Raw genomic sequence first — 57,671 nt, forward strand, 5'->3', positions numbered from 1 at the left:
TCTGCTTTATCTCTGTATTTTTTCCATTTTACTTCTGTAGTCTGAATAGGTGCATGCACTGCATAGAAAGATAAAAAAGCAAAAAAGGTTGAATCTTTATTTTGTTGGATAAAATTGGCAGTTTCTTTAGCTAAACGTATGGTAAGATTTTCTCCTTTTTGTTTGTTTTCTAGTTTCGGGTTTTGCCAAGGACTAAAAAACCACCTGCAGGACCTCCTCTATGAAAACCTCCTTTATTAATTTCAAAACCATGATCTTCCGGATACGAACCTTTATTACCTAAGTGCCATTTACCAGCAAAAAAGTTTTGTAACCATTGTTTTTTAAAGTTTCTGCAATAGTAATATCGTCTTTTGGTAAATTCTGAACATAATTTGCTGGCAATAATTTGTCATACCTTTTTCTACTGCGCCAATTTGTACCGGTTTTTGCGCCAATCCAATCTGTAATTCCATGACGTGCAGTAAATTTACCAGTCATTATACTGGCTCTAGAAGGACTACAAACTCTACTTGCTGCATAACCTTGTGTAAAAATTACACTTTGATTTGCAAGTTGATCTACATTTGGTGTTTCGTAAAATTTACTTCCTGTAACACTTAGATCATGATATCCTAAATCATCAACAAGAATAAAAAGAATATTAGGCTTTTTGTGTTTTTGTTTTTCTTCTTTATTACAGCTAAAAAGAAGAGCTATACATAGCAGAAAAACGTAAACCTGAGCTTTTATCAACTTAAATTTTAATAATTTTTTTGTGAAACTATTATTTTTATCATCATTAGAAATAAAATAAACACCACTATTTAAATCACTCATATCAATAATTTCTGAAGATTTTTTTGTTTCTATTTTTTTGATGATAGCTCCAAAAATATTAGAAATTGTAAGTTTTGAATTGTTTGGAATATTTTTTATCTCTATTTTTCCTTTAGTTGGATTTGGATAAATTTTTAATTCTTTTTTTAATAGCATTGGTAGATAATGATGCATTATAACACGTAGATTCAGGATTGTTTAAATTAAAAGCAGTTGCACTAGAAACACTATTTCTATGTAACACCATTTTATCAATAAATAAATAAGAAGATCTAGCATCTATAGTAATTGTATACTCTTTAGCCTCATTAAAAGTAACAAAAACTCGATGAGAATCTCCATCATTGGTATTGGTTACAAAACCATAATCTAAACGATTACCAAATGCTTTGATAAAATTCTCTGTAGAACTTCCTTCTGCACAATGTAAATCTGCACTTGAATTACAATATGGTTTTGGATAAACTTTGGCACCGTTTTTTATTCCATAAAAATCTTCTCCATCTATCTTTAACCAAGCATCATTATGCTCTCCTTTACTTGTACCTTTACCAACTCTCATTCTCCATGCAAATCTGTATGTACCAGGATTATTAATTTTTATTTTATAAACAATTGGCGCGCCAGAAAGTGCATTAAAAGACTCATTTCCTGTCCAATGCAAATAGGTTACTTCTTCTCCTTCAAATGTTTCTGTTGCTATTTTCCATCTGTCATCGTTTAGTATTCCGGATTCCATTTCTATTGTTAACAAACCATCTTTTTCTTCAAAGGGTAATGTACCATCGCAAGTAGCTGTTTGTGCAAACAATTGAATTGAAACGAAGGATAAGGTAAAAAGTAAAAAAATTTATTCATAATTCTTCTGTATAAAGTCAAAAATAAGTTTTGCTTATTTTAAAAGCATCCTGTTGTATAATGCTTTACTTTGACGATTTTTGATATTTTATTTTATAGGTTCCAGAACCTAAAAGTATATTTGTTGCATCTGCAATGACAACTTCATTTTTATCTTTAAAAGCATCAAAAGATGTATCATTTATTTTTAAAGATTCAAACTCTTTTTTATCTAAAATGATTTTAGCCTCAGTATTAAAAGGCACTTCCAAATTCATTGTTAAGAAACCATCTTCAGAAGTCCAACTATTTTTGATATTTCCAAACGGAGTAGGTACAGATACTTTAGTACTTAAAATCTGACCTGAAAATTCGGATTTACGATAAATTGTTTAAATCCTGCTTTTTCTGTTGATGATTGAATACCACCTAAAGACTCGTAAAAATACGCAGCAAAACCACTATGCATTGGATGGTTTAAAGAGTTTGATGGCCCTTCCATTTCTTCCCAAATAAACTGACGCTCTGGCCATGTTGTGAAACCTGAATTCATTACATAAGTTTGACTTGGAAAATCTGGTGTTGTTAAAATTTGATACGCTAAATCTGCTTTTCCGTATTTAGACAACACTGTATAAATGTATCTGTTACCATGAATACCTGTAGAGTGATGGCCTCCTTTTACCTCAACAATATTGTGTACTAAACCATTTACAACAGTTTCTATTTCTGCTGCTGGAACCATATTAAATTGTAAAGCTTGTACAGTTGCTGTCTGACTTTGATACCATTTGTGTTTTGTGTTTGGAATATCAACTAAAAACTGTTGATTGAAGGCTTTTAACAACGCTTCTTTTTCTTTTTTCATTTTCGCTTCATAAACAGCATCATTATTCATTTTTGCAAATTTCTCCATAATTCCTAAAACATCATAAAAATAGGCATTTGCAGAAATAATAGGATCACATTCCATTGCACTTGGGTTTTTTCTTCTATCCCAAAGTGGCGGACACCAATCTCCCATTCCATCTTGCATAATTCCGTTTTCTCCTTTAAAGTTCAGGTAAAAATCGGTCAATCCTTTCATTGGTTCATAATAGTCTTTTACGATTTCATCATCACCGTAAAACTTATAATTATACCAAGGCAAATACATGGTTGCAACACCCCAATCTATTTTTGCATACGTAGAAGTTCTTTTACCTGGTGCAATCATTGTAGGCACTTGAAACTTTAATTCAGGATTGTTATGTCCTTTTGTTGGTCGCATTTGTGTTTTAATGTCTTCCATGTATTTTTTATAAAAATCATACATATCATAATTGTATAAAGCATATTCACAAAATGCGTGTGCATCACCTAACCAACCACATTTTTCTCTATGAGGACAATCTTCTGGAATTCCGTGTACATTATCTACAATTGTCCATTTACTAATGTCATGCATTTTGTTTAGCAACTCATCAGAAGACGAAAAACTACCTGTTTCTTGAATATCTGTAGCTACCAAAACTGCTTTAATCATATCTGCATCCGGCTTTCTAGAAATTCCTTTAATTTTAGCATATCTAAATCCGTGATAACTAAATTTTGGTTCCCAAGATTCTAAATCATTTCCTTTACAAATGTATTTGTAAACTTGTGTCATTCCATTTGCACCACCACCTGTAGAGCCTTTAAAAATATCTTTTCCGTTTGTTAAAAGTGCTTCTGTAGTAATAATATCTATCAGTTGTCCTTTTTTTTCTTCTACATTAATTTTTACCCAACCAGCAATGTTTTGCCCAAAATCTACAATCCATTCTCCATCTGTACCTTTAAAAACCCTTGTAGGTGCTAACTCTTTTAACTTTTTAATGGCTGGCATTTGTTGAGCACTAATTGTTCTTAATTTGGGTGATGCTATTTTTGCATTTCCCCAAGTAGTATCATTAAAACCAACAGAAGTCCAATTCCCTAATTCGAAATTGGCATCGTAAGTATCTCCTCCATAAATATTATTGAAGACTATAGGACCTGTAGCTTCTTTCCACTGTTCATCCGTATAAAAATCTGATGACGTGCCATCAGTATATTGCAGTTTTACCAAACATTTTACGGTTGGCGGGCCATAAGCCATATCTTTTTCTGATTCTGGATCTCTTTTCCAAGAAATATTTTGACCATAAAAACCATTTCCTAAAATAATTCCGAATGCATTTTTACCCGATTGTAATTGTTTTGTAATATCATAATTTACATAATACGCCTGCTTATTATAATTAGAAGGTGCAGGATCTAAAACGTGATCACCCACCTTTTCTCCATTTAAAAACAACTCGTAATATCCTAATCCGCAGATATACACTTGGGCATTTTCTATTTTTTTATCAATCTTAAGTTCATTTCTAAAATAACTAGCCGCAAAACCTTTTACCTTTTTTGCAGGCTGATTTTTCATTCTGCCTGTTTTATAATCTCTAAATTGATAAGCAGAAGTTCTGTATCTTTATTTAAAGTAATCCATTTAGAGTCGCCCCAGTTTTTGTTATCCATCAAACCCATTTCAAACTCCTGAACAGCAGACCAATTTGATGCAGCTCCTTTTTCATCCCAAATCTTTACTTTCCAAAAATAATGCTGCAAGGCTTTTAAAGGCTTTCCTTGGTATTTTACAAACGTTGATTTAATACTTTTTACTTTATCAGAATTCCAAACATCAGCATCATTTTCATTTAATTTTTCTTTGGATGTTGCTACTAAAATATGATATGCAGATTGTGATTTATTATAACCTTCTGCAACTACAGTCCAAGAAAATAAAGGCTGTTTACTTTCTATTGTTGATGGATTTTGTTGCGTATTTACCAATAACTTGTCAAAAACAATAGAACTAGAAGTTGAAGGTTTATTGCACGAAAAACAAATAAAGACTAAGAATATAATTGATAATAACGTTTGATTTTTTATCATTTGGTAAATTTTATTTTGTTGATTTTAGTAAAGTAGTTTTACAAAAAAATTGTTGATTTTTAGAATATAAATACCCTTGGCTTTAGTAGAAATATCAATAATATTTCCTTTCCCTTCAATTATTTTTTTCCTGTGATAGAATAAACTTGCCAACTTTTAGGTGTTTGATTTTTTATTTGAAACACACCATCACTACTAGGGTTTGGAAAAACGACTATCTTTTCTAAATTATTTTTTTCTACTGATAATTGACCATTAGAAAATATGGCTTTTATATTTAAATCTGATGTTACTGTTATTGCTAATGGATTATCTGTACTTGTAATATCTCCTTCCCAACCTTCAAACGTCCAACCTTCATTGGCAACAGCAATTAAACTCAATTCTTGCCCATTGATTGCAGTACCACTGCCATAATTTAAAAGACCCTGACCTTCTTTACTAAGGGTTACAGTATGTGTAGTTGCATTTATAGGAATAAATTCTATCTTATCAAAAACAATACTTCCGAACTAAAATTATTATAAAATTTAAATTCATTGATTGTACCTGTCCATAATCCCCAATTTGTTAAATCAAAATCTAAAGTATGCCATTGGTTATCATTAGGTACTGTTTCTTTTTTCTTCCGAGACACAAAACTTGTACCTGGTGCATTTGGTGCCATTTGAAGATCTGGTTTGTCTGTACTATTTTTAGCTACAATTCTTAAAGTACTATACAAATTCGCATTGATGTTAACATCTGTTACGGCTAACATTGGCCAAGAAACATCAGAAGAAAAATTCACACTTAATTTATCATTATCTCTATTTATAGTCATTCCATTTTTAACTGCAGACCAAGCAGAAAAATCATCAGTAGTAGTCCAAGAATAAGTTGTTGGAGTAATGGCTTCAACAAAATTAGCTTCGGTCTAAATTCAAATTTCTCAAAAGCAAAAGAACCTATTTCAGTTGACATCACTACTTCAGAACCAGATTTACCATCATTTCTTGCTTTAGTAGCAATACTTTTCCATTCTGTAAATTGATGAGGATTTGGATTTTCATAATTTTGATATGCAGTATAACCTGCCTCTGTTAAGGTGCGATCTGGAGCTCCTTTCGAATCAAAACCATTCATTACATAGTTTGGATTATTGATTAAAAAATTTTGGAGTTTGTTATTTTCTTTTCCATAAGATTTGCTTCTGTAGTATAATTTTGTGCCTACTGGTAAATCTGTAGAAAATGAAATCTCTACAGTTTCATTCGTTTTATAAACTATGGAACTACTATTGTAATTATATATTAATACGTCATATTCATCTTTTGCTTCATTTTTTGCAAAAATAGCATCCAACTCGTTTGTGGATGTATTAGGGTTTCCTGAAATACTAGTTTCGTATCGAACTAAACCTTGCATTGCATCTAATTCTTTTATTCCATCCGGATTTTCACTACCTGTTCTATTTCCCCATCTATAAATAAATTCTAAACCATTGTCTTTATTTTTATAAAAGGTATTCGAAAAAATCAATTCTACGATTTCTCTATGTGAAGTTTCACAAGTTATATATCCTTTTCCATCAGTACCCTTCATAGTTGTAACAGTAGAATACTCCATAATATCTATTGTTGTTTCAGGATTCCATTTAGGGTTATTAATTAATGGTTCAAAATTTTTGGTGTATTTTCCATTTATATCTCTAAGAGCACTATTATCTATAATAATGTAATCTGATAATCCCCAAAAATCACATTTTATATTATTAGCATCGTTATACTCTATAAGATCGTCTATAAAAGAAGCATAAGGCTCTCCTTTATAGTTTAAAATAGTTCCATTTTTATATAAAAACCCAGGATTTCTAGTATGCAATCCAACCTTAGCATTAGGTAAAATAGCTCTTACTGCACTTTCTGTATTTGCAAAATGTTCTATAAAATCTTGTTTGGTACCAAACCAATGATCTGGTGTTTCAATTTCTGAACCTACTCTAAAACGCCATTTTAAGACTTGTTCTTCTCCATAGGTTTCTACCAATTTTATCATCAACGCTTTTATAAAATCGTGATAGGCTTGTTTATCTGCAGGAGGTAAAGAATTTCCATAAATGGATGTTTTTTCATTTTCACGAAAGTTGATATTATCTCTTGTACCTTCGGAATAAAAGTATATCCATGTTGAAAAGCCCAAGGTGGTTGATCTAAAGCGATTTGTAAAATTTCGGTTTGCGAGTTTACAACCTTATTAAGTCTTTCTATTAAAGGATCCCATCTATACACATATTTATTATTGATAGAATCGTATAAACAAGGATCAAAATCTAAATCTTTTACATTTTCACCATTTACTTTTTTATTAATTCCTCCAACCATTCTAACAATATTCATCTTTAATCCTGGACGAATATTAGATCCATTTCTTGGACTTATTCTATTTGCTGTATTCCAAACATTGTGAATAGGAAGTTTTTTATCGTTTTCACTTGTAAAATCAGTAGATAATTTTACTTGAGCTTGCGTAAAGGCTACAAAAGTAAAACTCAGTAAAATAAGGAGATTATGCTTTAAAAACTTTTGGTTTTTCATCATTACATTTATGGGTATCAAACTTCTCAAAACTAACCGTTTAAAATTTTGATTATATCCTGTAGTCTCCTGATGTATTATGATTACTTATTTTTATATAGAATTTCCAATACCCACCAAAACAACGGATAAAATAATCACAACAATTCCTGATGTTATGGTCCATTTTGTTTTTTGGGTAACACCTTGCCATTCTTTGCGATAAATTCCCCAAAGGTTGGCAGTTAAAATAATAGTAGACATATGTAAAATCCAAGAACTTGCTCCATTTCCTAATTTACTTTCACCCATTCCATAAAAGAAAAATTGTAAAAACCGGATGGTTCCTGCTAATGCAGAGAATAAAATATTATTACGGATTGGTGTACTTTTATTTGTAAAATCTTTGTACGATTTATTTCTGATACTCAAAATGGTAGTCCAAACTAAATTCGTAGCTAGACCACCCCAAAGAATCACCACAAAAGTTACATTATTAGCAAACAAGTGGTCATATCCTGCTGCAACAGCAGCATCTGCTAAAGGCTTTCCTGCTTCTATACCAAAGCTAAAAAAGAACTTAAAATTCCTGATAAGATTGCAACAATTAATCCTTTTACCAAATTGAACTCTGAAACACTCTTTTTCTTTTCTTCTTCTGATAATTCCTTTTCTTTTAGCATTCCTGCTTTTCCGAGAAAGCGCAATCCCTAAAAGGCAAACCAAAACTCCGAGTAAAACAACTTGTCCGCCAGTAGAAGATATCATTTCTGTAAACGAAGTTTTACCTTCTTGAGGATTAAAATTATAATAAACAGATGGTACAATAGCACCAAAAGCAGCGCAAAATCCTAAAACTACGGAGTTTCCTAAAGACATTCCTAAATAACGCACTCCTAAACCATAAGACAAACCTCCTATACCCCAAAGTAATCCCATTAAAAAGGTAATTCCTAAAATTGTATTGGAGCTTGATGCAATAATTTCTACAAAACCTGGTACTGTTAAATAAGCTGCAATGGGTGGCACAATTAACCAAGACATAATACCTCCAACCATCCAGTAGGTTTCCCAAGACCAACCTTTTACTTTATTGTATGGCATATAAAAACTACCTGCTGCAACGCCTCCTAATGAATGAAATAAAACACCTAAAATTGCTTGCATAATTTTGTTATTAGTTTTTGGTTGATAGTTCTTAACAAATACGAACCACGCGTAAATTTAAAATATTCCCTAATTTTTCGATTTTATTAGCAATATGACCTACACCAATAGCACAGTGATGAGATGGACCTTGTTTTGACCACTCGTTCATAAATGCTCCGGCACCTATTGAAAAACGATAACGACTATTTGTATTTCCAATCTGTAACACAGGTCCTTCTACAGATTCGCCTTCTGCTACTAATAAAAACACATCATCTTTACCTTCAACAACCGACAATAAGGTTACTGGCCCGTGCTTTACTGTCATTTGAATAGACAAACCTTTTCCTGGCTTTCCATGATATACAGGTAAAGGCACCAACTGTACATTACCTTCTGCTATCGCGAAATGCGCGGGTCCATCATGACCTAGCATAACAATATCATCGTTAAAATCCATCGCATAAAATTCAGAAAATGAACCTCCAACTCCAAAAGCATCCATTATTTTCATGGCTTGGGCATTCTTCACTTCATACTCGCCTGCTACAGGTACATTTTTCCCTGTTAACAATGTGTTTCCTGCAATGACAGAGGTTACAATATTTTCGTATTCATTAGCAGTTTCACCTTCGTAATAATAGGCTAAAGAACCTAAATTATGATTTGCTACTAGCTTATCTAAAGCTATTGATGTTTTTGCAGCGCGAATCAACTCTTCATCTTCGCAGGTATCAATGACTTCAAATACGTTATTAAATTCTATTATTTTTTCTTCTATTTCTGATGCTGTAACAGCATCTCTATATTTTTTTACTTCACACATCTCCACAATTTCTATGTGAGTACCAAAGGCGGAAGATTGTTTGGTTAAATCAGAATACACATCTAACATACCAGCATAATAATGCCCTAAAACACCTAATCTGTTATTTTGCATTATAAAAGCTACTTTCGTCGCATCAATCCAATCCTCAATTTCGTCCCAAACAAATTGTTCGCCTAAATATCCCGTTATAAATTCATAATCAATTCCTGCACGATTAAAAACATTCGCAAATTCGGCACCGAACAAGCTTGACAATGCGCCAACCATTCTCCTGTCATTTTTCCGCGATCACCTAACGCATTAAAACTTTCATAGTCTATGGCTGCAACAGGCTGTATGTTTAAAATAACTACAGGACATTTTACCTTTTGCACAACAGGTAATACTGTTGATGATAAGGCATACGTTGAGATATATAAAAACAAGATGTCTACATCTTCTTTTTTAAGCACCTCCGCTTTTTCTCTAGCAACTACAGGAGAATCTACTAAACCAACATTAACCACCTCAGCACCAAAACTTTCCATTTTAGTAGCGATTTGTTGTTGATAACCTTCTAAACGTTCTAATAGTCCTTCAAACTGTGGCCAATAGGTATCTAAACCTATTCCAAATAACCCTACTTTTATCATTTTGACTTATATTTTATTTACTATACTTCTAGGTATAATTCACTTACTTTTTTTAATTGATGGGTATCTATTTCTAAACCAAATCCTGGTGCTGATTTAAATGAGTAATATCCATTGGATTCCTTTTTTGTAGCTGCGCTTTGCAAACATTCTAAATAGTTTTTAGAATCTTCTTTTTTCTCAATGGCTTCTACCCAAGTGGCTCCAACGCCAATCGCTATTTGTTGCCACGCAGAACAAGCAGGCCCTACCAAACTATCATCGCCTATCATTACTTTTGCACCTATTTCCTTTACTTTATGCGCTAATTTTGCTGTATGGGTTAAACTTCCCATTGTAGAGGGATGCAAATTATAAATGTGTCCCATTCCTTTTTGTATTGTTTTAATTCCTTTCCAAGCAGGACGCATTGGCGCATCAGGAATTAAAGTTAAATCACCCACCATTTCTTGCAATTGAATCCATTGCTTTGTTTTTAAATGTGCAGGATCTTCAATAGCATTTAGTCCATTTGCACTAAAACGATCTAAAATTTCTTTTAATTCGTCTAAAGATTTCCACTTTTTGTAGCCTTTATTCACGTCTGAAATCACAACAGCTTCATCGCCTAAAACCTCTCTGATGGTTTTGAGTAACTTCATATCCACTTTTTCATCACCATACATTTTGAATTTCAGATGATGTGCAAGATTCTGTTCTATACTTTTTTCGGCTTCTTCTGTAACTTTTTTCTCGTCTTTGTCTAGTATGCAATACAAACCCGGAACTGGATTTGTTCCTGTTAAACCTAATAATTCAACAGCAGATTTATTTTGCAATCGGCCTGATACATCTAAAAGTGCCATATCTAAAGACTCTAGCATTTTTAGAGAGCGTTTTGAACCTAATACTTGTTCTGATGCTAATAGTTTTTGAGCTTCACCTAAAGTTAAACCTTTAAATTCTTCTAGATATTTAACCCAAGCTGTTGGTTTAAAATCTGGATTATTTTTTGATGCGGGTGTTTCTGTCCAACCATAGAAATCTCCAGCAGATATTTTTATAAATAAATGCTGACGATTGTGCCAAGTTCCCCAAGAAAAATAACGAGGTATATTAATATCGTATCGAAATATTTCGATTTTTGAAATCTTTTCTTTTAAATAATCATTTCCATTTTTACTTGCACAAGCAGATAACAAAGGATAGGTTGCACCTAGAATTCCAAGTGCAGACATACTTTTTATAAAGTCGCGTCTATTTGTTTTCAAAAGTGATTTATTTTAAACTAATTGTAAGTGGCATTAACTTCCCAAATACCAGATTGAACTTTAAATTTTAGAAACTTTTCGTTTTCACCATCATGAGTTAAACCTTTAAGAGACTTCTTGTTTTTACCTTTTCTCCGGACCAACTTACCATTAACAAAGACTTCCTTAATTTCCCTATCTTGTTTAGGAATCCCTATAATTGCTGTAGAATTTTCTGGAGATTCCAACTCTAATACATATTGCTTAGCCGTTACTTCTAAATCAATTGTTACGTTTCCTTTTACTGTTGGAATCACTTTTTTAAATTGCTTAAAATGTACCAAATTAGGTAATATTTGAAATTCACTCCACCCTACTTTAGTTGGTTCAACTCCTGCTATATATTTTGATAGAATTTTGTTTGACCCATTCCAAGCGTGATTATAACTTCCGCCTTTTGGAAACATTTCATACAAGGTAGACATCGATTTTTTATCTACCTGACTTTGGTACTGTTCTTTCATTCTAGCTAATGAGGCTTTATACCTTCCAGCAATGCACATAGCCTCTTCTGCAAGCCATTCGAAGTGAGGACTAGAATAATGATTTGGAATTAAAACGTTGTCTACAATTTGATTGTGAAATTTTGAATTTGCAATTCCTGAAACAATTGCAATAGCATTAGCTCTATCGTCTTTTAATTTTGCCGCATTTGAACTGTAAAAACCGTCTTTCCAGTATGCTTTTTCAAAGGCGGGTTTCATGGTTTTCATGCGTTTTTCATACCATTTGGCGTGTGTTTCTTCACCTAAAACATGTGCCATTTCTTTGGCTTTATTTAAAGCCAAGTAATAAAATGCCATTTGTATCGGTTCTTTATCAGCTGTATTTTTAACACCCCAATCTACCCAATCCCAAGAATCTGGACTTTTCCTTTTACGATATTCGGCAATCCGTTTTCTTGCATTGGAAATAATGCTAAATACTCATATACAAATGGATACACCTTTTGTAAGGTTTCTTTGTCGCCCGTATTTAAGTAATAAGGCCAAATACTTTGTGCAATAAATTGTAAACTTTGTGCAACCAACTCACGAACTCTTAAAGGACCTAACGCACCTATTACACCATCTTGACTAAAAGACATCGTTTGTAGAATCGCTTTTTTAAGTAGTTGGCGTCCTGCATTATCCATAGAATAAAATAGGTAACCTGTTTGGTCGGCTACATCTCCAATCCAAAGTGCACGTTCTCTATCTGGGCAATCCATAAAATTATCTCGAGCACAAACAAATAAGGTATTATTTCCCATCCACCATAAACGATTATAAAATGGATCATCAATTTCAAATTTACCAACCATTTCTCCTACACTCATCCACCTGTACTTTAATGCTTTTACTTTAACACCTTTTGGAATGGTATAACGTATTTCATTACCATTCATCCAAGAAAAACTTTCAAACTTCTGAGTTCCTGCTCCGGTGATGTAAGTAGCTGTAATTTTATTAAGTCGATTGTCTGTTGTTACAAAAATTGTATCGCCAGCTTTTGCTTCGACTTCTAAATAAGGTGTAATTTGTTTATTAAAAGGAAGTTTGCATTTTATAATTTGACCACTGCTTATAAATGGAAATTGTAGATCATTATGATTTTTATAATTTTCTAAACCATGGTTTATTAACTGAGATACAATATTGGGCTCTAGATTATACCAAGGCGCAATACCTGCATTTCCTTTTTCTAAGGATTTTGGCCAATTACTATCATCAAAATTAGAAGTATACCAAGCATTTTTAGACCAATCTCCCATAGATTTTTTAGCATCAAACTGCACAGGATACTGAACTAAAGCTTTACTCGCTGGTGGTATACCATTGCTATAAGCAGGATGTTGTATGGCTTTCCAAGATGCATTAGAAACTAATTTTTGATTTCCAATTTGTGCAGAAAACAAAAGACCTCCTTTTCCACTATCAATATGGGTGCCTTTATGTGTTTCTCTTCCCCAAAACCAAACTAATATTGCAATAGTATTGTTACCTTTTTTTAAATAAGGTTGAATATTAATCGTTTCGTACCAAGAGTTTGTAGGTGTTATTTTTTTCTTTCTATTCCAGTCTCCTGCTTGACTTGGGCCTCTTGACAAACCTCCTTCAAAAATTACCATTTCTCCGTTTATCCATAACCAAAACTTGCTATCTACAGCAATATGTGCTTCAACTATTTTCGGAATTTCTTCTACTGCAATTGTTTTTCTAAAACTCATCCATGTGTTAGATGGACCATCTTCTTCTTGCCAAATCCATTGAGCGCCTTCCCAATTTGGCGACGTAGCTGCAAAATTTACTAAGGTTGTAAAAAGAATCGTAAGTAGAAATAAGACTTCTTTTTTATGATTTGATTTGAGCATATTTAATTAATTTTTATCAAAAATTTTAATTTCTTTAATTGAAGGTGGTTGTTTTGCATCAACAATGAAAACCCTAACTTTTGTGGTTTTAATTTGATCAAATTGATGCGTTTTGATTGCACCACAACTGATTCCTTTTACAATATCTTTCCATTTACCATTTTCTAAATATTGAAGTTTATAAGAAGTGATATTATTTTTATGTTCATCAACAATAATCTGATTAAACGTCTGTGGTTTTACCCATTCTACTTCTAAATATTGATTTTTGGTTTCTGTTGCTAACCAACGTGTTTCTTCATCTTCATCATTTACTCTAAAGGCTTCAAAAACGGGTAGTTTTTCTGTTTTAATAAACATTGACGAAGCATTCATTCTTCCTAGTTTAGCTAAGTTTTTTGAATCTGCTAAAGGTTCTGAAATTGGATTTTAGGCATTTCATCCACCTTAAAATTGTATACCCCGAAGTAACATTATAAACTACATAATTACCAACAGCTTTACTTTTTTCTGCTCCAACGTAAGTGATATTATCCGATTTCTCTGCTAAAAGACCACTTTCACTTATTCCGTCTTTACTTGTTGCTGGTAAATAAACTTTAGCCCTTGTATTTACAGGAATTTCAATGTGAAATGTAGCGGCATTATCTTCTTTTTTCCAGTTTACAACTACGTTTCCATACATCGATTCATAGCTTGTGTTTGCAAAAGTTAAATCGCCAACAGGTACAGGTTTTACAATCATATTTTGCATTCCTAATTCTTCAGGATTTGGGCGAATTCCGCCAAAACCTTTGACAAAATATCCGCCAATTCCTGTATAACACGTATGTATTTGACTGTTTCCAACTGCAGACCAACGTTACGGCCATACTGTTTTTCCTTGCTCTAAAAAATAGCCATAACTAGGGTGATGCTTGTCTCTTAACAACTCGTAAATTAAATCCATACGTTCTCCATACTCTGTAAAATAACGCGTATAAAGTGCCTGACCGAGCTTCCTGTATCGTAATACGGAAATTTATACAAGACATTATCTGCCAAATTTGCTGCTACTTTTTCTTTTTCTGATGCTGGTGTTACGCCGGATATTAAGGCAAAAGCTTGATCTACTTGATAGCCTTTTACATATTTACCCGTTTCTGGATTATAGGATAATTTATGTGTCGCTTCTTGTTGAACTTTCAGTCTATCTTTATAAGTTTTAGCATCTTCTGTTTTTCCTAAAACGTCTGCAATATTCATTGCATTTTCTAACATAAACGCATACAAACAGTTGTTAAAATGAATGGCTTCGGCGAGTTACTACTTGTCCGAAGTTACCTCTTGGTGTACACCAATCTCCCAATCCTGGGAATTCTCTTAAGCCCTGTTTACCAGCTTTTATGGCTCCTTTTGTTTCGTAATTTGAATTTTTATACAACCAAGTCATCCATTTTTGCATAGACTTGTAATTATCTTTCAACACTTTTTTATCACCCAACATTCTATACGTTTCCCAAACAGTTAGTGGATTGTTGGCCTTCCACATTAAAAACGGACGATCTTCTTCATTAATCACAGCACGTGTTTTTCCATCGGGCAATTGTGCATCTCTTGTATATTGTAAATACTGATCCATATAAGCGCCACTTTCAAAATTTGGCAAAGCATCACCATACATAGCAGCTACTGTTACTTCTCCCCAACCTCGTCGTTCACGATGAGGACAATCAACCAAAATACCATCCATAGTATTGGCTAAATAAGTGTTTAAGTTTACTTGATAAATCTGATTTAATTGCTTACTTGAAGATTTAAAACTACTAATCTGTTTACGATTGTTTGTAACAACATAACCTGTTGCATCTTCTATTTTAGGTTGATATTTTAATCCGTGAATGGTAATCCAACGTCCACCTGCGACATTAAATCGATTTTCAAATTTCCCTTTACCTGATTTTCCAAAAATATATTTACTTTTTTGTTTCCAATTCGATTGTACTTCTGTTCTGTCGCTAATTTCAAATAAAATAGAATCGCCTTCTTGCCCTTGATACAAATCCATTTCGAAAAAACCAGTATAGTTTTCTCCCATATCAATTCTGTAAGTTCCATCATCATTTTTATCAACTCCAATCGCCTTTATTTCTTTAAATTTTACTTGAGGCTCTACCATTTGTGCACTCAATTTTGCTTTAATTGGACTGTAAATTGCTCTTACTTCTCTATTTTTCCTGCTATTTAATGCAAAACTGATGTTATTTCCTTCAGGAATTTTCGCATTCAGTTCTTCGTGATTATACACACTGGCATTCATCCAATTGCTATCATCATATTTTGGTGTATTCCAATCATCTTCTCGTTTTCTATCATCAATGGTTTCTCCTCCAAAACGTAAAATATCCCAATCTCCATAATATTCTGTGTGGCTTTTTTTAGTTTTCCAAGAAGTATCTGTTTTTAAAGTAATTTGTTTACCACCTGCTACAATTTCGGCTTGTGCTTTAAATACAAAAGGGATATTTCTATATTCTCTAATTCTTCGCCAACGAGACCAACCTGCAGCGTGCCAAATGGCAATAACATTGTCTCCTTTTTTTAGTTTATCAGAAATATCATAGGTTAAATAAGCAATCCTTTTTTTCATGTAAGTTGATACAGGATTCATTACATTTTGGGTTATTTTCTCTCCATTTACATACAATTCATGATACCCAAAAGACCCAACAAACACAAATGCTGATGAAGCTTTATCTGAAAGTGTTACGTTTTTTCTGTACCAATTATGGTCTGTTTTTTTCTGATTCGGTTTTAGAATCCAATCACCTTTCCAATCCGATTGTTTGAGTAATCCCATAGAAAACTTTCCTGAATCACTCCAATTAGAAACATTTCCATCTTTATCCCAAACTTTTACTTTCCAATAATACTGCTTTGCAGATACTAGTTCATTACCTTGATAAGGTACATTTACTGACTGATTAGAATCTACCTTACCGAATCCCAAATATCTGCAATATTTTTATCAAGGTTCTCTAAACTACTAGCTACAAAAATTTGATAAGCAGTTTGTTTTTGTCCTCTAGTTTGATTCGTTTCAAAAAGTTTCCAACTTAAACGAGGTTTTGTATTCTCGATTCCTAATGGATTCTTGCGATATTCACATTTTAAATCGTTTACTTTTATTACTGATGAGGATTCGCATCCATAAAAAACAGCTACAAGAAAAATTAATATGAATGGATACCTTTTAATCATTTGTAAATTTTTAGACAGGTTTTAAATTTCTGTGATTATTGCATAAATTGTAATAAAATAGAATCAGAAAAAATTAACTTACGGTTATTGATATTTCTAATTCTTTACTTCCTTTTTCAAAAAACACTTCTAATGGTAAGGCTTCTACTCCTGGAACCATGTTAAAAGTTCTTTTTCCTTCCATTTCTTTTGTCTTAATTGATGCTGTTGCCTTAATAGTTACCAATCCTTCGGTTTTTGAATGGTAATTTCGTTCTCACTAATTTTTGAAACAACTTCACTTGAAGGAGAAACAATTGGCAATACAAAAGCAGTTTGTACTTTGATATCTTGTTGTGTAGTTACTGTAATTCCTGTTTTATCAACAGAACAATTGTACCTAATATCGAATGTAGCAGCAGTACCTTCAACTTCTTTTCTATCTACATTTTTTAATTTTACGTCTGCTATTAATTCAATAGTTCCGTTTGTATCTTTAGTTGCTACTGTTGCTGGTAAATCGTATAAATTTGTGTACCAAACATCATCTTTAAATATTTCAATTCTTGGCGTTAAACAAATATCTTTACCTGGTTGTGGTTGCTGATTGTTTTTTTCTACTAAATGATATTCTGCCATACTTGCAGCACATAAAAGTCCGACTTTGTTGTGATATAAAACTCCTAAAGCTCCACCAGATGCTTGTCTAAAATCGTATTTGTAATGATATTCTGCATCGTAAGCACTTACGGTACCTCTCCAATCTCCTCTTGCAAAAAGATAAACATCTAAATCTTTAAAGTGTTTTACACCATCTGCGGTTGCTCTAGGCAAACTAGCATTTGCATTTATTTCTGGTAAATGATCCCAATGATCTAATAAAGCCGCTAAAGGTTTGGCATGTGTAAATGTATGATGCACACACGCTGGAATTCCTGCTTCAATAAAACCAGGACCTCCATGAATTAATCCATCTGCAGTACATCTTTGTAATAGTTCTGTATTTTTTACGGCTGCTGTTCCAAATGCTGGATTGATATTTGCCATCATTGCGAATGCTGGTTGACTACCATCACAAGTTCTACTTCCCCAATAACTCCATTTATACATTCTGTTACCCCAACTATTATCCCAAGCACCATCTGGCAACATAAACTCTAAATGACTGTTTAATGATTTGGTTAAGATTTGTAGTAATTCATCATCTTTCTCTTTTATTGCATACATTACTAAACTATTCAGCGTTTCTTCTACATTATAACCTAAATCAACTCCATGTAATCCTTTTTCACTTAACTTATTTGAGCTTTTTTTACATTCTCCAAATAATAAACCTTCATTTTCTGTAAAATAAGCTTTTACTTGAGTCGCTAAAGTTTTACTCTTCGCTTTAAAATCATCTCTTTTTACAACATTCCCAATTAAATTTAAACCATAAACTGCTGTTCCAGGATAATTGATATTGGTAAAATCTATTGTAAAAGTATTGTGGATATATTGACCTGCTTTTTCTAAACGAATTGTCCATGCTTTGCGAGTTTCTTCATCTAAAACATGCCCATGATAATGTAATGCTTCTGCTAAAGCTATCGCTCCAAATATGGTAATTCCTTTCCAAGATTTTGGGTTTTTAATTACGGTCCAAGCACCATTTTCTTGAGACACATTATTTTCTGCCCAAGTCATTACTAATTTTGCGCCTTCTACATATTTTTGATCACCAGTTTTATCTGCCATGTATAAAAACGGATAGACAGCATCCATACATCGTCCATGAATATGAGAACAAGATGGGCAACCTAATGCACCATGAACATCTAAATTAGATGGATTATTGATTTGAACTTTCAACATACCATCACTCCAATCTTTTAATAAACCTGTGATTAAGTTTTTAAATTCTAAAGAATGTTCTAGTTGATTAGAACAGCCATTTAATATTCCTGACATTGGTAATGATAAACCTACACCTGCAAATGCAGAGAGTTGTAGAAAGTTACGTCTTTTCATTTTAAATATATTTTATGAATTATGAAATTATGAAGATTAAGTTTAATCTGTATCCTGTTTTATCCTGATTAATTTAAAATAAAAAAAGCCGGAAGAATATTCTTCTGGCTTTTTTATTAAGATAAAATTATAAATTACTTAATTATAAGTTTTTTACGATACACTTTATTGTTGTCTTTTGTAGTAACTTTTACAAAATAGACCCCTTGCTTAAATCTATTATAGTTGTTTATTTGAATTTTCTTTTCATTTACTTCTTTAGTTAAGATAAGTTTTCCTATGAGGTTAAAAATTTCAACTTTTGAACTGTTTAAATTGCTAATTTCTATGGTGAAATTTTCTTTAGCCGGATTTGGATATACTTTTATTGATTTTGACAACAACTCTTCATTACTTATACTTAATGATTGACTTGTAGGAATCGCTTCCCAAAAACTTCTTTGGTCACTATCAGAAGCAGCAATATTAGAAACGCTACCATCTTCTTCATGATATAAAAACCTTCCATTGTTTCTAGCTTCAAATCTAAATACATTCTCAGTTCCAGTGTCTCGTATAGTCCATACTTTATCGCTATCAGAAGCAGGTGCAGCTTTAGATGTACTAACTACTCCTCCTGTTCCTAAAGCTCTTATTATTCCAAAACTTTCACTATCTATATTAAAATAATCTCCAGATTTCACAAAAGTCCAATGAGTATTCGTTGCATCTCCAGAATCTGTCATTGTAACTGGTGTTGCACTAGAACCGGCATCTGTTAAAAATTTGCCTGTTGCTACATTTCTTAATCTAAAAATATCATCAGAAGGTTCTGCTACATTGCTATCTTCTTTTTCTACTTTTTGATATGTAGTGTTTGCCCATCTAAACTGAGCTCTACCTCCTTTAACTCGATACGCACCATATCTTATCCCCGATTCTAAACCTCTTTCAGGTTCTCGAATGTTATAATTAAAAGCTTCTCCTCCAATTATAGCATCACAATAATGTATTTTTTTTGCTGGATCATTTGGATCTGCTCTAAAACCAACTTCTAATTGAAAATCAACTTCTTCATTTTTATTTACTCTTTTTAGAAAAACAACTTCTCTTCCACTGCCTTCTCCTCCTCTTTCTAAAATACGTTCTGCATATATATTAAAAGCTACTTGTTTGTCTGCATTAATACCAGTGCCATAAACAGCTTTTGCTAAATACAAGCAAATTGCTGGGTCATTAGAACCGCCACCGCCGAATGTTTTCCTTTTGCTTGTGCTAAATAACTTCCATCTTGGCTACCAGTTCCATTACCTGATAATTCACCTACTTCTAGAATTCTAAAAGTTCCGTTAAATCTTGCAAAACTACCCACGCCAGTTTCTCCAGATCTTGGCATAGAACGCTCTATTCTTGGTTGTAATGTAGCGCCATCCCAATGGTTAGAACCAGCAGTAATATTGTAAACACCCCACGTTTTATTGTTTACAGTACTTTCTGAATAATCAGAATAACAACTTCTATCATCTGCAGTTCCTACATTTACAGGATTAGATATATCTACATTTCTAGTACTATTATTTTCAAATTCTCCGGAGGATGGACAATTAAGATCTGTACTTGTATCTTCGTCTGAAGCTGCTTCTACGGCAACTTCTACGAAAGGAATTAGTTTCCAATTACTTCTGTTATCTGTATCTGCAGCAATAGTATGAGTTACAGTACCATTTTCTTCATGATACAAAAACCTACCTGATGTTCTAGAGCCAAATCTATAAGTATCATCTGTTTGATTACGAAATATAGTCCATGTTTTATCTGTATCTGAAGCCGGTGAACTTTTAGTTGTACTAACAACTACATAAGCACCTCCAGGACCACCCGCACCAGGAGCACGAAGTATTCCTAAAACTTCACTATCTATATTATAAAATGAGCCACTTTGTACAAATTTAAAATGGGTACTTACATTTTCTCCTGAATCTGACATCGTTACAGCAGATGCACTTGAACCTGCATCTGTTAAATATTTTCCTGTTGCTACATTTTGTAACCTAAAAACACCATCAGAAGGTGGCGCATCTTGTGCAAAAGCACAAAACGTAAATAAAACAATAACAAAAAATAGTATTGATTTGAAAGTATTATTCTGAATTCCTTTTATTAACATAAGTTTTATAAATCGTTATTAGTATGGTAAAGATTCGTAAAAAATTTTAATTTACCATCCTGACCTATCCTGACCTCAAAGTATTTATTAAATTAAAGCGTCAAATATTTAAACTACTTACATACTGTTATATAATTTAATTTTTACTTTTTGATATATCATATTTCATAATAAACTCTAAATATGCCTTACCATCTATATCTCCCTTAATTTTTTTATCTAAAAACTGAAGTTCTTTACCATCACCTAAATACATGTAAACATTAGTTTTATTTGCCTTAATTAAAGTTCTAACAATCGCAAATCTACCCGTAAAAACAATATTAAATTTGGGTAATTTTAAAGTTGTTGTATCGTTATCATTTGACAATATAATATCTTGAATTTCTTGTCCATCTACCTTAGAAATAACTTTTACTCCAATAACTTTGTTATCAATAATAATGTTTTCTGTTCTTTTTACTGTTGGCTTATTACTTTTAGAGGGTTCGTAAATCGCAATAAAAGGTTTATTCCAAGCTTCACCGTATTTACGCATTATAAAAACCTGAGTGTCTTTTTTATCATATCCGTTACTTACTTCTTGTGTTGGTGGTGCAAGTACAGCACTATATTCTTTGGTAACACCTCCAGGAATACTCATGTGTAAATAATCTTTTGTAACCTGTAAATCAAATCTTGTAGTAACAGGATCGCTGGTTAATAAAGATGTTTTAGCATCAGAAAACCACCTCCAACCTGGTTGTTTTCTTGCATCTCCTGTATCATTTTGAAATCTGTTTGGAGTATCTACCATAAACAAATTATTATTTTTCGATTTTATTTGCATTTTATCTCCTAAACCATGAAATAAATAATCGTGAAAATTATTTTTAGTCGTTGAAACTGATCTAAAAATATCGACATAATAACCTGAAGTTGCGCTAGTTCTTACAATGCTATTAGTACGTTGCTGATTTACATTATTAATAACATCACCTAAAAACTGCGTAGAAAAACTAAAATTTTGTGCAATAGCATTTACATACGGTTTTGGCTCTGAAGCTTTTAAAACCACAGGATTTACAATATTTTGCCATGTACTATTCCCATTTGTTTTAGAGCCTCTACCGAAGTACCATTTACAATAATTGTATTATGTGCTGCATAAGAAACAGCGTATTGTTCATGAAGTTCAGATCCATAACCACTAGCAGATCCTCCGTAATCTGGTCCAATAACATATCCTGATCCGTACAACTCCATATCTAAGCCTGATGCGTGCGCATGAACATAAGTACCGCCACCAGTGTAATACATTAAACCATTCTGTTTATCATCTTTACCATAATAATTACGTTGCATTACAATACCTGCGTGAGTTGCTTTTACAGTTCTATATTTAGGCTCACCAGCATCACTTACTAAAGTATCAATATTTACACCCCACAATAACTGTAATGGATTGTTCCATTCTAATCTTTGATTTTTTATTATTGGATTATAGCCACCTTCTTCTTTATAAATTTTTTGCAATACAGTAGCTGCTCTATTTTTTAACGCCGTATATCCTTTTCTTTCTGCAATTTTTAAAACATTTCTATAAATATGAGCATGATTGATAAAACTTCTACCAATGTCTCCGTAAGCCATAGTTGCACCGTTTGGATATAAAAAGTTTTCATAAATAAAAACACTTTCTAAAATGTCTTTATGATTATCTATAATCTTTAAATTTGGTTGATACCTATCAATAATATTCATTAACTGAATAAATAAAGCATGAGTAAACTTACCATAACCTGCAGATTCGGCCATAAGCGATCTTCTATACTAAATCTATTTAACATCCAATTAATTCCTGGTTGCCTAGACCTTGCCAATCCATTTAAAATTTTATCAAAATAACGATCTCGTGCTATTTTATTATCCATGCAAATTATAGCGTACAAAGCACCCGGAAGTTCTAAAACAGGATGATTGGAATTATTACCACCCAATTTTATTACATTATTTGCCATCACTTCAAAAGCTTTTTGGGCTATTTTAAAATTAAAACGCACTTTATTTTTAGTACTTATATCATAAACTTTTGTACTTGGCTTAGTTAAATAGGGCTGTACAAAATCGTATATCATTGCAACTCTCGGAAAATGTTCTCTTGTTTGTATTAAATGATTAAACTTTTTATGGTAGAACTTTAGTTTTAAAGGATCTTTAATACTTATCATTTTTACATATTGATATACTATATCTGATGCTATTTGGGCATATTTTTCATCTTCTGTTAAATAATAAAGTATTGCACATTCTACACCATCATTTAATATTGTTCTATGTATTTTTCTATCTCCTGGTAAACTAGGTATTAAATTTATTTCTTCTGATGGATTTTTCGCATGATTTAAATATTTAGAAGATTGATTTTTTTCAATTGACTAAACAAACTATTGGCCCAAGTATATTTTAAAATATTATCTAAAATACCTTTTCTATCTTTTGGTGAAACCCAAATACGAGGATGTTTTAAAGTGTCTAATAACACTCCTTTTTCTGTTGAATGAGCAATCATATTTACATTTATACTCGAAAAATTAGAACTCTTAGCTAACACAGCACTTGAAAAACATAAAATTATAAACGAAAAAATTAGCTTTTTAAACATTTTAAAACATATTTATTTAATACCTAAAGTTAACCTATATAAACAATAAATTAATCCTGCAGAGTCTTGGGGCTTAAACATAAAAAAACCTCTTATAAATAAAATTATAAAAGGCTTTTTTTGAATTAAATAGAGTTTCTATTTTACTGTTAATATCGATTTATGTAAATCTTTTTCTAAGGATGATGCACCAACTGAAATGGTAAATGTACCTGGTTCTACCACTTTTTTCATTTGTTGATTTAAAATATTTAATTCATCAAAACCTAAGGTAAAAGTTACGGTTTTAGTTTCTCCTGGTTCAAGCGAAATACGTTCAAAACCTTTTAGCATTTTGTTGTAACGCCCAACAGAAGCATAATCGTCTCTAACATACATTTGTACCACTTCATCTCCAGCTCTTTTTCCTGTATTGGTTACATCGACAGAAACTGTTGTGCTTTCATCTTTAGAAATTAAAGCATTTTTAAATTTTGGTTTACTGTATGTAAACGTTGTGTAGCTTAACCCATATCCAAAAGGAAACAACGGAGATTTGTCGGCATCTTTAAACAACCCTTTACCAGATCCAATAAAATCTGGTCTTTGTAAATAAGTAACGGGAACTTGACCTACAGACCTCGGAAAAGAAACTGTTAATTTTCCTCCTGGATTCACATCGCCAAAAATAGCATCTGCGATGGCATCTCCGAACGCATACCTAAATACCAAGTTTCTAAAATTGATGGAATATTTTCTGCAACATAGTTAATTGACAATGGTCTTCCATTAATTAAAACGGCCACAATTGGCTTACCTGTTTTATGAATTGCTTTTACCAATTCTTTTTGCACACCATACAAATCTAAATTAGCTCTATCTACACCTTCGCCGCCAGTTTTTCTAGAACCACCAATAACCAAAATAACAGCATCAGATTTTTTTGCAGCTGCAATTGCTTTTGGAAAACCTGCTTTAGAATTGCTTAATAAATCACAACCTTTGGCATAATTAATTTTTACTTTATCGCCAACTTTAGCTCTTATTCCGTCTAAAGCAGAAACATAAAATGGAGGTAAGCCGAATAACCTCCTAATAAAGAATACGTTCCTTTTTTTGGTTTTTCTTCATGAGCATTTGGCCCAATTACAGCTAACGATTTTATTTTAGACATGTCTAAAGGCAATGTATTATTATCATTTTTTAATAAAATAATTGCTTTTTTAGCCATTTCATAAGAAAATTCTTGATGTTCTTTTCTACCTGCGTTAATCGTTTTTGTGTCAATCTCTTTTGGTTCAGAATCAAATAAACCCAATTGATATTTTGCTTTTAAAATACGAGATGTTGCTTTGTCTATATACTTTTCTAAATCAGGATTCTTAGTTATCGTATCTTTTAAAACTTTGGTATTATATGCTGCTAACTTCTCATTCTTTCCAATAACCAAGTCCATATCAACACCAGCTTTTAAACCTAAAATAGCCGATTCTGTTCTAGTTTCTGCAATAAAATGCATGGTTCCTAAACGGGCAACATCATTATTGTCAGAAACAATAAAACCATCAAAACCTAATTCATCACGTAAAATATCCTTTAGCAACCAAGTGTTCATGTGGTTTGGAACGCCATTATAATCTTGATGCCCAGGCATAACAGCACCAACTTTTGCTTCTTTTATTGCAGCCTCAAAAGGTGGTAAATAAACCTCTCTTAATCTTCGCTCAGACATATCACTAAAACCACCGTTAATTCCACGTCTGTTTTCTCGGATAGCCAATAAAATGCTTTGCAGTTGCAATTACATGATTTTCATCAAATCTTTCCTCACCCATTCCTTGTAAACCTTGTATAAATGCAACACCCATTCTAGATACTAAATAAGGATCTTCTCCGTAAGATTCTTCTACACGACCATATCTTGGATCACCGGAAATTACATCTAAGTTAGGTGAATAGGTGTGTGTAACGCCTAAAGTTCTAGCTTCTAAAGCGGTTTGTGAAGCCATTTTTTTAACCAACTCCGGCTGCCATGTAGAAGCAGCAGCAATTGCCTGTGGATACACGGTTGTATTACCATAATAATCTAAAACAAGCCAAACACCATGTAATGCTTCTGCATATTTCATATACGGAATTCCCAATCTTTCGTTTGCAGGAGCATCTTGGGTCATTTCTGCAATTTTTTCTTCTAAAGTCATTTGACTTAATAAGTCGTTCACCTTACTAGTAATTTCATCATCTTCTTTGCTATTAGAACTATTAGCTTCAGTAGATGTACATGCATTAAATAGATTTAATAGGAATACTAAAAGAACTAATTTGATAGCAGTTATATTTTTCATCATCTTTTTTGTTGATTGATTTATTAAATTCTAAATTATATAGTAAGTTATTATATTCTATAAATTTACTTTTATACAAAGTAATATCTATCCTGTGTAGTCCTGATTTACTTTTACAAATAACAATATTAAAATACTTAACACAGTTTATTTAACACAAAAAAATCGAGGATTTTACCCTCGATTTTAATATTTTTTTGAAATTATTTACTTCAACTTTAATATTTCACTACCAGCCAATAAATACGCACCAGTACCAAAATTTTGCCAACTATCTGCAGATGCAGGTTCGGAAAAGCACCAATATTTTGTACCCAACCTACTCTACCATCTTCGTGTTGGCAAGCAGCTAAACCAATCCATGCTTTTTTTACTGCAGAAGTATGTTTTTTGTCTAATAAACCATTGTTAATACCCCAAGCTAATGCAAATGTGTAAAAACCACTTCCGCTTACTTCTCCATGATTATAAGATTCTGGACTTAACAAACTTGTTCTCCATAAACCATCTTCTGGTTGAATTTCTAAGATTTTAGCTGCCATTTCTTTATAAAGGCTTACATAAAAACCTCTGTGTTCGTAATCTTTTGGCATATCATCTAAAAGTAACGCTAAACCACCAATTACCCATCCATTTCCTCTAGACCAAAATACTTTTTTACCATTTGGTTCTTTTCTATCCTCTTTTGTTCCTTTCCAAACAAAACGCATATCTCTTGCAAATAAGTTTTCTTCTTTATCATACAATCTATTATAAGCTTCCATATAATATTTATGCATTGCTTCTAAGTATTTAGGTTGCTTTGTATGTTTTGCATATAAATTAACTACTGGAGGAGCCATAAATAAAGCATCACACCACCACCATAAAATAGTTTTGTCTTCTTTACTTTTGTTTGTACCTGCTTTCCAGTTATTATCTTCAAATAAATGCGTGTCTAAAAACTTTTTTGTAGGTTCTAAATCTGCAAAATTTCTTCTTTTTTCGTTTCTAGCAACATATAAATAGCTGTACGAAATTGCTACATCATCTGCATGGTGTAAGCGATCGTAAGTTTGCCACTTATTCCAATATGCTTGGTTTTTAAGTGCAGCCATATACATCATGTTTTTGGTAGTTTTGTGTGCTCTTGCAACACCTGTATAGTAGGCTCCTGCTGTCCAATCTGTAGGTGCAATTGCAAAAATAGGATGCGCCTCTTGCCATTCTAGGGCTTTTATCATCGATTTTTTTATTGCTGTATGATCTAAATTAGCACTTTTTTCAGCAACTGCTGTTTGCGATTTAGAGCAACTAATAAGCGTTAAAACACTTAATAAAACTACTATTGATTTTTTCATTATCGACTATTTTTTTAATTTGAATTTTGCTTCTAAATATTCATTTGAAGAAGTACCTATTTTAACAGTATAATCTCCAGCTTCTAATACTTTTTGCATAGAAATGCCTGTAAATTCTAACATTTTAGGTGTAATTTTAAAAGATATCGTTTTACTTTCGCCTGCAGCAAATTCAATCTTCTGAAATCCTTTTAATTCTTTATCTGGTCTTGTTACAGATCCAATTTCATCTTTAAGATACATTTGTATTACTTCCTTAGCTTTTACTTTGCTGTTGTTAGTAACTGTTACACTTGCAGTAATTTCTGTATTTGGTGTAATTTCTGAACTTGATAATTTAATATCTGAATATTCAAATTTCCCATAACTTAAACCATGTCCAAAAGGATAAATTGGTCCTTTTTCTAAGAATAAATATTCTTTTTTATAGTTGATTTCTTTCATGCTATAATGATAAGGTAACTGACCTATTGATCTTGGAATGGTTACGGGAGATTTTCCTGAAGGGGAAACATCACCAAAAATAATTTTAGCAGTAGAATGATCTCCAAATTCACTTAAATCCCAAGTATCTAAAACAGCATCCGCTTCTTTTGCAATTGTGTTTATAGATAATGTTCTTCTGTGTTTTAAAACGACGATTACCTTTTTACCTAAAGCTGTAATTTTTTCTACCAATTCATCTTGTGGGCCAACAGGATCTATAGTTGCTCTGTCTCCTAGAGTACTATTGCTAAAATATGCTTCTTTCGCTGTAAATTTATCGCCTCCTAAAAACAACACAACCACATCAGATCGTTTTGCAATATTTACCAATTTAGCAATCGCTTTTGGATCTCTATCTAATAATTCTGGAGCACCACCTTTTTCGTTAGTTAAATTAAAACCTTTTTCTGCGGTGAATTTCACATTGCTATTTCCAACAGCAGACTCAAACATTTCTTTGGTATTCTCTTTTAATAAAGGACCTAAAAGAGCAACTTTTGTTGATTTATTTTTATTTAAAGGCAACGTATTTTCTTCGTTCTTTAATAAAATGATAGATTCTAAATCAGATTCTTTTGCCAATTCTAAAGAAGATGCTGCACGAACTCCTTTTTTAGTTTCTTCTAAATCTATGTAAGGATTATCAAACAAACCTAAGATAAACTTTGTTCTTAAAACACGTTTAACAGATCGGTCAATCAACTTCATTAATTCAGGATTTTTTTCTACCATTTTTGGTAAATAAGAATACGAATCTTCTGCATATAAATCGATATCTATACCTGCTTCTAGCCCCATTTGTGCAGCAGCTTCTGGAGATTCTGCAACACCCATAAAGTAAAATAAACGTGCAATATCATTAGAATCTGAAACCACATAACCTTCAAAACCCCAATCATCTCTTAAAACTCCTGTTAACAATTCTGGATTTCCATGACTTGCAACTCCATTTAAATCTCCATGAGAAGCCATAATTCCTAATGTTTTTGCTTCTTTTACAGCCGCTTCAAAAGGTGGATAAATTTCGTCTATTAATGTTCTTTCAGAAATTTCTATTGCAGCAAAATTAGAACCTCCTAACACTTGGCCATAACCTGCAAAATGTTTTGCAACAGCACCAATATGTGTTCCTGCGCCTAAACCTTTGTAATTTCCTTGCACACCAATAATGGCATTTTTAACCATTTGAGTTGTTAAATAAGTATCTTCTCCAAAGGCTTCACTCATTCTACCAAAACGAGGATCTCTAACAATATCTGCTTCTGGTGAGTGGCACATGTGCATACCTCTTAAACGTGCTTCTCTACCAACAACATCCCATTGTCTTTGCACCAATTCTCGATTAAAAGATGCTGCAGACGTCATTGGACGACCAAACAAAGTACAACCATCAGCATCTACACCATTGTAAGATTCTGTAACAAATAAAGCAGGTATGCCCCATCTGTTATTCTCTATAATATACTTTTGCAGCTCGTTATTCATTTTGGCTGCAGCCACAGGATCTATATGTTCTCCCGGATTTTTTATTCCAGCAATACCTAATTTTAGTTTTTTAATTACTCTTTTAGATAATTTTAAATTTCCATTTTCGTCTCGGTTTTGCACCAATATTGGCATGAAAAATTCGCATTTGTGCTACTTTTTCTTCTGTAGACATTAACGGAAGTAGTGCGTCAACTCTTTCATCTATTGATAAAGATTTATCTTTATAATCTTTTTCTTTTGATGATGAATCTCCACATGCATAAAAGAGAACTGCGATTAAAGATAAAATTAGTAATTTCTTCATGTATTGTTTTATTTTGAAATTGAATTGATTCGTATTTGATTTTTTATTAATCCTTCTAAAGAAAAATAAAAATAATTTTTATACTAAAAAAAGGTATCCTGTACTATAATGGTATTTAAAGTACAAGAAACCTTAACTTTTTCTTTCCAAAAATTATAATATAATCGATTCGTTATTTTTTTACTTTTTTTCCAATTACAAAATACATTCTTGTATTTTCAGGAACATCACCATCACTATTACCTGCCATAATTATACTTTCTCCTTTTTTTGCTATTCTTTTAAAAAGTGACATTTTAACACCTCCTAAATTAACATCATCTCCTGTATCTTTATAGTCTTTGGTTAAAAATACGGGTCTTTCTACACGATCATCATGACCAACATAAATAATCATGTCTTTACCTGCAATAAATTGTAATTGATCTCTTGCCCAATACTTACCATCAGAATTCGGAACTCTAATGTATTCTGAACCTACCAAATATCTAGGAATTACAGTATAATTATGTTCCATATCTGTATACGCTTTTTTACCCCAATGTACATTTTTTCTGAGTGCTGCTTTTCCATTTCCTGTGTAACTAAACTTGGTAAACAAATCGCTTTTGTTAACTCTTGCAGGGTTGTAAGGTTCAGTTTTTGGTGTGTAAATTGGCAAAGGTTCTTCAAAATTAGGATCAACTTTAAATTCTTGAGGTAATAATTTTGACAATCCGTTATCAATTGCTACAGATTTAGATGTAATAGTAATCGTATCTGATTTTAAACCTTCTGCACTAGCAGTAATGGTTACAGCTCCAGATTGTAACATAGAACGAATTGCCACACGATTGATTCCTGCTTCTGCATCTAAAAATAAATTGTTTGTGGTATTTGCTTTTCCACTATTGTAACCACCTCTCCAAATTCCAGGACCAGAAATAGTAAAATCAACTTTATTTCTGCCTAAAGGATTTCTATGACCTTCTTTATCTACAATTTCAAAATCAACTAAAGCGATATCAGATCCATCTGCTAACCATCCTTCTGGACCCACAGTTGATGATAATTTAATTGCAACTGATTCTCCAACCGTTTTTTTAGTTTGAGAAACCAATAATTTGTCATTTAAATAACCTTCTACTTTAATTTCTCCTTCTTGGAATTCAACTTTAGGGAATTTATACAAATACCCACTATCAGCTTTGTCATTTATTGCTATTAATTTATTGTTGATGTATAATTTTACTTTTGTACAGTTAGAAACTACATACATTGTTTTTTTGTACCTGCTTCGTAATTCCAATGACCAACTACATGAATTTGAGCTTCTGGTCTCCACATTGCTTTTGTGGTGTAAAAGCTTCTTTTTTTAATCTTACAGCATCTACCTCGCCACTTGCTCCGGTAACTTCTGTTGGATTTCTTCCACCATGAGTACCATCTGAAAACACCCAATTAGCACCTCCACTATGATACGATTTCTTTCCCATTTTATCCCACCAATCTTCTACTTGACGAATCGCAAAAATTTCTGAACCAATTTTATACACATTTCTTGAGATGTTAGGATGGGTCCAAAAATTGTCATCAGGAGTAAATTTATCCCAAACGCGTCTTGCACCTTCGTCTCTTAAATATTCACTTTCAATTAGCGGTAAATGCGCATATTCTCTTTGCCAACCTTCTGTACCAATTTCAATAGAAATATATGGTTCTGAATCTTCTTTTACATCTGCTCTTCTATTTCCCATTAAACGTTTTCCGTGAGGATCATAAGTCTTAATAATATTTAAAATTTCTTTATAATGTGCTTCGGTTTCTGCCCAGTTACCACCTTCCCAAATAAAAATAGATGGGTGATTTCTGTAATACACAATCATGTCTCTAAAAGCATTAATTCTAATATCCCAAGTTTCACCTTCATCTTGAGATTCTCCACTAACTCCTGGCATTAAAGTTACAAAACCATATTTGTCTCCCATTGCAATTTCTGCTGGAGAACCTGCACAATGTCCCCAACGTATAAAATTACCACCAGCTTCATCCATTAAACGATAGGTAAATTCTTTTAACCAATCTGGTTGTGCAGCTCCTAAACCTGCCCAACCTGCAGTAGGTTTCTGTCCCCAACCATGTAGCTTAGCATACTCACCATTATTATGAAAACCTGTGTCTTTATCAAACTTAAAAGTTCTAATTCCTAAAGGCGTTGTGTAAGAGTCTAATTCTATTTCACCTTCTTTTAATGTAGTAACAACTTTATACATGTATGGTTTACGAGTGTACCATAAATTTGGTTTTTTTACTTTATTTTTTGTTGAAAAGGTAAAAGTTTCTCCTGATTGTAATACTTTTTTATTCTTTGAAGTAGTTACTATTTTTCCATCAGCATCAATAATTTTAGCTTCAAAAGTGATTGTTTTTTCTATTGATGATTCATTGATTGCTTCTGCAGAAACATAAATATCTGCTTTCTTTTTCGATATGTTTTCTGCGTGAACATAAGTACCTACTGTTTTTAAATTATCATATAAAGGCAAAGTAATATGAACAGGATTCATAACATGTAAAAATACATTTCTATAGATTCCTCCATGATTAGGGTGCCAATGTTCATGATGCCAAACTAAAGGAAAATTTTCTCTAAAATGTTCTCCTCTATCATTGTTTACTTTTACTGCTATGATATTCTCTTTATCTCCATAATTTAGGTATTGAGATATGTCATATCCAAAAGGAATAAAACCTGTTTTATTGGTTCCTAGATGTTTTCCATTAATGTAGACATCCGCTATTTGACGAACAGATTCAAATTCTATGTAGATTTTTTTACCGAATCTGTTTTTGGCACTTTAAAATGTTTTCTATACCAAACTGTTCCTCTAAATTGATTTTTCTCTCCTATATGTTTACCAATACTTAAATCATCAAAAGTATCTGTATCATTAAAAGTATGAGGCGTGCTTATTGTAGACCAACTTGCATCATCATAATCTACAGCTTGTGCATTTGTAGGATTTGCTTTTATAAACTTCCAATCTGGATTAAAATTGTATTTTGTTCTACTCTGTTGCGCATTTAATTGCAACACATAACATATAAATGCAAGTACAATTATTGATTTTTTAATCATTTTTATTATTGAATTTTAAAAATTTCTTTAGCTTTTTGATTGTTAAATTTTGCTGTGTTATAAAGAAGTATATAATCGACACTAAATCGTTTTGATCTTCCTGAAAGCGTTATTGTATATTTTTCTCCTTTTATAAGTTTGTAAATAAACTTGTTATAAACATGTCTGTCTTTTTCTGCAGTAGATGCCCAATGCCATTGTAATTCGGAGTTTCATCATTACCATCTTGTAAAATTTTGATGTTTTTTTGCAATACTTGCTTTGATAATTTTGATCCGGATTCATAATTTCCAGAAAGTCGAACAAAGGCATCATTACACCAATCGCTTTTTACACCTTCTAATCTTTTACTAGACATTAGCATTAATTGAAAATCTACTGTTTTAGGTGCAGTAAACTGATAAATTAAAGGAGAATTGGGTTTTCCGGTAATGGGTTTATTTCCCATAAATTCTAAATAAGCATCTCCGAAGCTCTTTCTATATAATTTTGGTCACCTTTTTTAACCAATTGCCATTTTTGTAAATCTGATGCTGTTTTTTCTGCCTCGATAAAAACATAGTCTTTGGTATTAATATTATTTCTTAAAAATTGATTGGTTTTACATCCTAAAAATGTAAAAATTGTCAATAAAAATATTGTGATTAGTTTATTTATTTTCATCTATTACTACTTATCAAAAGTAAATTTAGAAATAGTAAAACAAAACTTTATCCTGTTGTGTTTGGCCAAAAAAACACCAACTTAAAATTAGTTGGTGTTTTTATTTGAATTAGTTTTAACATTAAAATCCTACTCCAGGTGCTTCGGACTTTGAGCTTGAGATTTTTGAGGATTTAATATCATATAGGTTCCTAAAGCAGTTAATGCTGCATATTTACCATAATTACCTATTTTTTTTATAGCTTCTTTACGTGTAATGTCTTGCTCTTTATTTTGGGTGTTTTTTATGTTTTTATTCATGGTGTTTTGTTTTTGACGTTAATTAATAATCGATTATTCTAAAACTATCTTCTTGTTCAGTTTTCCAGTTTCAGTTTCTAATTGAACAACATAAACACCTTTAGACAATTTTGGCAAAGAAATTTCTTTAACACCATTAGCACTAAAAGAGTGACTTAGCACTTGTTTCCCCAAAACATTGTATAATTTTAAATTAATTTTTCCTTGAGATAAACCAACAATTTTTAAAGTTGTATTACTAGATTTATATAAACTAATGCTATTTAATAATTCTGATTCTGTACTTAAAACATTTTTAGCAGAAGTATGTATGTAAAAACGTCCGTCTGTTATCTTTTCTGATACTGTAGTAGTATATTTAGCATCCGCTTCATCTAATCTTGTAAACGTATTTTTTAATTTATCTTCTAAAAACACTTTGTAACCAGTTGGTACATTTAAAGTTTCTGCAGTAAAAGAAATTTCTGAATTTACTGCTGCAGAAATTCCTACAGGTACAATCATATCTTCTAAATTATTATTAGGTAAAGATTGAATTGCTAATTTTTTACTCGTGTTATCATCTAAAAGATGTGTATAAACTTCTAAAGTAGAAGAATAACCACCAAATGTTGAGCTATCAAAACCATTATCAAAAGAAGTAGTTGTGTTCTCTAAATAATTAACTAAAGTGCTTGTAGTTCTTCCTTCATTTTCTATAGATAAATCGATAGAAAAATTGCTGCTAGAAGATTTTAAAAATGTATCACTATTAGATGTGTGTGTCTGCATTGCCTCGGTGAAACTAAAAGACGTAGATGCTGCATTTGTTTTAACAAAGAATCCTTGAAGAGGACTGATATGATATGCGCCACTAGACTGATTCTTTGTAATCCATGTTTCATTATCAGAATCCCAAAACCATAAGGTAGGTTCTGTTAATTTATCAGCATTTACAGTTAATACATTATTGGTTGCTTCTACGGTATCATCGTTTCCATATAAATAAGTTGGGTAAGGATTTCCTACCAAATTGAAACCTGCATTAGCTAGAGAAACAGGAACATCTGCAGAGTGTAAATCTCCTTGAAAAACCACATCGTGCTTACTATCTGAAGTATTAGCTGGGTCTTCATCTGATTTTGTAGCCCAACCTATTCCACTACCCCAAGTAGGTCCTGTACCATAACCATCATTAACGTATACGTATTTACCAGTTGTGCCTGCTGGTGCCGCCGCATCAAATGCAGGTCTAGAATCATCATAAGAACCAAAAGCATGTTTAGTGCCCACTTTAACTGTGTAATTTCTACTATCATCTAATGTTTTAAATTGTTTTGAATTATTTAAACCTGATGAAACTAAAGTCCATTTATCTTCTGATAATCTTTTGATAATAGTTGTTTTCTTACCAGAGAGATAAGACCCACCAAAAGTTACCGTAGAAAAGTTACCGTTTTGGGCGTACAAAATCATTCCATCATTAGACTTATCAAAAGAAATATCATCAGTAACTGTTAAAGTATTATTTTGTCTTAAAATTAATTGCCCACCTTGACCAGCTGCACATGTAATTGATTTTGCTTCTGCGACTCCCATACCAGATGGTATTGTTATTATATGCGCACCTATTACAACGTCATACTCTGCGGTTGGTGTTGTACTTGGTGTAGTTGCAGCTGTTCCGGACACGGTCCATGTCGAAGCTTCATTCCAATTTCCTGTTCCATTAGATGTCATTGTTGGCGGAATAGCAGCAGATGAAGCAGTTACTATAATATTATCTAAATTAAGAATTGCTGATGCAGCATTTGTTATTGTAATATAATTTATACCTGTAGTTAAAGCAACACCTGTAACTGTTTGTGTGCCATAACTACTAGTTGTAGCTGTATTGTTTCCGAAGCATCGTTTCTAATTAAAGTAAATGAAGCCAATGTGGTAGAGTTGCCTCCAGTGGCATCTGTAGAATTTATTGTTATTGTATTGTCGTTTGAATTTTTGAAATACGTGAATGTAAAATCATAATTCCCATCTGCTGTAACTGTTACATTATTAATTATAGTACCGTTTACACCAGCACCACTTTCACCATCTCCATCAACCGCTTCGGTACGGGTTTTTCTAAATCCTAATACTATATTATTTGTTCCTCCATTTCCAGACCCTACAATATTTCGCTCAAAATGGTTGTTATTTTGTGAAAGATCACCATTCTCAACCTCAATGGTTCCAGGTAATGTAGTTTGGCTATAAAATGCAGAACAATTTATAACAAGTACAGCAAAAAATAATTTTTGTAAAATTTTTCTCATAATTGTGTTTATTAAACCTAATAACATTGGAGGGAAATGAATTATTAGGTAAGATTAGTATTGTTAATTAACACAATTTTAACAATTTAGAAACATAGTAGTGTCCTGTACTATTATGTTTTAGGGATAATATTGTAAATATTTAGGTTAAAATATCACATATTCTAATTGAAAGTATGTTACCAAATGTATTAGTAATTAATGTTTACGGGAAGAAAAATTATCGTTTATAAAAAAAGCAACCTTTAAGTTTTTACACTTTAAGGTTGCTTTTTAAAAGTTTATATTTTAATTTTTTAAAACGAGTTAATCTTTAATTGAATTGTGTGTTTACCTGGTGTTAACCTTACTACTTTAAATGCAGAAGGAACACTTTTTCCGTTATGAATAAATTCTTTTCCTTCTGAACCATTTAAAGAAAACTCTGCTACCATATTACCTGGAATTTCAATTTCGTAGGTTTGCAACCTCTTACCATTATAAGTATAGTTTGCTTTTATTGTTCCTCTAACGGTAGGCACTTCTATAGAGCTCTTTTTTAACTTACTCATTTGAGGTTTAATAGTAGCAACACCAAAACCAGCTGTTTTTGGTTTTATACCCCATAAACCTCTAGGAATTACATTTGCAGGTACTGCACCCCAAGCATGGTTCCAATCTAAGTTATTTTTATATTGATTATCCCAAGCTTCTAAAGTAATTGTTGAACCAATTTTAATCATATTATACCAACTTCTAGATGAAGTATCTGTTAATAAGTCTAAAGCATAATCTTCTTCACCTGCATTGTATAATCCATCCATTAGAAATTGAGCTCCGTAAACACTACAAGCCATTCCTCTAGATTTTACAAAATTCACTACAGACTCGTAATGTTCTTCTGGCACTAAACCAAATGCTAAAGGCATCATGTTTGCATGTAAAGAAGCGTGATCTGTGCCTATTCCATCAACATAAATTCCTCGTTTTTTATCAAACATTTGTTCGTTTACTGCTTTTTTAGCTTTAATTGCTCTGTATTCAAAATCTAAAGCCTCTTGAGTTTTTCCTAAGATTTTAGCGAATTCAGCCATAATCTTCATGTTTTCATAGAAAAATGAGTTAATTACTGTACTGTAAGGTTTAAATACAAACCCATCACGCTCTCCTTTTGTTTTACTTCTGTTAAAGTTTTTACCTGGCCAATCTACAATATCTGTTAAAGGTTTTTTATATCCATCAGGAAAACCTAACTTTTTCATAAATGCCTTATCAACTTTAGTCGAAGTAATTAAACCGTCTTCATTAGATAATTCATACAAAGATTTGTGTTTTAATGCATCATAATAACGCTCTACCAACTCCGTATTTCCTGTGTACATATAATCTGCATAGATTAATAACGGAACATGTTGTTGCCATTCTGTTGGCCATGTTGGATGTTGCATAAAATACTCGATAGTTCTTCTTGCCATAGCAAATTCTCTATCTGTTGTATAATGACTTAATTGATTTAAGTATGCATCTGCTTCATAAGGAATACGTTCTCTGTCTCCATCTACATACAACCCATTAAAAGTTGTTGCTTTGATTGAGTATTTACATAAATCCCAAACTTGATCTAAAATAGTATTATTACTCTTAAAGCTACTTGCATCTTCATCCCAATAGGTATGAAAGGCTAATTGCGTAAAATCTTCTGCTTTTAATTCTCCTTGAAAACCTTCTATTTCTGCATATCTGTAAGGAACTAAAGGAGGAAAACCTTTTGGTAAAGGTATTGCCTTATTAGGCCTTGTATTTCTTTCATCCGTTTGTACTTGAATCTGATATTGAGTTTTTCCTGGTTTTACATCTACCTTTAATTCTTGATAACGAATATTACTAACTTTTGGAGGCGTTCTATTTACACTTCCATTATCATTAACCATTTCTCCAACTCTTACAGTAAGTGTATGCGGTGTTTTTGCATTGTAGTTAAAATTAAGTGTAGCAAAAGCTGCTTTTCCAAAATCCATAACATATAAATTCCCTAATTTTTTAAACTTTTTAGGTTTTATTTTAGCAGTAATAAATTTATTTTCTGTCGATATAATATAGCTACTGCTTTTACCCGTAGTAAATTTCTGAGGTGCTGCATAATCTACCAGTCTGTTTGCTTCGTCCCAAATTCTAACTTTCCGAAATACGTTTTTCCTATTTCTAAATCTTTACCTTCATATTCTACATCTGTAGATTTTGATGATGCGACTCTTTTACTATCCCAAACATCTCCGTTATTAGCGTCGATAATTTCTTTGCTAGAAGCCACTAAAATTTGATATGCTCCTTGGTATTTTGCACCTAACGGAACTGTCCAACCAAATTCCGGTTTTAAATCAAAAATTTCTACATCAGTTTCTGGAGCTCTTATCAACTCTACTGTTAAATCTGTAGGTGCTGCTCTAAAATGGTTGCTATTTTTTTGATTAACTCCTCTGTTTTAGCTCTTAAATTTGCTAAAACCTTTCTGTATTTTCTTTTTCCTTCTAAATTTTTAATCTCTTGTGGATCTTTTTCTAAATTATATAGTTCTTCGATAGTCTTATCATTAACATATCTAAAGTATTTCCATTTTTTAGTACGAACACCCTCACTTGGCGGAATGTTATCAAAATCCCAAATATGTTCTATTAAAATTGTATCTCTTTCTATAGATTTTTTTCTTGTCTAACAATTGGCATAAGACTTTTACCTTGCCATGTATTCGGTGCTTTAATACCTGCTAAATCTGCAATGGTTTTAGTAACATCTATATTTAAAACCATATCATCTATATCTTGATGCTTGTTTTCTCTAGGATCAAAAACAATTAATGGCACTCTTATAGAATTGTCATACATTAACCATTTTCCTGCGAACTGACGTTCTCCTAAAAAATATCCGTTATCACCCATTAAAATAATGACTGTGTTTTTATCTTGACCTGTTTCTTTAAGTTTAGCACGTATTTTTTTATTTCTAAATCGATACCGAGAAATCATTCTATAGTACCCTTTTAAACTATGCTGATATTTTTCTGGCGTATCATATCTCCAAGTCCAACGTAATCTGTTAAATCCATCTCTTACAATCTTAGGTTGTGCTAAAAAATATTTATCTTCTGCTAATTCAGGTTCTGGTATCGTTGTACCACTTAACATCGCATCTAATGGTTCTTGCCAAAAATATTGCTTAGGCGCACCATCGTGCGCATGAGGTGCACTAAAACTTATAGATAAACAAAACGGTTTCTTGTTACTTGCATTTTTATCTATAAAATCTATTGCTTTTTGACCTGTATATCTAGTTAGGTGAACAGTATCTTTATCTATAGTTTTATAATAATAACCTCTTCTATCTTTAAAACGATTATTTCTATCGTAAGATTCATATTCATCAAATTGTTTGTCTAAATGATTATACCTTGTACCGTATTTACCATAAAAACCGGTATAATAACCGCTATCTTTAAGTAATCTTGGATAAGAGTTATCCATATACTCATCTCTTACATTACCTGTTTGAAAATTAAAATTATGCGCTCTTTCATGTAAACCGGTTAAAATACTTGTTCTACTTGCTGCACAAATTGGTGTAGTAACAATAGCCGAGTTAAAATAAGTACCAGATTTTGCTAAATCGTCCATTTCTCGAGTTTCAACAAATTTATTACCAGCGTAACCAATTGCATCAAAACGTTGATCATCAGTTAATATAAAAATAATATTAGGTTTTTCTGAATTAGAATTGCTTTGTGCGTTTATTAAGCTATAGAAACTTAAAAAAAGTAATAAAAAACTGTGCTTTAACATATGGTCTTATCTTAATTAAATCTTATTAATTTCTGAATATTGTTTATGGATAAAAATATATCTAGTACTTTTAAATTGCATCCTGCCCTGTCCTGAAAAAAATCAAGTATAATACTAATTATCTTGGTTCAATATAAAAATTAATTTAGCACTATTTTTTAGATATAAATGATGATTTCATTCTAAAACTAACATAAAAAAACCCTCTATAAAATAGAGGGTTTTATTAAATTTTATTTTAAATATATATTTACATCTCTGGATTTAACAATACTTTATCGATAGCATGTATAACACCACCAGCAGATTGTATGTCTATAAAATCTAAATCAAAATTAGCAACTCTACCTCTAGAGTCTGTTAATGTTAAATTATCAGGATCGATATCAATAGTATTTCCTCTTAAGGTTTCTACTGTTTCTAACTCTAAATCTTCTGAATTTATAAATTTACCATTTACAATATGCATAGCTAATACAGCAACTAAAGTTTCGGCTCTATTTCTTGTATAGAAGCTACACCTAATTCTGATAATAAGCTTGAAAAAGCAGCATTGTTAGGTATAAATAAAGTTAGTTTTCTGTCTAAGTTTCTTAATAAATTTTCTAATTCTGGCGAGTTTCCTTCTTCATTTACAAAAGTATCTGCTCTAGTTAATGCTTCTAAAAAGCTAGAGAAATCTGGATTTTGTTCTATTAAAGTTACGTTACTAGGAAGACCAATTACAGTATCTACAATATGTAATACACCATTATTTGCTTCTACATCTGCAGTTGTAACTTTAGATTCTCCGTTTAAAACAACACCATTAGAAACCTCTACATACATACTTAAATTTTGGTCTGTATCTTCTCTAAAAGCTCTAGTAGAAACATATCCGGAAGATAAACTACTAGATAAAAATTTACCAGTAACAATATGATTTAAAACTACACTTTCTAGATCTTCATAAGGTAAATCTTCAATTTCATCAATTCCGTTTTTAGTAAAGAATTGTTGAAAAGCATCATCTGTTGGTGCAAAAACTGTTGTACCACCAGGAATATTTAATTCTGATAACAGTTTAACATCACCTTCTTCTTCCATAATTCGCATTGCAGATTCAAAAATGCTTAAATCATCTCTAAAGATTATAAACTGTGTAATTGTCTCTGGGTTTTCTACCAACTCTGGCTCAAACGGTATGTAAACAGCATCGTCTTCAGGCAAGTTACAAGAAACAAGCAATAAAGAAGCTAGCAAACCTGTAAAAAGAAATTTTATGATTTTATTATTTTTCATTTTTTATATTTTTTTAAGCTAGATTAATTAATTAAATACTCTTAAATTATTTTAATCTACGTTGTAATTTTCGTAAAAAGGAATCGGATGATATCTAACAGGATCGTTTAAATAGTGACCTATACCATTATTAAAAACATAGTTATGTGATCTTACTTTTTCATTAAACCCAGGACCAACTGCTGTTGATATTAATGGAGACGAAATTGGATTTACTTCCATTTTCCATTCTATATTTCTTCTAAAAACTATTTCTGCGCTACTGTTAGACAAGCCTGTTGGCAAACCATTTACATCTAATGTTAACGCAGGTAATATCGTTTTAAAAACAAAGTTTTTATCAAAAATTGTAAGCTTAGGTACTTGCGCAACTTTTTCTGTAACTATATGATATTTTAATACTGCTTTTAACATATTAAGTTGTTCTTCTGATGTAATAGCAGCCATTACTTCGTCTGCATCTACTCTAGCAGCAGGACTTTGTGTTCTTCCTGTAATAACTCTTAATATATCTCTATCTCTATTACCACCTGTAAAGGCATTATTGTTTAATAAAAGATAGGTTCTTTCTGTTGATGTTTGATTATATAAATCTTCATAACCTACACGCTTTATTGCTGCAATCATGTAATCTAATTCTTCACCATCTAATCGTTTTCTACCTTGATCATCAACTAAACCTCCAGAAGTTCTTGTTTGAATATGCTCCCAAGCTGTCATATTTTGAAAAGGGTCTGCAAACGTGTTTTCCGGTTGAAAATCGAAAGGTTCTTGTAATTCTAAAGTACATGAGTTAAATATAACTGCTATTAAAGCAACTCCTATAATTTTTAAATATGTTTTCATATTGTCTTAAATTTTTAAAATTAATTTAACCACCCCGGATTTTGGTTTAACAAAGGATTTTCTCTTAAATGATCAATAAAAATTGGCCATATTATTCTATCGCTAGTAAGAGGAGTTACTTCTCTCTCTTCTAGTATTGGGTTCATAACATCGATAGCTCTGTCATTTCTTACTAAATCCCACCATCTTTTACCTTCACCAAACAACTCTAATTGTCTTTCTACCAATAAAAAGTCTAATTGTGCATCAAAATTGTCTCCAAATTCTTCATCCGTAGCTAAAGGCAATTGTCTTGCTGTTCTAACTTGATTTATTAACTCTAAACACTTAGGCGCATTTTGCAATTTTAATTCTGCTTCTGCTAATAATAAAATCATATCAGCATAACGATATACTGGTAAATTAGTATCATCGTCATTAGGATTTAAGTGAGATCTATTTTTTACCCATTTAGCACATCTTGCTTCACCAAACTCATCACTTCCTAAACCATCTTCAAAATCTCCACCAAATCTAGTTGCAAACTGTCTCCAATCTCCATAAATCGGTTCGATTATTGTAGAACCGTCATCTAATTCTATCTCTCTTGTAAATACTGGCAATCTTCTATTTGTAGCTGTATACTTATCTGCCCAACCAAGAGAGTCTATTGGAAACCTTTCTGCCCATTTAGTCTCTGCTTCTTCAGACATTACACTAATTGCTGCACCTGCCATGTAAGCTCTTGCAACACCAGAAGTTGTTTCTTCTAAAGCGTAATGAACAGAAAATATTAATTCTGGACCTGCTTGAACTTTTCCAGGTCCTTGAGGAAACTCTGCTGTACTTGGTTGATTTATAAATAAATCTTGCCAAGCCTCCGGTGTTTGTACCAAACTATGAGATCCTAAAGCTATTAAATTCTCTATTGCATCTTTTGCCAAACCTTCTTCTTTAATCCACATATAAACTTCTGCTTGTAATGCAAATACACTGGCTTGAGAAAATCTAAATTCTCTTGAAGGTGTTGTTATTAATTCTTCTGCCTTTTTCATATCAGGAATTACAACAGTATTCATAACATCTTCATAAGAAGTTTGTGGTTTTTGCGTTTCGCTTATCGCTGTAATTGATTGTAAAAATACAGGTACATCTCCCCAAACTCTTGCCAAATCAAAATATATTTTAGCTCTCATTGCATAAGCTTCACCTAATAAATCTTTATCTACACCATCAATATTAGGTCCTGCATTAATAACTCTGTTTACTCTATCTATTACAGTATAAAGATTAGCCCATCTTAACAAACCTTCTCCTGGATCTATTGTACTATTATGTAAAGAGTTTCTAGAAGTATTGTTTCCATTTGGTTGAAAGTTGTCTGATCTAAATTCACCAACATTAAGGTAAAATTGACTATATGCAACTTGTAAACCATCATAGGCACCTATTATACCTGATTCTAATTCTGCGTTATTAGAATAAAACCCATCAGGAGATATTTCACTTACAGGAAGTTCTTGAACGAAATCGTCACAAGAATAAAGTAATCCTATAGCAGCACAAAGCATTAGTGCTTGTTTTATTTTATTTGATATATTATTTATATTCATAACTTTTATTTGATTAAAATTGTGCTTTTAAAGTAAGTAAAAACTCTCTATCATTAGGATATCTTAACGCATCTTCACTTGGTGTTAAAGGGTTTCCTCTACTACCAAACTCCGGGTTATAACCTTCATAGTTAGTCCAAGTTAAAAGATTGTTTACCGCAAAATTGAAACTTAAACCAGTAATACCTATATCTATCTGCTTTAATACATCTTTAGGAAATTTATATCCTAGACGTACATACCTCCATCTAATAAAACTTCCGTCTGAAACGTATGTACTATTCGCTGTACTATTTGTAAAATCAAATCTATTTTGGTTTCTAGCTCTACCAGCTTGTAATATTGGATATTGAGCAATATCACCTTGATTTTGCCAAGCGTTATCTAATCTATCAGGAGATACTGTTAATACTGTTGCTCTTAAACTATTTCTATCATGGTCATATCTTCTGTAGATTTCGTTACCATAACTATAATCAAATAAGGTACCTAAAGTCCAATTTTTATAAGTTAAATCATGGCTAAATCCTCCGTAAGTTGTTGGTAAACCATTACCTAAAACTTGCTCATCATCACTATTAATTACAAAATCTCCATTGGCATCATCCCAAATATAATCTCCACCTTTCAAAATATTTCTAGTAGAACCGTGAACTAATTGTTTTATCTCACCATCTAAAGGATATTGCTCACCGTTAGCCATATTATAAGTTCCTAAGAAAAATCCGTTAGAATCAAAGTTTGGAAATAATCTATCTCCTGATGGAGTAAATGCATTCGACTCATCATATTGAAAAACTCCATGATTTTTATAACCCCAAATATTTCCTATTGGAGATCCTTCTTCTGTTATAAAACGACCTGTACGAATTGGAACATCAAGCTCTTGAACTGTATTTTCTAATAAACCAATGTTAAACCCGGATCTCCAAGAGAAATCTTTTGTTTTAAGTATAGTTCCACTAATTTCAAAATCTATACCTTGATTTCTAACAACACCTCTATTTTCTCTAATGTTATTAAATCCAGATTCTTCCGGTATTTCTGTATTTACCAACAAACCATCTGTTACTTTTCTCCAAAATGCTAAAGAAAAGTTTAATCTTCTACCTTTAAACATACTCATGTCTAACTGCAGGTTTGTAGATTCTGTTTCTTCCCATCTTAAGTCTGCATTACCTAATCTACTAGGTGCAAAACCTGTTTCACCATTATAATCTGAACCTGGCACAAGAGAACTAGTAAAGTTATAATTTGGTATTCTATCATTACCTACAATACCGTAACTTGCTTTAACTAATAAATTTTTAATTACAGAATTTCCTCTTAAGAAATTTTCTTTACTAACTCTCCATCCTGCTGTAACAGATGGAAAAATACCATACTTATTATTTGCTCCAAATTTTGAAGAACCATCTCTACGGATTGTTGCCCCTAATAAGTACTTGTTTTTATAATCATAATCAAACCCTGCGTATAAAGAAAATAAACCTGTAGATTCTTTTTGAGTTGCATCTCCTCCAGCTGTATCAACTAAAAGAAACTCTGGATCTGCGTTATTAAACGTTTCTATTAAATCATTAGAAAATCTAGAATCAATTTTTAAATTGTCAGAAACTATTTTTTGTATTTGCATACCTGCAAAAACACCTAAATCATGATCACCCCATTGCTGGTTAAAGTTTAAAGTGTTATCTTGTTGTATTCTTGTTGTTAATTGATGTCTTTCGCTACCTGTAGGGTTACCATCTGCAAAGTTTCTAGGATCTAAAATAGAAGGAACAAAACCCTCTCTCTTATCGTAAAAGAAATCAGCACCAACAGTTGATCTTATAGACAAAGAAGGTAATACTTTATATTGAGCATAAGTATATAAATTAGCTCTGTATCTTTTTCTGTCATTTTTTCTTAAAACAGCATTTTGTATAGGATTTAAACTAAATTTACGAGGAGAACCTGGAGTAAAACTTCCATCCGGTTCAAATAACGGTAAATATGCAACTCTATTTAAAAGGTGACCTAAAACAGGACCTGAAGTAGTACTATTTGTAAATTCATAAGATAAATTAATTAAAGTACCTGTTTTAAATTTTTCATTTGGTGTTAAATCTAATTTTAAACGAGTATTTACTCTTTTATGACCACTATTTATTATGATACCAGATTCATTAAAGAACCCTGTATTCCAATAAAACTTTACCTTCTCAGAACCACCACTTAATGCAACGTTTACCTGGTTTCTTAAGGCAGGTCTTGTAACTAGTTTTTGTATGTCCGGAGAATTTCTACCAACTAAACTTAAAGAATCTCTACCTGCGCCAATAAAACTACCACCTAAGTTCATTCTTCTTTCCTGCTCTATTCTTTGGGCCGCATTAGGAGCTGGTAAATTTCCAATAAGCTTATTTACCCCTGTAACATTTGTAATACTTAATTGTATTTTACCAGATTTACCTGTTTTTGTTTTTACAATTACCACACCATTTGCACCTTGCGCACCATAAATTGCTGTAGTTGCACCATCTTTTAAAACCTCTAAAGATTCTATATCATTTGGATCTATGTTATCAATATTAAAAGTTTGCTGACCATCTACAACATATAACGGTCCTGTGTTACCCGCAGTAAAAGTAGAGACACCTCTAATTCTAATATCAAAACCTTCACCAGGTCCATTGTTAGAAACAATTTGAACACCAGACATCTTACCTTGAATACCTTGTAAAGGATCTACCGGTGCTGCTTGCTGAATAGATTCTGCTTTAACAGTAGAAACTCCTCCCAATATTTTATCTCTTTTTACTTCTCTAAAACCAATTACAACAATTTCTTCTAAAGATTCTGATGAGTCTTCTAAAACCACATTAATCGTAGTATTAGTCCCAACAGAAACCTCTTTTTGTTTATAACCTAAATAAGAAAAAACTAGTGTCTTCTGTCCTTTTTGAAGCGTAATAGAATAATTACCATCAAAATCTGTACTTGCACCATTTCTTGTTCCTTTTTGTAAAATATTTACACCTGGTAAAATATTTCCACTATTATCTGACACTGAACCCGTAATTCTTTCTTGGGCTTCTAGGTTTAAAGTTGTAAAACCCGAAAACAAGAGAAATAATACCGAATTATCCTCAATGATGGATTTCGCTTTTTAAAAGTTTGTTTCATGTTTAAAATTAGTTTTAATAAATTGTAAATAATAACTATACCATAATGTTAATTAACACAATTTTACAAACTATGGACTAAATCAGTATCCTGTACTATACTGAAATATATATTATTTTAACTTATTTATATTCAATATTAATTTCTATTGATAGTTAGCTAAAAGATTTTTTGACATTACCTTTGTACACTTCAAAGATTACAGATAAATAAAAATAACTATGAACACTTTTTTAACCAAGAACTTTTTACTTAAAAACGATTTTGCAGAAAAATTATATCACAATTTTGCTAAGAAAAACCCGATTATAGATTATCACAATCACTTGCCTCCAGATCAAATTGCAAATGATAAACAATTCGAAAATATTACACAAGTTTGGCTATATGGCGATCATTATAAATGGCGTGCAATGCGAGCTTTTGGTATAGATGAAAAATATATTACGGGTAATGCTACAGACAAAGAAAAGTTCTTAAAATGGGCAGAAGTTGTTCCTTACACTATCAAAAACCCACTTTTTCATTGGACAGCTTTAGAATTGAAAGCATATTTTGATATTGATGAAATTCTGTGTCCTGAAAACGCTGAGGAAATTTATGAAAAAACTTCTAAAATTTTACAGCAAAAATCTCACTCTGCAAACGGTTTGCTAAAAATGCAAAATGTAGAAAGTTTGTGTACAACAGATGATCCTGCAGATTCTTTAGAATATCATATTGCAATTCAAAAAGATGCTTCAAAAGTTCAGACATTTCCTACTTTTAGACCGAGATAATTCTCTTGCTGTTGAAAATACCAAAACCTATAATCAGTATTTATCTAAACTTGAAAAAATATCGAAAGTTAACATAAATAATTATGATGATTTATTAAAGGCTTTAGAAAGTAGGATTAACTTTTTTAATGATAATGGAGGTAGATTATCTGATCATGGTTTTGAGCAGTTAAACTTTTTTGAAAAAGAAATTTATGATGTACATTCCTTGTTTGGTAAAGTAAAAAACAATGAATCTCTGACAGATAATGAAATTGCCTTCTTTAAATTTAAAACAGTTATTGAGTTATGCAAAATGTATCATAAAGTTGGTTGGACACAACAATTTCACCTAGGTGCAATCAGAAATAATAATAAAAGATTACTTGATCAACTTGGGCGAGATACTGGCTTTGATTCTATTGGAGATTTTTCGCAAGCTCGTGCTTTAAGTGGTGTCTTAAATAAATTAGATAGTACAAACCAATTAGCAAAAACAATTGTATATAATTTAAATCCAGCAGATAGTGAAGTTTTTGCAACCATGGTTGGAAATTTTAATGATGGTACCATAAAGGGTAAAATGCAATACGGTGCTGCTTGGTGGTTTTTAGATCAAAAAGATGGTATGGAAAAACAAATTAATGCATTATCTAATTTAGGATTATTGTCTTGTTTTGTAGGTATGTTAACAGACTCTAGAAGCTTTCTATCTTTTCCAAGACACGAATACTTTAGAAGAATTTTATGCAATATCATTGGTACTGATGTTGAAAACGGTGAGTTACCTGCAGATGAAGAATTTCTTGGTAAAATTATAAGTGATATTTGTTATCATAATGCAAAAAACTATTTTAATTTTAAATAAAATGGATACTATTAAATGGGGAATTATTGGCTGTGGTGATGTTGCAGAAATAAAAAGTGGCCCTGCTTTTCAAAAGGTAGCAAATTCTGAATTGGTTGCAGTAATGAGAAGAAATAAAGCTAAATCTAAAGATTTCGCCAAAAGACATAATGTACCTTTTTTTATGATTCTATAGACGATATTATTAATCATCCTGATATCAATGCACTTTACATTGCTACACCTCCCTCTAGTCATCTAGAAATTGCAAAACAATGTTTAAATGCTGGTAAATTTGTTTACTTAGAAAAACCAATGACTATGAATGCTGATGAAGCCATAGAATTGGAAAAGATAATTTCTGATAATAATAAAATAGTAATTGCACACTATAGAAGAAACTTGCCAGCTTTTCAAAAAGTTAAAGAGCTTTTAAACACAAACAGCATTGGTAAAATACATTTTGCTGATATTATTATTTTACAATCTACAACAAACAACATAATTGCAAAAACAGAAGATAACTGGCGCCTAAAGCCGGAAACTTCGGAGGTGGGTATTTTCATGATATTGCACCGCATCAAATCGATTTAATGCTTCATTACTTCGGAAAAATTAAAAATGTACAAGGTTTTGCTACCGCAACAAAAAACAATAAAGTTGCAGATATTGTAAACGGAATTATAAACTTTGAAAACGGTGTACAATTTAGAGGAATTTGGAATTTTATTGCATCAGAAAATGATGTAAAAGATCAATGTATAATTTATGGTGAAAAAGGTTCTATCACTTTCTCTTTTTACGGTAAAAAAGTGATTTTAGATACTACCAACAAAAAAGAAGTTTTTTCTTTTGAAAACCCCGTACATGTGCAACAACCTTTAATAGAAGAAACGGTAAAATACTTTTTAGGAAAAGCGAAAAACCCTTGTACTGTAAAAGATGGTGTTGTTGTTATGAAAATCTTAGATAGATTTACTACTCAAGAATAAACTAATAATATCCTTTCTTATAAGTTATAAATCTATCTAAACTCTAATTGACAAAATATATTTTTTGCCAAACCAATAATATTATATCAAATCAAAAGCTCTTGGCAACCAAAGTGTCAAATCTGGAAAATAGGTAATTAACAACAATACGCCAATCATTACTAAAAATAAAGGTAATAATGGTCGTATTACTTGTTGTATTTTTAAATCGGCAACACTACAGCCTACAAAGAGCACAGAACCCACAGGCGGAGTACATAATCCGATACATAAATTCATAATCATTATAATTCCGAAGTGAATAGGATCCATACCTAAACCTGTTACTATTGGTAAAAAAATTGGAGTAAAAATTAAAACTGCAGGTGTCATATCCATAAATATTCCAACAAATAGTAAAATCAAATTAATAATAATTAATATAACAATCGGATTATCACTTATTGATAATAATGAATTACTAATTTCTTGCGGTATATTTTCATAACTCATTACCCAAGACATGGCAATAGAAGTTGAAACTAACAATAAAACAATTGCAGATGTTTTTACTGTTTCTAATAAGATTGGGGAAACATCTTTAAATGTAATTTCCTTATAAACAAAACCTAAAACTAATGTATAGATTACAGCAATAGCAGATGCTTCTGTTGCTGTAAAAATTCCGGCAACTATACCACCAATAACAACAACTAATAGCATTAAACTAGGAAAAGCGTCTACAAATCTTTTAAAAAACTCTTTAAAACCTACTAATTTATCTGTAGGATATTTTTTTATGATAGAGTATATTAAGGCAACAATCATTAAAGCTAAACCTATTAATAAGCCGGGTATATAACCTGCAATAAATAAAGCAGCTATAGATACACCTCCACTTGCTAAAGAATAAACAATAAGTACGTTACTTGGTGGAATAATTAATCCTGTTGTAGCACTTGTAATATTAACCGCGGCACTAAAAGATTTGTCGTAACCATCTTTTTCCATCATTGGATTCATAAAACCACCAATAGCAGAAGCTGCTGCAACAGCAGAACCAGATATTGCACCAAACAACATACAAGAAATAATGTTTACAAATGCCAAACCACCCGGAAGTGGACCAACAATTGCTTTGGCAAAATTTATGAGTCGCACCGCAATACCTCCTCTATTCATAATTTGACCTGCTAGTATAAAAAACGGAATTGCAGATAATGTAAAACTATCTAATGAAGTTGCCATTCTTTGCGCTAATGTTGTTACAGATGGTAAAAAAGGCATAGCACTTAATAATGTAAACAAAGCTGCTAAACCAATAGCAAAAGCGATAGGAACTCTTAAAGATAAAAAAATTAAAAAGCTAACAACTAAAATAAGGACTTCAACTAAATTCATAATTTATGCTTTGTTTAATTTTCGTAAATTTAAAAGTGTATCTATACTATAGTAACATATTAACATACCGAAAATAGGTACTATCATGTAAATTATTCCAAGAGGGATTTCTAAAGTGGCAGAAGTTTGACCAAATTGAAAACTTAATTGTACAAGCCTTATGCCACCAATTATCATTACTGTAAAAGCAAAAAGAGCTATAGATATAAAAACAACTCCGTTAAAAAAACCTTGTTTTCTTTTTACTAAATCTTCTGATATTAAATCGATTGCTAAGTGAAGGTTTTTGCCTGCAGCGTAAGCAGCACCTAACAAACCTAACCAAATTAATGAAAAACTTGATATTTCGTCTGTAATTGTGCTGGGTGCTCTTAAAACGAATCTAGAAAAGACTTGCCAAACAACACTAACTAACATTAGTAATAATATAAAAAGAACTAACTTTTCTAAAACGCTATCTATTTTTGCTCTCATTATTGTTTATTTTTTATAGAACTTATTAATGTTTTCATTTCTTTATTTTCATCAAATAAGCTCAAAATCCCCTTAGTTTGCTCTTCGAAAGGCTTTTTTTCGGGTAAAAAATCTGCACGCCAGCAGCTTTTACAGCAGCTAAAGATTCTTTTTCTGATGCTGCCCATAATTTTCTTTGAGCTATAGTGCTAACCTTAATTGCCTTACTAACCCACTCTTTTTCTTGATTGCTTAAGCGTTTCCAAGTATCTGTACCAATTAATAACACATCTGGTACAGATGTATGCTCATCTAAAGAATAAAACTTACAAACCTCGTAATGTTTAGAAGTATAAAAACTAGGTGGATTATTTTCAGCACCATCTACAACTCCTTGCTGCAATGCTGTGTATAATTCTCCCCATGAAATAGGTGTAGGCGAACCTCCTAAATCATTTATCATAGCAACTGCCATATTACTTTTTTGGACTCTAATTTTTTTACCATTTAAGTCTACAGGCATTTTTACTGGTGCTTCTTTCATATAGAAGCTTCTACTTCCAGCATCATAAAAGGTTAAACCACGTAATCTAAACCTTTCTCCTTTAAGCAATAAATTTTCACCAATTTCGCTATCAAAAACACTAAACGTATGTGCTTTATCTCTAAACATATAAGGAATACTAAATACTTTATATTCTGGAATAAAGTTTTCTAGAACAGCTGCAGATACTTTAGTAATATCTAAACTACCTATTTGCAACAGTTCTAAACACTCTCTTTCTCCTCCTAATTGCCCACTAGGATAGATGTTTACCTTAATTTTTCCGTTAGATAGTTTATCTAATTCTTCGCCGAAAATTACCATAGCTTTATGCACAGGATGCTGCACATCTAAAGTATGTCCTAATCTTAATGTTTTTGAAGATCTTTCTGATTTACAACCTAAAAAAAGTATCGTTAAAGTCAAAAAAAATATGAATTGAAAGAAGTGTTGTTTCCTCATTATGAATGTTTAAAATGAATTAGTAGTTACCAGTAGCGGAGTGTTTATTTTTTTGAATAATCAGTCAAATAGTTTTCCCAATCTTCTTTCGTAGAAAATTGTTTGCTTTTTTCCATCCAAAACCACTGTAAAAAATTACTTTTCCATCAACAACATTTAAATGTAGAAAATGATTGCTTTCATCTTTTTTTGAAGTAACATATTTCTCTGAATCTGAGAAATAAGTTTTTGTCGTTACAATTCCTGTTCCTACTTCAGAATCATCTAAAGCTTCCCAATGGCTAACCCAAAAGTTTGCATCATTTTGATTTGTAACGCCTTTTTTATTGTGTAATGTTATTCCGAAGAAATGGTTTCAGTTCCTTTCACATCAATTTCAAAACGTGTTAAGTTTTGACCATAATCTAAAGAAATGTGTTTGGTTTCATCAATTTGTTTTCCGTTAGCATTCCAAGTTGCATAGGTTAACACAAAACTTGTTCTTAAAGGACCAGTTGTAATTGTTTTATATGAAGTAAAGTTTTTTGAAAAATAGTAAGAAGTATCTACCTTTACAGCAGTACCACCAATACCTCTGCTTACACCTACATGAAAATTATCTAAACCTTCCCCGTGATCTTTATGATATGCACCTTTTTTAACATCATTCCTTTTATACCAAGTATTAATAATAGGATATTCTACACGTTTTAACCAAGCATCAATTCCGCTAGACAATGTACCTCCTTTTACACCATCTTCTACCATTTTTTGTGCTACTGGCCCAAAAGTTCTAAAAGCAACTCTATTGTTTTCCCAAGTATAATCATCTGTTCTCTCTGGTACAAAACGTGAATAGCAGTAATTAATTACTGAGTCTTGTTTTTTATCAGAAATTGATAACGTATATGTTTTTGTAGCATTTGCTTTAATTGATGGTTGAAACAAAATAACATCATTTATACCGTCTAAATCTGTGTCTACTATTTGCGATGTTAATTGTGTGTTTTCTTCATCTAAAACAATCAAATCGGCAACTTTTTCTTGTGCAATTTCAGAAATATCAATTTCTACAGTTTCAAATTCTCTATCAATATTTAAAGTATTTTTTACTTCGATTGTAGAAATTAGTTCTGTTTTTTTCACAATTGCTAAAAATACTCGCTAGAAAACAGCAAATAATTATTCGTTTCATACTATATATTAAAATATCCACAAGGCGTTAAAACCTTGTAGAATAAGGTTATTCTTCATTTGATGGTTTACCTATCGTTGCTAAAATTCCGCCATCAACATACAAAATATGACCATTTACAAAGTCACTTGCTTTTGAAGACAAGAACACTGCTGCTCCTGCTAAATCATTAGGATCTCCCCATTTTTTTGCAGGTGTTCTGTTTACAATAAAGTCGTTAAAAGGATGACCGTCAACACGAATAGGTGCTGTTTGAGAAGTTGCAAAATATCCAGGTCCAATTCCGTTTACTTGAACACCAAAACGTGCCCATTCTGTAGCCATATTCTTGGTTAGCATTACCAAACCACCTTTTGCAGCAGCATACGCTCCAACAGTATTTCTACCTAATTCGCTCATCATAGAACAAATGTTGATAATTTTTCCTGCTTTACGCTTCATCATTCCTTTGATAACGTGTTTAGAAACAATAAAAGGACTCACTAAATCAATATCTATAACTTGCTTAAAGTCTTCAACTTCCATTTCTGCAAGAGGCGTTCTTTTAATGATTCCTGCATTGTTTACCAAAATATCTATGCTACCAACTTCAGCTTCAATTTTGTTGATGCTTTCTATGACTTGAGCTTCATCAGCAACATTAAATTTATAACCAACAGCGTTTATACCTTCTGCTTTGTACAATGCAACTGCCTTGTCTATTTTTTCTTGTGATGAATTTCCGTTTACAACAATTGTAGCTCCTGCTTTACCCAATCCCATAGCCATAGACATTCCCAATCCATGAGTAGATCCTGTAACTAAAGCTACTTTTCCTGTTATATCAAATAATGTTTGAGACATATTATTATCTTAAATCTGTAATTTTTGCAACATCCATATCATTGTAATCAAGATTTTCTCCTGCCATACCCCAAATAAAAGTATAATTAGAAGTACCAGAACCTGAGTGAATAGACCAAGGCGGAGAAATTACTGCTTCGTGATTTTGCATCCAAATATGACGTGTTTCTTGTGGTTCTCCCATAAAATGACAAACCGCTTGCTCTTCCATTATATCCATGTAATAATAGATTTCCATTCTTCTATCGTGAACATGAGCTGGCATTGTATTCCAAACAGAACCTTTTTTTAATTCTGTCATTCCCATTTGAAGTTGACACGTTTTTACAATTCCCCCAATAATCATTTGGTTTACTGTTCTGTGATTTGCTGTTTCTAAACTACCCAATTCAATTTTATTCGCATCCTTTTTAGTAACCTGTACAGTAGGGAATGATGTGTGTGCTGGTGCTGAGTTCATGTAAAATTTAGCAGGGTTTTTAGCGTCTACACTTTTAAAAACTACATCTCTTACTTTAGAACCAATATATAATGCATCTTTATGGCTAAGTTTATATGTTTCGCCATCTACATAAATAATTCCGTCTCCACCTACATTAATTATACCTATTTCTCTACGCTCTAAAAAAACTCTGATTTTAATGGATCGATAGTTTTTAACTTTAAATTTGAATCTGTAGGTACCGCACCACCTGCCATATAACGATCGTAATGAGTGTAAACCCATTTAACCTTACCTGGTTGCATTAAATGCTGGAACTAAAAATTCATCTCTTAATTCTTGTGTATCGTATTTTTTTACTGCTTGCGGACTCGAAGCATATCTTGTTTCGAAAGTTGTTGCCATTTTATTTTTTTAATTGTACTTAAATTTTATAACGAACGTCTAATACCTAGTTCTAAGCCTCTTAATTCAGCCAAACCTCGTAAACGACCGATACCTGAATACCCAGGATTGGTTTTCTTTTTTAAATCATCTAACATTTTATGACCATGATCTGGTCTAAAAGGCATTCTTAAGTCTTCTCTTCCTGCTGTAATTCTTTTTTGTTGCTCTAAAATCAACGCTTTCATAACAGCATACATATCTACATCTCCTTCTAAATGATCTGCTTCATGAAAATTACCTTCTGCATCTCGTTTTGTTGCGCGTAAATGAATAAAGTGAATTCGATCTCCTAAACGCTCTACCATACCTGCTAAATCATTATCATCTCTAACACCAAAAGAACCTGTACAAAATGTCAATCCGTTATTTGGTGATTGTACGGCATTATATATATCTTCGATATCTTGTTCTGTTGAAACGACTCTTGGTAAACCTAAAATTGGAAATGGTGGATCATCTGGGTGAATACACATTAACACGCCTGCTTGTTCTGCTGCTGGAATAATTTCTGATAAAAACGAGAATAAATTCGCTTTCAATTCTTTTGGACCAATATTTTTATAGGTTGCTAAAATTTGATTAAACTCTTCTAAAGAATATCCTTCTTCAGCACCTGGTAAACCAGCAATAATATTTCTGATTAGTTTTGTTTGTTCTTCTTCTGATGAATTTTTGATAAACTTAGCCGCTTTTTGCTTTTGAGCATCAGAATATTCATTTTCTGCACCTGGTCTTTTTAATAAATACAATTCGAAAGCAGCAAAAGCAGCAGCTTCAAAACGTAATGCTGTAGATTGATCAGATACTTCGTAATCTAAATTGGTACGCGTCCAGTCTAATACTGGCATAAAGTTATAACAAACGATATCAATACCACAAACCCCTAAATTTAAAAGTGTTTGTTTGTAGTTTTCTATATATTTTTGATAATCACCGGATTTGGTTTTAATGTTTTCGTGAATGGGTACAGATTCTACCACAGACCAAGTTAAACCAACATTTTCTATTGCTTGTTTTCTTTTAATAATTTCATCAACTTTCCAAACTTCTCCATTCGGAATGTGATGCAGTGCAGAAACAATCCCTGTTGCTCCTGATTGTTTTATGTCTGATAAAGAAACCGGATCGTTGGGCCCATACCATCGCCAAGTTTGTTCTAAATTTTGAATCATTTGTTATTTATAAAAGTTAAATTGTAGTTTGTTAAACTCCACTATATGCAGAAAAACCTCCATCAATAGGAATTACAATTCCGGTAACAAAAGAAGAAGCATCGTCACATAAATATAAAGTTGTGCTAATTAAATCTTCCGGCTTACCATAACGTTCCATAGGAGTTTGATCTATAATTTGTTGCCCTCTTTTGGTTAAGCTACCGTCTTCATTTGTTAATAAAGCACGATTTTGATCTGTTAAGAAAAACCCCGGAGCCAAAGCATTTACACGAACACCTACTTTAGAAAAATGTACCGCCAACCATTGTGTAAAATTAGAAATAGCCGCCTTTGCACCACTATATGCTGGTATTTTTGTTAAAGGTGTATAAGCATTCATTGAAGAAATATTTAACACAGAACAACCTGTTCTACCAACCATATCTACAGCAAAAACCTGAGTAGGTATTAATGTTCCTAAGAAATTTAAATTGAATGTAAATTCAATACCTTTTGGATCTAAATCAAAAAAAGATTTAAAACCTTCAACTGTATTTTCTAAATCTTCCATTGCAAAAAACGGGTTAGATGTTGTTCCTAAAGGATGGTTACCTCCTGCCCCATTTACTAAAATATCTACTTTACCAAAAGTGTTGTTTATTACTTCTTTAGCTTTTTGTAAAGAATCTTTTTCTAACACGTTAGCTGAAACACCTATTGCCTCGCCACCAGCATCTTCAATTTCTTTAGCAACTTTATTTGCTGCTTCTTCCCTTAAATCTAATACAGCTATTTTATTTCCTTGCTTTGCAAGTGCTTTTGCCATTGTGCTACAAAGAACACCTCCTGCTCCGGTTAATACAATTATTTTGCTCATTTATAAGTAAATCTTTTAATGAATTATTTTAATTAAGTAAAGTTAATTAAGTAAGATAATTAGTATATCCTGTACTATCTTGTATTGGTTCTTTTATCTTATTTTAATTATTTTTAGAAGAAATATCAATAAGAAAACCAACTAAATAAAAAACTATAAACCAAACCCATAAACTAAAAATAAAAAGTTTTTATTCTTTTTTTAAGATAACTTAGTCATTAAACTTTAAGCAAAAAAAACCTCAACTTTAAAAGTTGAGGTTTTTTTATGAAATTTTTCTCTTTAGATAAATATTATAAATGAGGCCTACTAATATTAAAAAGACTCCTAGCAAAGACCATAAATTGTAAACTTCATCAAACCATATACTACCAATAACTATCATTGCTATTACCTCTAAATATTTTAAAGGCGCTACAAGGTTTGTTTCGTTAGACTGAAAAGCTTTGGTCATATACAGTTGTCCGATATAACCAAAAACACCCGAACTAAGTAATAAAAGCCACTGTAAATTATTTGGCATAATCCAATTATCAATAGACATGACACCTCCAAATACAAAGGCCAAAATCATAAAATAATTTATAATTACTAAAGGGTTTTCTGAATTACCTATTTTACGAATTATTACAAAAATTAAACCTAAAAATATAGCTGATGTTATAATTAATAATAACCCAATTGTATTTACATCTACACCAAATCCTTTTATAATTAATACTCCTAAAAACGCAATAAAAAACAGTAACCATTGTATTTTTTTACTTTTTCTTTTAAAAATATTGCAGCAAATATTGCAGCAAAAATTGGCGATGTATATCTTAAAGAAACGGCAGTACCAACGGCTA

General features: G+C 31.9%; 62 protein-coding genes and 7 pseudogenes (2 of these 69 only partly in view). 5 read left to right on the plus strand and 64 right to left on the minus strand.

Annotated elements, in window-relative coordinates:
* The 53 genes and pseudogenes from ACZ1HD_RS16440 to ACZ1HD_RS16700 all read right to left on the minus strand — a co-directional run.
* On the minus strand, window positions 1-140 hold the start of the coding sequence (locus tag ACZ1HD_RS16440; protein WP_472689386.1) for a sulfatase-like hydrolase/transferase. It extends 232 nt beyond the left edge of the window; 140 of the gene's 372 nt are visible here — the first part of the coding sequence; the start codon lies at window positions 138-140; its stop codon lies off the left edge, out of view.
* Between the two features lie 139 nt (window positions 141-279).
* The gene (locus ACZ1HD_RS16445; RefSeq protein WP_472688061.1) at window positions 280-993 is read right to left on the minus strand and encodes a sulfatase-like hydrolase/transferase; all 714 of its coding nucleotides are present in this window, start codon (window positions 991-993) and stop codon (window positions 280-282) included.
* Entirely contained in the window at window positions 932-1,630 is a 699-nt protein-coding gene (locus ACZ1HD_RS16450; RefSeq protein ID WP_472688062.1) for a hypothetical protein, read from the minus strand. Before ACZ1HD_RS16450 ends, ACZ1HD_RS16445 begins: the two co-directional genes overlap by 62 nt.
* A 112-nt stretch (window positions 1,631-1,742) precedes the next feature.
* Entirely contained in the window at window positions 1,743-1,934 is a 192-nt protein-coding gene (locus tag ACZ1HD_RS16455) for a hypothetical protein (protein ID WP_472688063.1), read from the minus strand.
* Window positions 1,935-2,045: pseudogene (locus tag ACZ1HD_RS16460) on the minus strand (hypothetical protein); the annotation flags it as partial.
* On the minus strand, window positions 2,009-4,096 hold the full coding sequence (locus ACZ1HD_RS16465) for a family 78 glycoside hydrolase catalytic domain (protein ID WP_472688064.1): 2,088 nt from the start codon (window positions 4,094-4,096) through the stop codon (window positions 2,009-2,011). The gene ACZ1HD_RS16465 and the pseudogene ACZ1HD_RS16460, both read right to left, overlap by 37 nt.
* Window positions 4,093-4,608, minus strand: coding sequence for a glycoside hydrolase family 78 protein (locus ACZ1HD_RS16470; RefSeq protein ID WP_472688065.1), 516 nt, complete (start codon window positions 4,606-4,608; stop codon window positions 4,093-4,095). Before ACZ1HD_RS16470 ends, ACZ1HD_RS16465 begins: the two co-directional genes overlap by 4 nt.
* A gap of 119 nt (window positions 4,609-4,727) precedes the next feature.
* A complete protein-coding gene (locus ACZ1HD_RS16475; protein ID WP_472689387.1) occupies window positions 4,728-5,111 on the minus strand; it encodes an InlB B-repeat-containing protein in 384 nt (127 codons plus the stop codon).
* Window positions 5,093-5,431, minus strand: a complete 339-nt coding sequence (locus tag ACZ1HD_RS16480) for a hypothetical protein (RefSeq protein WP_472688066.1) — start codon at window positions 5,429-5,431, stop codon at window positions 5,093-5,095. Before ACZ1HD_RS16480 ends, ACZ1HD_RS16475 begins: the two co-directional genes overlap by 19 nt.
* On the minus strand, window positions 5,428-6,771 hold the full coding sequence (locus ACZ1HD_RS16485) for a GH39 family glycosyl hydrolase (protein ID WP_472689388.1): 1,344 nt from the start codon (window positions 6,769-6,771) through the stop codon (window positions 5,428-5,430). Before ACZ1HD_RS16485 ends, ACZ1HD_RS16480 begins: the two co-directional genes overlap by 4 nt.
* Entirely contained in the window at window positions 6,654-7,187 is a 534-nt protein-coding gene (locus ACZ1HD_RS16490) for a hypothetical protein (protein WP_472688067.1), read from the minus strand. The genes ACZ1HD_RS16485 and ACZ1HD_RS16490 overlap by 118 nt, the downstream gene beginning before the upstream one ends.
* Before the next feature lie 90 nt (window positions 7,188-7,277).
* Window positions 7,278-8,330: an L-rhamnose/proton symporter RhaT gene (locus ACZ1HD_RS16495; RefSeq protein WP_472688068.1), complete on the minus strand. Its 1,053-nt coding sequence runs from the start codon at window positions 8,328-8,330 to the stop codon at window positions 7,278-7,280.
* A gap of 31 nt (window positions 8,331-8,361) precedes the next feature.
* Window positions 8,362-9,387 carry a hypothetical protein gene (locus ACZ1HD_RS16500; RefSeq protein ID WP_472688069.1) on the minus strand — a complete coding sequence of 342 codons (1,026 nt, stop codon included), beginning with the start codon at window positions 9,385-9,387 and terminating at the stop codon, window positions 8,362-8,364.
* Window positions 9,327-9,773, minus strand: coding sequence for a hypothetical protein (locus ACZ1HD_RS16505; RefSeq protein ID WP_472688070.1), 447 nt, complete (start codon window positions 9,771-9,773; stop codon window positions 9,327-9,329). The genes ACZ1HD_RS16500 and ACZ1HD_RS16505 overlap by 61 nt, the downstream gene beginning before the upstream one ends.
* Window positions 9,774-9,793: 20 nt before the next feature.
* Entirely contained in the window at window positions 9,794-10,990 is a 1,197-nt protein-coding gene (locus ACZ1HD_RS16510) for an enolase C-terminal domain-like protein (RefSeq protein ID WP_472688071.1), read from the minus strand.
* Window positions 10,991-11,040: 50 nt separating this feature from the next.
* Window positions 11,041-11,979, minus strand: a complete 939-nt coding sequence (locus tag ACZ1HD_RS16515) for an alpha-L-rhamnosidase-related protein (protein WP_472689389.1) — start codon at window positions 11,977-11,979, stop codon at window positions 11,041-11,043.
* Window positions 11,907-13,415: an alpha-L-rhamnosidase-related protein gene (locus ACZ1HD_RS16520; protein ID WP_472688072.1), complete on the minus strand. Its 1,509-nt coding sequence runs from the start codon at window positions 13,413-13,415 to the stop codon at window positions 11,907-11,909. The genes ACZ1HD_RS16515 and ACZ1HD_RS16520 overlap by 73 nt, the downstream gene beginning before the upstream one ends.
* A gap of 6 nt (window positions 13,416-13,421) precedes the next feature.
* Window positions 13,422-13,790: a discoidin domain-containing protein gene (locus ACZ1HD_RS16525; protein WP_472688073.1), complete on the minus strand. Its 369-nt coding sequence runs from the start codon at window positions 13,788-13,790 to the stop codon at window positions 13,422-13,424.
* Between the two features lie 10 nt (window positions 13,791-13,800).
* Entirely contained in the window at window positions 13,801-14,169 is a 369-nt protein-coding gene (locus tag ACZ1HD_RS16530) for an alpha-L-rhamnosidase C-terminal domain-containing protein (protein ID WP_472688074.1), read from the minus strand.
* Window positions 14,170-14,354: 185 nt separating this feature from the next.
* Window positions 14,355-14,660 (minus strand): alpha-L-rhamnosidase-related protein, encoded by a 306-nt coding sequence (locus tag ACZ1HD_RS16535; RefSeq protein ID WP_472688075.1) that lies wholly within the window; start codon window positions 14,658-14,660, stop codon window positions 14,355-14,357.
* Window positions 14,661-14,694: 34 nt separating this feature from the next.
* On the minus strand, window positions 14,695-16,254 hold the full coding sequence (locus ACZ1HD_RS16540; RefSeq protein ID WP_472689390.1) for a family 78 glycoside hydrolase catalytic domain: 1,560 nt from the start codon (window positions 16,252-16,254) through the stop codon (window positions 14,695-14,697).
* A 45-nt stretch (window positions 16,255-16,299) separates the two neighbouring features.
* Window positions 16,300-16,655: pseudogene (locus ACZ1HD_RS16545) on the minus strand (glycoside hydrolase family 78 protein); the annotation flags it as partial.
* 73 nt (window positions 16,656-16,728) lie between these two features.
* Window positions 16,729-18,644 (minus strand): annotated as a pseudogene (locus tag ACZ1HD_RS16550) (ulvan lysase-like protein).
* Between the two features lie 134 nt (window positions 18,645-18,778).
* Window positions 18,779-19,027, minus strand: coding sequence for a T9SS type A sorting domain-containing protein (locus tag ACZ1HD_RS16555; protein ID WP_472689391.1), 249 nt, complete (start codon window positions 19,025-19,027; stop codon window positions 18,779-18,781).
* Window positions 19,028-19,047: 20 nt separating this feature from the next.
* Window positions 19,048-20,790 (minus strand): annotated as a pseudogene (locus ACZ1HD_RS16560) (RICIN domain-containing protein); the annotation flags it as partial.
* A 136-nt stretch (window positions 20,791-20,926) separates the two neighbouring features.
* Window positions 20,927-21,847, minus strand: a complete 921-nt coding sequence (locus ACZ1HD_RS16565) for a hypothetical protein (RefSeq protein ID WP_472688076.1) — start codon at window positions 21,845-21,847, stop codon at window positions 20,927-20,929.
* A gap of 5 nt (window positions 21,848-21,852) precedes the next feature.
* Window positions 21,853-22,587, minus strand: coding sequence for a heparinase II/III domain-containing protein (locus tag ACZ1HD_RS16570; RefSeq protein ID WP_472688077.1), 735 nt, complete (start codon window positions 22,585-22,587; stop codon window positions 21,853-21,855).
* Entirely contained in the window at window positions 22,533-23,000 is a 468-nt protein-coding gene (locus ACZ1HD_RS16575) for a hypothetical protein (protein ID WP_472688078.1), read from the minus strand. The genes ACZ1HD_RS16570 and ACZ1HD_RS16575 overlap by 55 nt, the downstream gene beginning before the upstream one ends.
* A 173-nt stretch (window positions 23,001-23,173) precedes the next feature.
* Window positions 23,174-23,341 carry a hypothetical protein gene (locus ACZ1HD_RS16580; RefSeq protein WP_472688079.1) on the minus strand — a complete coding sequence of 56 codons (168 nt, stop codon included), beginning with the start codon at window positions 23,339-23,341 and terminating at the stop codon, window positions 23,174-23,176.
* Between the two features lie 231 nt (window positions 23,342-23,572).
* Window positions 23,573-23,812, minus strand: a complete 240-nt coding sequence (locus ACZ1HD_RS16585) for a fibronectin type III-like domain-contianing protein (RefSeq protein ID WP_472689392.1) — start codon at window positions 23,810-23,812, stop codon at window positions 23,573-23,575.
* A gap of 180 nt (window positions 23,813-23,992) precedes the next feature.
* Window positions 23,993-25,145, minus strand: a pseudogene (locus tag ACZ1HD_RS16590) (glycoside hydrolase family 3 C-terminal domain-containing protein); the annotation flags it as partial.
* A gap of 16 nt (window positions 25,146-25,161) precedes the next feature.
* Complete coding sequence (locus ACZ1HD_RS16595) at window positions 25,162-25,761, minus strand: glycoside hydrolase family 3 N-terminal domain-containing protein (RefSeq protein WP_472688080.1); 600 nt, start codon at window positions 25,759-25,761, stop codon at window positions 25,162-25,164.
* 215 nt (window positions 25,762-25,976) lie between these two features.
* On the minus strand, window positions 25,977-27,098 hold the full coding sequence (locus ACZ1HD_RS16600) for a glycoside hydrolase family 88/105 protein (protein WP_472688081.1): 1,122 nt from the start codon (window positions 27,096-27,098) through the stop codon (window positions 25,977-25,979).
* Window positions 27,099-27,104: 6 nt separating this feature from the next.
* A complete protein-coding gene (locus ACZ1HD_RS16605) occupies window positions 27,105-29,192 on the minus strand; it encodes a glycoside hydrolase family 3 N-terminal domain-containing protein (RefSeq protein ID WP_472688082.1) in 2,088 nt (695 codons plus the stop codon).
* Complete coding sequence (locus ACZ1HD_RS16610) at window positions 29,152-29,376, minus strand: hypothetical protein (protein WP_472688083.1); 225 nt, start codon at window positions 29,374-29,376, stop codon at window positions 29,152-29,154. Before ACZ1HD_RS16610 ends, ACZ1HD_RS16605 begins: the two co-directional genes overlap by 41 nt.
* Window positions 29,377-29,548: 172 nt before the next feature.
* A complete protein-coding gene (locus tag ACZ1HD_RS16615) occupies window positions 29,549-30,634 on the minus strand; it encodes a DUF4982 domain-containing protein (RefSeq protein WP_472688084.1) in 1,086 nt (361 codons plus the stop codon).
* Between the two features lie 37 nt (window positions 30,635-30,671).
* Window positions 30,672-31,922 carry a glycoside hydrolase family 2 TIM barrel-domain containing protein gene (locus ACZ1HD_RS16620; RefSeq protein ID WP_472688085.1) on the minus strand — a complete coding sequence of 417 codons (1,251 nt, stop codon included), beginning with the start codon at window positions 31,920-31,922 and terminating at the stop codon, window positions 30,672-30,674.
* A gap of 63 nt (window positions 31,923-31,985) precedes the next feature.
* Window positions 31,986-32,186, minus strand: a pseudogene (locus tag ACZ1HD_RS16625) (sugar-binding domain-containing protein); the annotation flags it as partial.
* Window positions 32,177-32,494 (minus strand): hypothetical protein, encoded by a 318-nt coding sequence (locus ACZ1HD_RS16630; protein ID WP_472688086.1) that lies wholly within the window; start codon window positions 32,492-32,494, stop codon window positions 32,177-32,179. The pseudogene ACZ1HD_RS16625 and the gene ACZ1HD_RS16630, both read right to left, overlap by 10 nt.
* Window positions 32,495-32,624: 130 nt before the next feature.
* Window positions 32,625-32,942 carry a hypothetical protein gene (locus ACZ1HD_RS16635; protein ID WP_472688087.1) on the minus strand — a complete coding sequence of 106 codons (318 nt, stop codon included), beginning with the start codon at window positions 32,940-32,942 and terminating at the stop codon, window positions 32,625-32,627.
* A gap of 5 nt (window positions 32,943-32,947) precedes the next feature.
* Window positions 32,948-33,157: a hypothetical protein gene (locus ACZ1HD_RS16640; RefSeq protein WP_472688088.1), complete on the minus strand. Its 210-nt coding sequence runs from the start codon at window positions 33,155-33,157 to the stop codon at window positions 32,948-32,950.
* 129 nt (window positions 33,158-33,286) lie between these two features.
* Complete coding sequence (locus ACZ1HD_RS16645; RefSeq protein WP_472689443.1) at window positions 33,287-33,457, minus strand: hypothetical protein; 171 nt, start codon at window positions 33,455-33,457, stop codon at window positions 33,287-33,289.
* Window positions 33,458-33,490: 33 nt separating this feature from the next.
* Window positions 33,491-35,176 (minus strand): T9SS type A sorting domain-containing protein, encoded by a 1,686-nt coding sequence (locus ACZ1HD_RS16650; protein WP_472688089.1) that lies wholly within the window; start codon window positions 35,174-35,176, stop codon window positions 33,491-33,493.
* 101 nt (window positions 35,177-35,277) lie between these two features.
* Window positions 35,278-35,751, minus strand: coding sequence for a hypothetical protein (locus ACZ1HD_RS16655; RefSeq protein WP_472688090.1), 474 nt, complete (start codon window positions 35,749-35,751; stop codon window positions 35,278-35,280).
* A gap of 296 nt (window positions 35,752-36,047) precedes the next feature.
* On the minus strand, window positions 36,048-37,748 hold the full coding sequence (locus tag ACZ1HD_RS16660; protein WP_472688091.1) for an alpha-L-rhamnosidase-related protein: 1,701 nt from the start codon (window positions 37,746-37,748) through the stop codon (window positions 36,048-36,050).
* Window positions 37,749-37,873: 125 nt separating this feature from the next.
* Window positions 37,874-38,146, minus strand: coding sequence for a glycoside hydrolase family 78 protein (locus ACZ1HD_RS16665; RefSeq protein WP_472688092.1), 273 nt, complete (start codon window positions 38,144-38,146; stop codon window positions 37,874-37,876).
* A gap of 8 nt (window positions 38,147-38,154) precedes the next feature.
* The gene (locus tag ACZ1HD_RS16670; protein ID WP_472689393.1) at window positions 38,155-38,424 is read right to left on the minus strand and encodes a sulfatase/phosphatase domain-containing protein; all 270 of its coding nucleotides are present in this window, start codon (window positions 38,422-38,424) and stop codon (window positions 38,155-38,157) included.
* Window positions 38,421-39,563, minus strand: coding sequence for a sulfatase-like hydrolase/transferase (locus ACZ1HD_RS16675; protein ID WP_472688093.1), 1,143 nt, complete (start codon window positions 39,561-39,563; stop codon window positions 38,421-38,423). The genes ACZ1HD_RS16670 and ACZ1HD_RS16675 overlap by 4 nt, the downstream gene beginning before the upstream one ends.
* 250 nt (window positions 39,564-39,813) lie before the next feature.
* A complete protein-coding gene (locus ACZ1HD_RS16680) occupies window positions 39,814-40,032 on the minus strand; it encodes a fasciclin domain-containing protein (RefSeq protein ID WP_472688094.1) in 219 nt (72 codons plus the stop codon).
* Window positions 40,033-40,046: 14 nt separating this feature from the next.
* Window positions 40,047-40,844: a fasciclin domain-containing protein gene (locus ACZ1HD_RS16685; RefSeq protein WP_472688095.1), complete on the minus strand. Its 798-nt coding sequence runs from the start codon at window positions 40,842-40,844 to the stop codon at window positions 40,047-40,049.
* A 51-nt stretch (window positions 40,845-40,895) separates the two neighbouring features.
* Entirely contained in the window at window positions 40,896-41,690 is a 795-nt protein-coding gene (locus ACZ1HD_RS16690) for a hypothetical protein (protein ID WP_472688096.1), read from the minus strand.
* Window positions 41,691-41,710: 20 nt separating this feature from the next.
* A complete protein-coding gene (locus ACZ1HD_RS16695; RefSeq protein WP_472688097.1) occupies window positions 41,711-43,282 on the minus strand; it encodes a RagB/SusD family nutrient uptake outer membrane protein in 1,572 nt (523 codons plus the stop codon).
* Window positions 43,283-43,295: 13 nt separating this feature from the next.
* On the minus strand, window positions 43,296-46,334 hold the full coding sequence (locus ACZ1HD_RS16700; RefSeq protein ID WP_472688098.1) for a SusC/RagA family TonB-linked outer membrane protein: 3,039 nt from the start codon (window positions 46,332-46,334) through the stop codon (window positions 43,296-43,298).
* 337 nt (window positions 46,335-46,671) lie between these two features.
* Between ACZ1HD_RS16700 and ACZ1HD_RS16705 the strand changes: the two genes are divergently transcribed.
* From ACZ1HD_RS16705 to ACZ1HD_RS16725, 5 genes are read left to right on the plus strand one after another with little or no spacing between them, the layout of a single operon-like run.
* The gene (locus ACZ1HD_RS16705) at window positions 46,672-47,229 is read left to right on the plus strand and encodes a glucuronate isomerase (protein WP_472688099.1); all 558 of its coding nucleotides are present in this window, start codon (window positions 46,672-46,674) and stop codon (window positions 47,227-47,229) included.
* The gene (locus tag ACZ1HD_RS16710) at window positions 47,186-48,076 is read left to right on the plus strand and encodes a glucuronate isomerase (protein ID WP_472688100.1); all 891 of its coding nucleotides are present in this window, start codon (window positions 47,186-47,188) and stop codon (window positions 48,074-48,076) included. The genes ACZ1HD_RS16705 and ACZ1HD_RS16710 overlap by 44 nt, the downstream gene beginning before the upstream one ends.
* 1 nt (window position 48,077) lies before the next feature.
* Window positions 48,078-48,251 (plus strand): Gfo/Idh/MocA family oxidoreductase, encoded by a 174-nt coding sequence (locus tag ACZ1HD_RS16715; RefSeq protein WP_472688101.1) that lies wholly within the window; start codon window positions 48,078-48,080, stop codon window positions 48,249-48,251.
* Window positions 48,252-48,289: 38 nt separating this feature from the next.
* Window positions 48,290-48,649, plus strand: coding sequence for a Gfo/Idh/MocA family protein (locus tag ACZ1HD_RS16720; protein WP_472689394.1), 360 nt, complete (start codon window positions 48,290-48,292; stop codon window positions 48,647-48,649).
* Window positions 48,649-49,047, plus strand: a complete 399-nt coding sequence (locus ACZ1HD_RS16725; protein ID WP_472688102.1) for a Gfo/Idh/MocA family protein — start codon at window positions 48,649-48,651, stop codon at window positions 49,045-49,047. The genes ACZ1HD_RS16720 and ACZ1HD_RS16725 overlap by 1 nt, the downstream gene beginning before the upstream one ends.
* Window positions 49,048-49,128: 81 nt before the next feature.
* Here the strand turns inward: ACZ1HD_RS16725 and ACZ1HD_RS16730 are convergent, their stop codons facing one another.
* From ACZ1HD_RS16730 to ACZ1HD_RS16780, 11 genes and pseudogenes are all read right to left on the minus strand, one after another.
* Window positions 49,129-50,427 carry a TRAP transporter large permease gene (locus tag ACZ1HD_RS16730; RefSeq protein ID WP_079737631.1) on the minus strand — a complete coding sequence of 433 codons (1,299 nt, stop codon included), beginning with the start codon at window positions 50,425-50,427 and terminating at the stop codon, window positions 49,129-49,131.
* 3 nt (window positions 50,428-50,430) lie between these two features.
* The gene (locus ACZ1HD_RS16735) at window positions 50,431-50,901 is read right to left on the minus strand and encodes a TRAP transporter small permease (protein ID WP_472688103.1); all 471 of its coding nucleotides are present in this window, start codon (window positions 50,899-50,901) and stop codon (window positions 50,431-50,433) included.
* Between the two features lie 61 nt (window positions 50,902-50,962).
* Entirely contained in the window at window positions 50,963-51,886 is a 924-nt protein-coding gene (locus tag ACZ1HD_RS16740; RefSeq protein ID WP_472688104.1) for a TRAP transporter substrate-binding protein, read from the minus strand.
* Window positions 51,887-51,950: 64 nt separating this feature from the next.
* On the minus strand, window positions 51,951-52,226 hold the full coding sequence (locus ACZ1HD_RS16745) for a DUF4861 family protein (protein WP_472689395.1): 276 nt from the start codon (window positions 52,224-52,226) through the stop codon (window positions 51,951-51,953).
* Complete coding sequence (locus ACZ1HD_RS16750; RefSeq protein WP_472688105.1) at window positions 52,223-53,011, minus strand: DUF4861 family protein; 789 nt, start codon at window positions 53,009-53,011, stop codon at window positions 52,223-52,225. The genes ACZ1HD_RS16745 and ACZ1HD_RS16750 overlap by 4 nt, the downstream gene beginning before the upstream one ends.
* A gap of 97 nt (window positions 53,012-53,108) precedes the next feature.
* The gene (locus tag ACZ1HD_RS16755; RefSeq protein WP_077810507.1) at window positions 53,109-53,903 is read right to left on the minus strand and encodes a gluconate 5-dehydrogenase; all 795 of its coding nucleotides are present in this window, start codon (window positions 53,901-53,903) and stop codon (window positions 53,109-53,111) included.
* A 4-nt stretch (window positions 53,904-53,907) separates the two neighbouring features.
* Window positions 53,908-54,750: pseudogene (gene kduI, locus ACZ1HD_RS16760) on the minus strand (5-dehydro-4-deoxy-D-glucuronate isomerase).
* A gap of 26 nt (window positions 54,751-54,776) precedes the next feature.
* Window positions 54,777-55,964 carry a mannonate dehydratase gene (gene uxuA / locus ACZ1HD_RS16765; RefSeq protein ID WP_472688106.1) on the minus strand — a complete coding sequence of 396 codons (1,188 nt, stop codon included), beginning with the start codon at window positions 55,962-55,964 and terminating at the stop codon, window positions 54,777-54,779.
* Between the two features lie 31 nt (window positions 55,965-55,995).
* Window positions 55,996-56,823 carry an SDR family oxidoreductase gene (locus tag ACZ1HD_RS16770; protein WP_079737637.1) on the minus strand — a complete coding sequence of 276 codons (828 nt, stop codon included), beginning with the start codon at window positions 56,821-56,823 and terminating at the stop codon, window positions 55,996-55,998.
* A 265-nt stretch (window positions 56,824-57,088) separates the two neighbouring features.
* Window positions 57,089-57,643, minus strand: coding sequence for a DMT family transporter (locus ACZ1HD_RS16775; RefSeq protein WP_472689396.1), 555 nt, complete (start codon window positions 57,641-57,643; stop codon window positions 57,089-57,091).
* On the minus strand, window positions 57,547-57,671 hold the 3' end of the coding sequence (locus ACZ1HD_RS16780) for an EamA family transporter (RefSeq protein ID WP_472688107.1). It continues 130 nt past the right edge of the window; the window shows 125 of its 255 coding nt (coding positions 131-255); its start codon lies beyond the right edge, outside the window — the gene reads right to left on this strand; its stop codon occupies window positions 57,547-57,549. The genes ACZ1HD_RS16775 and ACZ1HD_RS16780 overlap by 97 nt, the downstream gene beginning before the upstream one ends.

Source organism: Polaribacter sp. HA6-7 (assembly GCF_055693625.1).

Bases quoted from the DNA above. Each gene is read 5' to 3' on its own strand.
- ACZ1HD_RS16650 (WP_472688089.1), bottom strand. From the start codon at position 35,176: ATGACATCTAATGGAACAGGAAATTGGAATGAAGCTTCGACATGGACC.
- ACZ1HD_RS16575 (WP_472688078.1), bottom strand. From the start codon at position 23,000: ATGATAAGTATTAAAGATCCTTTAAAACTAAAGTTCTACCATAAAAAG.
- ACZ1HD_RS16505 (WP_472688070.1), bottom strand. From the start codon at position 9,773: ATGATAAAAGTAGGGTTATTTGGAATAGGTTTAGATACCTATTGGCCA.
- ACZ1HD_RS16455 (WP_472688063.1), bottom strand. From the start codon at position 1,934: ATGAATTTGGAAGTGCCTTTTAATACTGAGGCTAAAATCATTTTAGAT.
- ACZ1HD_RS16645 (WP_472689443.1), bottom strand. From the start codon at position 33,457: ATGAATAAAAACATAAAAAACACCCAAAATAAAGAGCAAGACATTACA.
- ACZ1HD_RS16640 (WP_472688088.1), bottom strand. From the start codon at position 33,157: ATGAAAATAAATAAACTAATCACAATATTTTTATTGACAATTTTTACA.
- ACZ1HD_RS16600 (WP_472688081.1), bottom strand. From the start codon at position 27,098: ATGAAAAAATCAATAGTAGTTTTATTAAGTGTTTTAACGCTTATTAGT.
- ACZ1HD_RS16660 (WP_472688091.1), bottom strand. From the start codon at position 37,748: ATGGATTTTGGAAAAGCAGCTTTTGCTACACTTAATTTTAACTACAAT.
- ACZ1HD_RS16715 (WP_472688101.1), top strand. From the start codon at position 48,078: ATGGATACTATTAAATGGGGAATTATTGGCTGTGGTGATGTTGCAGAA.
- ACZ1HD_RS16725 (WP_472688102.1), top strand. From the start codon at position 48,649: ATGCTTCATTACTTCGGAAAAATTAAAAATGTACAAGGTTTTGCTACC.
- ACZ1HD_RS16630 (WP_472688086.1), bottom strand. From the start codon at position 32,494: ATGATTAAAAAATCAATAATTGTACTTGCATTTATATGTTATGTGTTG.
- ACZ1HD_RS16690 (WP_472688096.1), bottom strand. From the start codon at position 41,690: ATGAAAACATATTTAAAAATTATAGGAGTTGCTTTAATAGCAGTTATA.
- ACZ1HD_RS16525 (WP_472688073.1), bottom strand. From the start codon at position 13,790: ATGAATGCTTCGTCAATGTTTATTAAAACAGAAAAACTACCCGTTTTT.
- ACZ1HD_RS16520 (WP_472688072.1), bottom strand. From the start codon at position 13,415: ATGCTCAAATCAAATCATAAAAAAGAAGTCTTATTTCTACTTACGATT.
- ACZ1HD_RS16655 (WP_472688090.1), bottom strand. From the start codon at position 35,751: ATGAGAAAAATTTTACAAAAATTATTTTTTGCTGTACTTGTTATAAAT.
- ACZ1HD_RS16695 (WP_472688097.1), bottom strand. From the start codon at position 43,282: ATGAATATAAATAATATATCAAATAAAATAAAACAAGCACTAATGCTT.
- ACZ1HD_RS16495 (WP_472688068.1), bottom strand. From the start codon at position 8,330: ATGCAAGCAATTTTAGGTGTTTTATTTCATTCATTAGGAGGCGTTGCA.
- ACZ1HD_RS16580 (WP_472688079.1), bottom strand. From the start codon at position 23,341: ATGATTGCTCATTCAACAGAAAAAGGAGTGTTATTAGACACTTTAAAA.
- ACZ1HD_RS16530 (WP_472688074.1), bottom strand. From the start codon at position 14,169: ATGCAAAATATGATTGTAAAACCTGTACCTGTTGGCGATTTAACTTTT.
- ACZ1HD_RS16445 (WP_472688061.1), bottom strand. From the start codon at position 993: ATGCATCATTATCTACCAATGCTATTAAAAAAAGAATTAAAAATTTAT.
- ACZ1HD_RS16480 (WP_472688066.1), bottom strand. From the start codon at position 5,431: ATGACTATAAATAGAGATAATGATAAATTAAGTGTGAATTTTTCTTCT.
- ACZ1HD_RS16570 (WP_472688077.1), bottom strand. From the start codon at position 22,587: ATGGCCGAATCTGCAGGTTATGGTAAGTTTACTCATGCTTTATTTATT.
- ACZ1HD_RS16615 (WP_472688084.1), bottom strand. From the start codon at position 30,634: ATGTATGTAGTTTCTAACTGTACAAAAGTAAAATTATACATCAACAAT.
- ACZ1HD_RS16610 (WP_472688083.1), bottom strand. From the start codon at position 29,376: ATGAAGAAATTACTAATTTTATCTTTAATCGCAGTTCTCTTTTATGCA.
- uxuA (WP_472688106.1), bottom strand. From the start codon at position 55,964: ATGATTCAAAATTTAGAACAAACTTGGCGATGGTATGGGCCCAACGAT.
- ACZ1HD_RS16680 (WP_472688094.1), bottom strand. From the start codon at position 40,032: ATGCATATTGTAAATGGTAAATTTATAAATTCAGAAGATTTAGAGTTA.
- ACZ1HD_RS16540 (WP_472689390.1), bottom strand. From the start codon at position 16,254: ATGGGATTACTCAAACAATCGGATTGGAAAGGTGATTGGATTCTAAAA.
- ACZ1HD_RS16735 (WP_472688103.1), bottom strand. From the start codon at position 50,901: ATGAGAGCAAAAATAGATAGCGTTTTAGAAAAGTTAGTTCTTTTTATA.
- ACZ1HD_RS16465 (WP_472688064.1), bottom strand. From the start codon at position 4,096: ATGAAAAATCAGCCTGCAAAAAAGGTAAAAGGTTTTGCGGCTAGTTAT.
- ACZ1HD_RS16685 (WP_472688095.1), bottom strand. From the start codon at position 40,844: ATGAAAAATAATAAAATCATAAAATTTCTTTTTACAGGTTTGCTAGCT.
- ACZ1HD_RS16675 (WP_472688093.1), bottom strand. From the start codon at position 39,563: ATGTTAAAGCACAGTTTTTTATTACTTTTTTTAAGTTTCTATAGCTTA.
- ACZ1HD_RS16730 (WP_079737631.1), bottom strand. From the start codon at position 50,427: ATGAATTTAGTTGAAGTCCTTATTTTAGTTGTTAGCTTTTTAATTTTT.
- ACZ1HD_RS16755 (WP_077810507.1), bottom strand. From the start codon at position 53,903: ATGTCTCAAACATTATTTGATATAACAGGAAAAGTAGCTTTAGTTACA.
- ACZ1HD_RS16470 (WP_472688065.1), bottom strand. From the start codon at position 4,608: ATGATAAAAAATCAAACGTTATTATCAATTATATTCTTAGTCTTTATT.
- ACZ1HD_RS16710 (WP_472688100.1), top strand. From the start codon at position 47,186: ATGCTTCAAAAGTTCAGACATTTCCTACTTTTAGACCGAGATAATTCT.
- ACZ1HD_RS16635 (WP_472688087.1), bottom strand. From the start codon at position 32,942: ATGGGAAATAAACCCATTACCGGAAAACCCAATTCTCCTTTAATTTAT.
- ACZ1HD_RS16510 (WP_472688071.1), bottom strand. From the start codon at position 10,990: ATGTCTGCACTTGGAATTCTAGGTGCAACCTATCCTTTGTTATCTGCT.
- ACZ1HD_RS16585 (WP_472689392.1), bottom strand. From the start codon at position 23,812: ATGTATGTTAGAGACGATTATGCTTCTGTTGGGCGTTACAACAAAATG.
- ACZ1HD_RS16490 (WP_472688067.1), bottom strand. From the start codon at position 7,187: ATGATGAAAAACCAAAAGTTTTTAAAGCATAATCTCCTTATTTTACTG.
- ACZ1HD_RS16770 (WP_079737637.1), bottom strand. From the start codon at position 56,823: ATGAGCAAAATAATTGTATTAACCGGAGCAGGAGGTGTTCTTTGTAGC.
- ACZ1HD_RS16595 (WP_472688080.1), bottom strand. From the start codon at position 25,761: ATGATGAAAAATATAACTGCTATCAAATTAGTTCTTTTAGTATTCCTA.
- ACZ1HD_RS16740 (WP_472688104.1), bottom strand. From the start codon at position 51,886: ATGAGGAAACAACACTTCTTTCAATTCATATTTTTTTTGACTTTAACG.
- ACZ1HD_RS16535 (WP_472688075.1), bottom strand. From the start codon at position 14,660: ATGAATATTGCAGACGTTTTAGGAAAAACAGAAGATGCTAAAACTTAT.
- ACZ1HD_RS16620 (WP_472688085.1), bottom strand. From the start codon at position 31,922: ATGAATCCTGTTCATATTACTTTGCCTTTATATGATAATTTAAAAACA.
- ACZ1HD_RS16705 (WP_472688099.1), top strand. From the start codon at position 46,672: ATGAACACTTTTTTAACCAAGAACTTTTTACTTAAAAACGATTTTGCA.